Raw genomic sequence first — 54,866 nt, forward strand, 5'->3', positions numbered from 1 at the left:
AGCCGCCGCCGGTCGCCAACGACACCCGGGTGGTGCTCGGCAAGTTGGACCAGAAGCTGTATGCCAGCGCGGAAGCCGACGACGCCAAGGCCGCGGCCCGACTGGCATCCGACATGGGTGAGTTCTTCATGCCCTATCCCGGCACCCGATTGAACCAGGAGACGATTCCGCTGGGCGCCAACGGCGCGGCAGGGGGAGCGTCGTACTACGAGGTGAAGTTCAGCGACACCACCAAACCCAACGGCCAGATCTGGGCCGGCGTGGTCAGTCCACCGGAGCCGGCGGGTGCGGCGGCCCAGCGCTGGTTCGTGGTGTGGCTGGGCACCGGCAACAACCCCGTGGACAAGGTGGGCGCGAAGGCGCTGGCCGAGTCGGTCCGTCCGCTGGTCGCCGCGCCCGGGCCCGCACCCGTACCCGGCGCGCCAGCGCCACCGGCTCCTGCTCCGGCAGCACCCCCGCCGGCTCCGGGCGCGCCCGCTCCGCCGCCTCCTCCGGCAGCACCCTCACCGCCGGCGCCGGCAGCGCCTCCGCCGGCGCCACCGGCACCCGCCCCGGGACAGCCGGCCGGCGGGAACGGCGCGGCGTCGGCACCCGGCGCCGTTTCGACCTAGCCGCGGCCTGCCGGACGCGCGAATAATTGCGCTGCCGCGGGTATACGCGGTCCGGGTCCAGCAGCGGGCTGGCCACACATCAATACGGGTAGGAGCCGGTCATGATTCTGCACATCATCTGGATGCTCATCCTCGGCCTGATCGTCGGCCTCGTCGCACGACTGATTGTCCCCGGCAGCCAGCCGTTGGGCTTGATCGCAACGTCTCTGCTTGGCATCGTCGGCGCCTACGTGGGCGGCACACTGGGCAGCGTCGTCTTTCCGCCGCACAAGTTCACGGTCACCCCGCCGATCAACCATTCCTTCTTGGGTGCGCTGGTCGGTGCCGTGCTGCTGTTGTTCATCTACAAGACAGCCAGGTCGCGCACCTGACGACCACGATGCACGCGTGGCAGGTCGCGCGCCCGGGCCCGGTCGGCACCGGGCCTCTCGAGTACGTCAGCACGGACGTTCCGCGACCCGGCCCGGGCGAGCTGTTGGTCGCCGTGCGCGCCTGCGGGGTATGCCGCACCGACCTGCATGTCACCGAAGGCGACCTGCCGGTGCATCGGAAGCGGGTGACGCCGGGACATGAAGTGGTGGGCGAGGTCGTCGACGTCGGCACCGACGCCGGAGGCCAGTTTCGCGTCGGAGACCGAGTCGGGATCGCCTGGCTGCGCCACACCTGCGGGGCCTGCACCTACTGCCGACGCGGTGACGAAAACCTCTGTCCGAATTCCCGCTACACGGGATGGGACGCCGACGGCGGATACGCCGAATTCACCACGGTCCCCGCGGCTTACGCTCACCACTTGCCGGACGGTTACAGCGACAGCGAACTGGCGCCGCTGCTGTGTGCCGGCATCATCGGCTACCGGTCGTTGCAGCGCGCGGCGCTACCGCCCGGTGGCCGATTGGGGCTCTACGGGTTCGGTGGCAGCGCGCACATCACCGCGCAGGTGGCCTTGGCGCAGGGCGCCGAGGTGCACGTGATGACGCGAGGCGTCGCAGCCCAGCAGCTGGCCCTCGATCTGGGCGCGGCCTCGGCGCAGGAGGCCTCCGACCCGCCACCGGTAAAGCTTGACGCCGCAATCCTGTTCGCGCCGGTGGGAGATCTGGTGCTGCCGGCGCTGGAGGCGCTGGACCGGGGCGGCACGCTGGCGATCGCGGGAATCCATCTCAGCGACATCCCCGCGCTGAACTACCAGCGTCACTTGTTCCAGGAGCGCCAGATTCGCTCGGTGACCGCGAACACCCGCGCCGACGCGCGGGCGTTCCTCGACTTCGTCGCCGAGCATCACGTCACGGTGACAACGCCGGAATATTCACTGAGCCAAGCGGATCGGGCATTGTCGGATCTCAGCGCCGGACGCATCTCGGGGGCGGCGGTGCTGCTCGTGTAGGTGTCAGCTGGACAGCTGCCAGACCAGCGCTGCCGCCAGCGCTCCCAATCCGTTGAGCGACCAGTGCAACGCGATCGGCGCGAGCAGGCTGCCGCTGCGTCGTCGCAGCCAGCTGAACACAAAACCGGCGGCGCCCGTGGCGACCACCGCCATCACCACCCCGGCCAGCATGCCCACAACGCCGCCGCCGAACAGTCGGGTGAAGCCGACGTTGCTGCTTGTCAACCCGAGCGAGGTGGCGACGTGCCAGAGCCCGAACAGCAACGACCCGGCCAGCGCGACCCCGCGAAAACCCCAGGCACGATTCAACGCACCGTGCAGGACGCCGCGGAACGCCAGCTCCTCGGGAATGACAGTCTGCAGCGGAATGATGATCATCGAGGCGAGCAGCGCGCCCGAGATCGTCGCGTAGTGGTGGTTCATGAACATCGGCCGGGTCAGCGGCAGCAGCGCGCCGACCGCGATCACCGTCACCACCAACGCGACCGCGCCGACGGCGTAGGCGGCCCCGGATTTCCAGTGCTCGCGGCCGAGTCCGAGTTCGGCCCAACCGAGGCCATTCACCCGCAACCAGGCCACCAGCCCGATCGCCGCCAGCGGCACCGTCACGACGCTCGCCCACGGCGTCGTGAAGTGTGCGATCAGGTTGGTCACTGCCAGCACGACCACGACAACGGCGACGTCGACCTGAATGCGGAAGTGGTGCAGCGCCGAGAGCTGCGCGAGCAGCGGATGCGGTTCGGCCGCGGCGCTCTCGTAGCCAGACATCTCACTAGGCTACCGGCGCGCGTCAGTCGTTTCCCCAAACCCAGCCAGAGATGTGCGGGTCGTCCTCGCCGTGCTCGCGGGTGTACCGGCGCGCGGCGAGTCGGGCGTCGGCCATCCGCTGACGGAACACCGCGGCCCGCCCCGCCAGGCCGTCGACGCGGTCGACGACATCCATCACCAGGTGGAAGCGGTCCAGATCGTTGAGCATGACCATGTCGAACGGTGTCGTGGTGGTGCCCCGTTCTTTGAAGCCGCGGACGTGGATGTGATCGTGGTTGGCGCGGGTGTAGGTCAACCGGTGAATCAACCAGGGATATCCGTGATACGCAAAGATCACCGGTATGCCGACGCCGAACAGTGCGTCGAACTCGTTGTCCGGCAAGCCATGTGGGTGTTCGGTGTCAGGAAGTAGCCGCATCAGGTCGACGACGTTGACCACCCGCACGGCCAGGTCGGGCAGCTCGCGGCGCAGGATGTCGGCGGCCGCCAGCGTCTCCTGGGTCGGGATGTCGCCGGCACACGCCAGCACCACGTCGGGCTCGCCGGTCGCGGTGCTCGCCCACTGCCAGATGCCCAACCCGCGGGTGCAGTGCGCGACCGCGGATTCCATGTCGAGGTAGGCCAGTGCGGGCTGTTTGCCGGCCACGATGACGTTCACGTAGTCGCGACTGCGGAGGCAGTGGTCGGCCACCGAGAGCAGCGTGTTGCCGTCCGGCGGCAGATACACACGGGTGATCTCGGCACGCTTGTTGGCGACGAGATCGATGAAGCCGGGATCCTGGTGGGTGGCCCCGTTGTGGTCTTGGCGCCAGACATGGCTGCTCAGCAGGTAATTGAGCGATGCGATCGGCTGCCGCCACGGCAGTTCGCGACTGGTGGCCAGCCATTTCGCGTGCTGGTTGAGCATCGAGTCGACGATGTGCACGAATGCCTCGTAGCAGTTGAACAGGCCGTGCCGACCGGTCAGCAGGTAACCCTCGAGCCAGCCTTGGCATAGATGTTCGGACAGTACTTCCATCACTCGGCCCGAGGGCGAGAGGTTTTCATCGACCGGCAGCGTCTCCGACATCCACACCTTGTCCGTCGACTCGTAGACCGCGTCGAGTCTGTTTGAGGCGGTCTCGTCGGGACCCATCAGGCGGAACCGGTCGGGGTTGCGTGCGATGACGTCGCGCAGGAATGTGCCCAGCACCCGGGTCGCCTCGTGGGTAGTGGTGCCAGGCTCCGGGACGGCTACCGCGTAATCGCGGAAATCGGGCAGGTCCAAGTCATGAAGCAACAGGCCGCCGTTGGCGTGTGGGTTGGCACTCATCCGCCGCGTGCCGGTCGGCGCCAGCGCCCGCAGCTCCGCGCGCAGTCGCCCGTCGTCGTCGAACAATTCCTCTGGCCGGTAGCTTCGCAGCCAGTCTTCGAGCTGTGTGCGGTGAGCGGGGTTGTCGCGTGTCTCGGAGAGCGGTACCTGGTGGGCCCGCCAGGTGCCCTCGACCTGCTTGCCGTCGACCTCGTGGGGCCCGGTCCAGCCTTTCGGGGTACGCAGCACGATCATCGGCCACACCGGTCGTTCGGTGCCGGCGCCGCCGCGGGCGTGCCGCTGAATGGCCGCAATGTCGTCGAAGGCGTCGTCCAGCGCGGCCGCGAGCTGTTGGTGCACACCCGCCGGATCGTCTCCGGCGACCGTGATCGGCCGGTATCCGTAGCCACGCAGCATTGACTCGAGTTCGGTGTGCGGGATGCGGGCCAGCACGGTCGGGTTCGCGATCTTGTAGCCGTTGAGATGCAGGATCGGCAACACCGCGCCGTCGGTGACCGGATCGAGGAACTTGTTGGAGTGCCAGCTCGCGGCAAGTGGCCCGGTCTCGGCTTCGCCGTCGCCGACGACGCAGGCCACCACCAAATCGGGGTTGTCGAATGCCGCGCCGAACGCGTGCACCAGCGAATAGCCGAGTTCTCCGCCCTCATGGATCGAACCCGGCGTCTGTGCTGCGACGTGGCTGGGGATCCCGCCGGGAAAGGAGAACTGCCGGAACAACTTTCGTAGCCCGTCGCTGTCCTCTTCGATGCCGGTGTACACCTCGCTGTAGGTGCCCTCGAGATAGGCGTTGGCCACCAGCCCCGGACCGCCATGGCCCGGCCCGGTGATGAAGATGACGTTCGCATCGCGGTGACGGATTACGCGGTTCAGGTGGGCGTAGATCAGGTTCAGGCCCGGCGTGGTGCCCCAGTGACCCAGCAGTCGCGGCTTGACGTGTTCGGTTCTCAGTGGCTCGCGCAGCAGCGCGTTGTCGAGAAGGTAAATCTGCCCCACGGACAGATAGTTCGCGGCCCGCCAGTACGCGTGGATGCCGGCGCATTCGTCTTTGGACAGCGTCGCCCTCGTCAAGCCCATCCATCCAATTGTGCGCACACTCGGTGGATCGCGCAGAAGGCCAAGGCAGGTGGGGGAACTTGACACCTGCCAACTACGCTGACCTGATGCCTGACGACCTGCTTGCGTCGCTGCGGGTGCTCGACCTTTGCGACGACGACGGCGACGCGGTCACCCGACTGCTGGCCGACCTGGGCGCCGACGTGCTGAAGGTGGAGCCGCCGGGCGGCAGCCCGTCGCGCACCAGCCGGCCGACGCTGCGCGGCACCGGCGTCCGCTTCGCGCTGCACAACGCGAACAAGCGCAGCACCGTGCTGGACCCGTCCGACCCGCACGACCGCGAGCGGCTGGTCGCGCTGGCCGCCAGCGCCGACATCGTCGTCGACAGCGGGACCCCCGGCCAGGCCGCGGCCTACGGGACCTCCTGCGAAGAGTTGGCCGACCGATTTCCACACCTGGTTGCGCTGTCGGTGACCGACTTCGGCAGGACCGGGCCGCTGGCGTCGTGGCGGGCCACCGACCCGGTCCTCTACGCGCTCTCGGGGGCGCTGGCCAGGTCCGGCCCCACCACCGGCACGCCGGTTTCACCGCCGAACGGCATTGCCTCGGCCACCGCCGCCGTCCAGGCCGCATGGTCGGCACTGGTCGCGTACTACAACAGATTACGCTGTGGCACAGGCGATTACATCGACTTCTCACGATTCGAGTCCGTCGTGATGGCACTCGATCCAGCGTTCGGGGCGCACGGGCAGGCCGCCGCGGGTATTCGGCATCCGGACCGGTGGCGTGGACGCCCGAAGAACCAGGACGCCTATCCGATCTACGCGTGCCAGGACGGCTACGTTCGGTTGTGCGTGATGTCGCCGCGACAGTGGCATGGGCTGCGCCGGTGGCTGGGGGAGCCCGAAGAATTCCAGGACCCCAAGTACGACGTGATCGCCGCGCGATTCAAGGCGTGGCCGCAGATCGGCCTGCTGGTTCAGCAGCTGTTCGCCGACCAGACGATGAAAGCGCTTGTCGCCGAAGGACAGTCGCACGGAGTCCCGATATCCGCCGTGCTGGATCCCGCCCAGATTCTGGCGTCCGAGCACTTCCAGGCGGTGGACGCCGTGACCGACGCCGAACTGGTGCCGGGCGTGCGCACCACGATCCCGACCGGCTACTACTCGGTCAACGGTCGTCACATCGGGTTTCGCGTGCCCGCGCCGCCAGCCGGGGACCACGACGCCCGTTGGACCGCGGACCCGGCGACGATCGCAGCGCCCGCCAGGTCCGGCCCGCGTCCGTTCGACGGGCTGCGCATCGTCGACCTCGGCATCATCGTCGCCGGCGGTGAACTCAGCCGGCTCTTCGGCGACCTGGGCGCCGAGGTCATCAAGGTCGAAAGTCCGGCCTACCCGGACGGACTGCGCCAGGCGCGCATCGGCGACCCGATGAGCGAGTCGTTCGCCTGGACACATCGCAACAATCTAGCGTTCGGCGTGGACCTGCGTAGCGAGGCGGGCCGGCAGGTGTTCAGCGGGCTGGTGGCCGATGCGGATGCGGTGTTCGCCAACTTCAAGCCGGGAACGCTTGCCGCGCTGGGCTTTCCGTACGACACGTTGCACTCGCTGAATCCGCGTGTGGTGCTGGCCGAAAGCAGCGCGTTTGGTGACCGCGGGCCGTGGAGCAACCGGCTGGGCTATGGCCCGCTGGTGCGCGCGACCGCGGGGGTCAGCAAGCTGTGGACCGACCCGTATTCGCACAACGACTCCGGGTCGCGGCACCGCTTCTACGACGCGACAACGGTATTCCCCGATCACGTGGTCGGCCGGATCACGGCGATCGGCGCGCTCGCCGCGCTGATCCACCGCGACCGGACCGGCGGCGGCGCGCGCGTGCATGTCTCGCAAGCGGAGGCGGTGGTCAATCAGCTCGACGCGCGTTACGTCACCGATGCCGCGCGCGCCGACGACGGCGCCCAACTGGACGACGACACCAGCGTCCACGAGGTGTTCCCGTGTGCCGGCGACGACGAGTGGTGTGTGATCTCGATCCGCACCGACGACGACTGGCTCTCAGCCAGAACGATTTTCGGGTTCGCCGACGATCCGCGGTTCGCGACCGGCGAGGCACGGCTGGCACATCGCGGCGAGCTCGTCGCTCTGGTGTCGGGGTGGACGCGTGAGCGCGGCCCGCGGCAGGTAGCCGAGGCTCTGCAGGCCGCCGGTGTGCCCGCCGGGCAGATGAATCGCCCACCCGACGTACTGGAAGACGCGCAACTGCGCGAGCGAAAGTTGTTCAGCGACATGACTCATCCGCTGTTCGACAACGTCCTGCCGGCCGAGACCGGCCCGGCCCCGTTTCGGCACATCCCGCCGGCACCGCAGCGGCCCGCGCCGCTGCCCGGGCAGGACACCCGTGAAATCTGCCTCAAGGTCCTCGGCATGAGCAGCGAGGAAACCGAGCGCCTGATCAACGACGGGGTGCTGTTCGCATCCACCGACACCGCGGAAGGCCCTGCTTGATGCCCGTCCACCCCAGAACGCCTGTGCTGGTCGCCCACGGCCAGGTCAACCATCGCGAGCCCGCCCAGGACAACACGCTCGAACCGGTCGACCTGATGGCCGCGGCGGCACGCGAAGCCGCCCGCGCGCGCGTTCTCGAAGCCGTCGACTCGATCCGGGTGGTCAACCTGCTGTCGGTGTACTACCGCGACCCCGCACTGCTGCTCGGCCAACGCCTCGGCATCGAAGACTTCACCACCCGCTACAGCGGCATCGGGGGCAACGTCCCTCAGACGCTGGTCAACCGGGCGTGCGTGGACATCCAGCGGGGGAGCGCCGACGTAGTGCTGGTCGCCGGTGCGGAGATGTGGCGGACCCGGACTCAGTTGCGCGCCGCGGGGCAGCGGCTGACGTGCACCGCGCAGGACGACTCGATCCCGCAGCCCGAGGGCAGCAACGACAACGTGCCGATGGCCGGGGATTCGGAGATCCGCATCAAGCTGGACCGCCCGGCCTACATCTACCCGATGTTCGAGCAGGCGCTGCGCGTCAGCACCGGGGAATCGGTCGACGACCACCGCAAACGCATCAGCGAGTTGTGGGCACGATTCAACGAGGTCGCGGTGCGGAATCCGCATGCCTGGATCCGCAAACCCGTTACAGCCGAGGAGATTTCGCAGCCGGGCCTGACGAACCGGATGATCAGCTGGCCCTATACCAAACTCATGAACTCCAACAACATGGTCGACCAGGGCGCCGCGCTGATCTTGACGTCGGTCGAAGCCGCCACCCGGCTGGGCATCCCGACCGAGCAGTGGGTGTACCCGTACGCCGGCACCGATGCGCATGACACGTACTCGATCAGCGAGCGGGCCGAACTGCACCGGTCGCCGGCCATCCGGATCGGCGGCGCCCGAGCGCTGGAGCTGGCGGGGTTCGGCATCGACGACATGAACTACGTCGACCTGTACTCCTGCTTCCCGTCCGCCGTCCAGGTCGCGGCCCACGAACTCGGACTGCCGCCCGACGATCCGGCCCGGCCGCTGACCGTGACGGGCGGACTGACGTTCGCCGGTGGTCCCTGGAACAACTACGTCACGCATTCCATCGCGACGATGGCCCAACTGCTGACCGAGCATCCCGGCCGCCACGGGCTCGTCACGGCCAACGGCGGCTACCTGACAAAGCACAGCTTTGGGGTATACGGCACTGAGCCACCGAAATCCGAATTCCGTTGGGAGGATGTGCAATCCGCGGTTGACCGCGAGCCGACCCGCACCGCCGCGGTGACATGGGACGGGGTGGGCACGGTTGAGGCCTGGACGACACCGTTCGATCGGGAGGGTCAGCCCGAGAGGGCGTTCCTGGCGGTTCGCACCCCCGACGAGCGTCGCACGCTGGCGTTGATCGCCGACCCCGACGCGGCGGCTGCGACCGTGCAGGAAGACATTGGCGGCGCCGAGGTCAAGGTCGCTGGTGACGGTTCCGCCACATTGCAATGAGTTAACAGGGGTAGCTGAAAGCTACCCGCGACCGCTCGGCGCGACTATTGTCTTTCATTCAACTAGACGCCGTGGAGGTGCTCGGGCGTGCGGATTCTGCTGACCGGCGTCACCGGCACGCTAGGGCGCGCCCTGGCCCGGCAATTGGTTGCCGCCGGCCATGCGGTCGCCGGCATCGCGGCTCACCCCCACGCGAACCTGCATCCCGACGTCGACTATGTGCGGGCCTCACTCGCGGATTCGGTGCTGCAACAGCTGGCCGACTCGGCCGATGTGGTGCTGCACGTCGCTCCGGTCGAACCCGACGCACCCGGTAGCGCGGGGATCGACGGCCTCGTCCGGGTGGCACACGCGTCGGCGCGTGCAGGAGCCCGATTGATCTACGTGTCCGCCGCGGCCGGTGAACCGACTCTCTGCGAGCAGGCCGAGACCCTGGTGGCCAGCGGATGGGCGCCGGGCCTGGTGGTGCGCATCGCTCCGTTGGTGGGTCGCCAGCTCGACTGGATGATCTGCCGAACCATCGGCAGCCTGCTGCACGTCAAGACGACGGCGGAGTCGTTGCGGGTGTTGCACTTCGACGATCTTCTTCGCTTCCTGGTGCTCACTGTCGCGACCAACCGCACCGGAGTGGTTGACCTGGCGAACCCGGATCCGGTCGACGCGGTGGCGGCACGAGACATGTTGCGACCCGTAGACCGCAGGACCTGGCGCGCCCGCCTTTCGGGCTGGCCGCAGCTGATCCCGGATCTCGATGTCGCGGCGACACCCGAAGGGTGGCGGTTCGAATTCGCTTGGTCGACAGCGGATGCCATCGCCGATACGACCCGCGGGCTGGTCGGCCGCAAGCTGACCGCCACCGGCACTATCGAGGTACCCGGACATCTCGCATTACCGGTCGAGGTCGTTCCGCCGATCGAGCCGTGGGATGGGACACCGCTGCGGTCGGCCTCGCCGGACGAGCAGGAAGGCGAATTCGACGATCGGGTCGACCCGCGCTTTCCGGTGTTCGGTGCGGCCCCGCTGGCCGAGACGCTGCCGGGGCCGTTGACCCCGATGACGCTCGACGTCCAGCTGGGTGGCCTACGCGCGGCCGCACGGATGATCAGCCCGGTGATGGCATGTGGCGAAATCGTTGCCGCCGAGTGGGAAAGCAGGTCCATCGCGGTCTTCGGTCACCGCCCCTACGTTGGCGTTTCGGCGACCGTCATCGCGGCGGAGCGGCTCCCCGGCTGGGACGTTGACGAAGTCATCCGAAAGTCGCTGGGCGACACACCGATCGAACTGTTTCCGGCCGGCCGCCCGCCGCAGGGCGGTCGGCTCGGCACTGCCGCCGCAAAAGCCATAGCGGTCAAACGTGCCGTCACGATCCTGCGGCATCTGAAGGCAGATACCCGGGCGTATCTCATGGCCGCGACCGCCGAGCATCTGTCTGCGGCGCAACTGAATTCGCTGTCGGACGCCCAACTACAAGCGCGGGTCCGGCTGCTCCGCGACCGGATTCACCAGGGTTGGGCGCTGACCGGTTTGTGGCTGATCGACAGCGGCGTGACCGCGGCGACCGTGGAACGCCGTGGCGTCCACGTCGCCGTCGCCGGGCTGGGCGAAATGCTGCAAAGCCATGCGGTGGCGGCCAAGACGTCCGCGCTGGCCGCGATGATCCGGCAGAACTTGCAGCTGTGCGCGCGGGCGATCGACGGCGATCTCGACGGCATCAGCGCGCAGTCGCAGACGATCGGGGCGGCCTTTGCGGCGGCGATCAGCGAGATCGGGCACCGCGGTCCGGGGGAGGTCGAATTGGCCAACCTGATGATCGGTGACGATCCGGCGATCCTGCTCGCCGCGGCCGGGCGCGCCGCCACCGAGCTTCCGCGGCCGATCCCGTCGATCGAACCCGACGCGAAGCTGCCCGAACGGCTGGCCGCCAGTGCCCGCGCCTCCCGGGAACTGGCGTACGACACCACCATCAAGTTCACCCACGAGCTACGGATGACATTGCGCGAGTTGGGTTCTCGGCTCGTTGCCGCCGAATTCATCGACGTCGCGGGCGAAATCTTCTACCTCACCTGCGACGAGGCCGTCACCGTGCCTTCCGATGCCCGGCTGCGCGCCAAGCGTCGCCGCGCAGAGCGGGAGCGGCTTCAGGGGTCGCGCCTGCCCGACGTCATCTCGGTCAGCTGACGGCGTCGCTCAGCGGGACTTGCGGGTCGGCCAAGCTGTCCGGGTCCACGGGAGCCTTTTTGCGGATCAAGCTCTTGATGTCGTCGAGAGCGTCCCAGACGTTGACCTGCATGCCGGCCAACACCCGATTCTCGGTGTCCAGCCACAACGCGACGAATTCCCGGGCAGCCTTGTCGCCGCGGAACACCACCCGCTGGTAGCTCGGGGCGTGGCCGGCGTATTCCATACCCAGGTCGTACTGGTCGGTGAAAAAGTATGGCAGCTCCTGGTATTCACCGGGCTCGCCGAGCATGCCGGCGACCGCGACGTCAGGCTGCTTGAGCGCATTGGCCCAGTGCTCGGTGCGTATTCGTTCCTCGAACAGTGGATGCTCGGCGGCGGCGATGTCGCCGACCGCGTAGATGTCGGGGTTGCCCGAACACAACGACGCATCGACGAGCACCCCGCCGTCTGCCGTCGGAAGACCGGCCCGCTCGGCCAGTTCGATATTGGGCTGAGCACCGACGGCGACTAGTACGCGGTCGGCGGCGACGGTCGACCCGTCGCCCAGTTTCAGGCCGGTGGCTTTGCCGTCCTCGGTGGTGATCGCCTTGACTTCGGTCTCCAGGCGCAGGTCCACTCCGTGGTCGCGATGCAGTTGGGCGAACACCTTGCCAACTTCCTGGCCGACCGCGGCGCTCAGCGGAACCTTCGCGGTCTCAACGACAGTCACGTCCACGCCGCGTTGACGCGCGCTCGCCGCGACCTCCAACCCGATCCAGCCGGCTCCGACGATCGCCAACGACGTCCCCTCTTTGAGGGCGGTGTCCAGGTTGGCCGCGTCGTCGTACTTGCGCAGGTAATGGACACCGGTGGAATCGGCGCCAGGAATGGTCAACCATCGCGGGCGTGATCCGGTGGCGAGCAGCAGCTTGTCGTAGTGGACGCTACTGTCGTCGGACAACGCGACGGTGTGAGCGGCCGGATCGATCGCGACGGCCGCGGTGTCGGTGCGCAGTTCAATCTTGTTCGTGCGGTACCACTCTGAGTCGTGCACGGTGAAATCGCCGAGCGACTTCTTGCCGGCCAGAAACTCTTTCGATAGCGGCGGTCGCTCGTAGGGCAGGTACTCCTCGTCGGCGAGCAGCACGACTTTTCCGCCGAAGCCTTTGTCCCTCAGCGCCTCAGCGGCCTTGGCGCCGCCCAGCCCACCACCGACGATGACGAATGTTTTTGAGTCAGCCACGATCGCTCCTATCTGTCGACTACCTACTACCAGTGACGCGTGCGGGCAACATGTCCACTAGGACGCGTGTGTTCCGCACCGCGTGGCCGCCTAGGTCATTGTTGAAGTAGACCAACACGTCTCGGCCTTCGCTGTCCCACTTGATAATTCGCGCTGCCCATGTCTCGAGATCTTCTCGCGAGTAGGACCCGCTGTACAGGTCGTCTGAGGCGGGTCCGTGCATGCGGACGTAGACCAAATCGGAGGTCGCCACGGGAACGCACCGCATGCCCGCGCCGCTGGTCACGACGTAGGCTGCGCGGTGCTTTTCCAGCAGCGCATAGACCCCGGGATCGTCCCAGGACGGATGCCGTAGCTCCATGGCGATCCGGATATGCTGCGGCACGCGTGCCAGAAAGGCATCGAGGCGTTCGTCGTCGCGGGCCTGCTCGGGGTGGAGTTGGACCAGCACGGCGCCGCGGCGACCGTCGAGCAGCTCCCAGCAGCGTTCGAAGCGCTCGATCCACGGCTCCGGGGCGTTCAGCCGGCGGTAGTGGCTCAGGCCACGGTGCGCCTTGACCGACATCGCGAAGCCATCCGGCAGTTCGGTTCGCCATTTCAGGAACGTCGAATCCTTCGGCCAGCGATAGAAGCTGGCGTTGAGTTCCACGGTGTCGAATTCCTCGACATAAAGGCGGAGGCGTCGCGCGGCCGGCAGTTTCGGTGGATACAGCACTCCGGCCCAGTGGTCGTAGGACCAACCCGACGTGCCAATTCGCACAGTCACCGGACTACTCAACCGGCGACTTGCCGGCGCACGTCGTCATCGAGGGATGCCCGTACCAGCGCCGCGGCCAGTCTGGCATTAGCCCTCGGCGCAAGCGCGCCAAGCTTTTCCGGGTCGCCCGGCAGGCCAAGAGCCTTGGCGGTTCGTGTGGCACGCTTGTCGAAGTGCGGCCGGACCCATGTCCAGACATCCTGGACTTCGCGGAGGAATATGTCGGCTCCGGTGTCGCCAATTCCCTTGAACTGCTTCAACATTTGCTTGGCGGCCGCCACGTTGTTGGATGTCCGCCGGGGGATTTCTCGCAAGTCACCGGAGTAGTCGTCGACGACGCGCTGGGCCATCTCGGTAAGCCGGGTCGCCGAGCTCTCGTCGTAGCGCACATAGTGCGCACGACCGAACGCCGCGATCATGGTCTGCCGCTCGGCATCGAGGACGGCCTTCGGTGTCTTGAGGCCGGCGCTGAACAATTCATGCCCGGCCCGCATCGCAATCGCGGCATCGATGGGCTTGCTGGCGAGCATGCACAGCACCAGGAGTTGAAAGAGCGGCATCGGTTTATCGCCGATTCGGACGTCCGCCTCGGCGGCGTATGTCGTCCCGGCGACTTTCAGAAGTCGTCGAACCACGCGCTTGTGCTGGTCCATGGTTGACGGCGTACCCGCACCCGGGGTTCGCAAACGTGGTCGTTACTTGGGTGGCAGTACTTGGGCGAACTCGACGCCGCGCGTCACCCAGGCGGCCAGCTGCCGTTTGGTCTTGATGCCGTCAGCGTCGACGCGGATCCACCCGCGGGCCTCACGACCCGCCATTACCATCGGCTCGACATGGGCTCGCGCCAAGTACTTTTCGGTCTCATCCGGCGGTACCCGTACCAGGATTCCGCCGTCCTTGCTGACGGCCACGGACATGTTGCCGTGGATCAAAAACGCGAGGCCGCCGAACATCGCCTTCTCATCGACGCCGCGGACAGTGCCCAGCAGTTCTCGGATGCGGTCGGCCAGGTGGGTGTCGTAAGCCATGCGCAACGCTAGCGCCGCGGACCGACAGGGCCGACGCCGAACGTGAAACTAGAGTCACGCTCGGCGTCGGCAGTGACGTTGCAGTCACTCCGGGGCGCGGTCTGCGCGTGGTCAGGCGGCGGCGGTCACCGCTTGCGGCGCCGGCTCCAAGGCTTGGGCGACGATCTCGGCGACGTCGGTCATCGGCTTGACGTCCAACGCCTCGAGCACCTCCGCGGGCACATCGTCCAGGTCGGGCTCGTTGCGCTGCGGGATGAACACCGTCTTGAGCCCGGCCCGCTGGGCGGCCAACAGCTTCTGCTTGACGCCGCCGATCGGCAGCACCCGGCCGTTCAGCGTCACCTCGCCGGTCATGCCGACGTCGGCGCGGACCTGCCGTCCGGTGGCCATCGACACCAACGCGGTGACCATCGTGACACCGGCCGACGGGCCATCCTTCGGGACGGCGCCCGCGGGCACGTGCACGTGGATCCGACGGTTGAGCGTCGCGGGGTCGACGCCCAGCTCTGACGCGTGCGAACGCACGTAAGACAGCGCGATCTGAGCCGACTCCTTCATCACGTCGCCCAGCTGACCGGTCAACTGCAGACCCGGTTCACCGTCGTTGGCGCCCGCCTCGATGTAGAGCACGTCACCACCCAACCCGGTCACCGCCAGGCCGGTAGCGACACCCGGCACCGCCGTGCGTTCGGCCGACTCCGGCGTAAAGCGCGGCCGGCCAAGGTAATCCACCAGATCCGGTTCGTCGATCGTCACCGGATCGTTGACCTCGGCCAGCTTCGTGGTCACCTTACGCAGCGCCTTGGCCAGCAGCCGTTCGAACTGACGCATGCCCGGTTCGCGGGTGTAGTCGGCGGCGATCTTGCGCAGCGCATCCTCGGTCACGCTGACCTCGTCGTCGGTCAACCCGGCACGATCACGCTGGCGGGGCAGCAGGAAGTCGCGCGCGATCGCGACCTTGTCGTCCTCGGTGTAGCCGTCGATCTGCACCAGCTCCATCCGGTCCAGCAGCGCCGACGGGATGTTCTCGATCACGTTGGCGGTGGCCAGGAACACCACGTCGGACAAGTCCAGATCCAGGTCCAGGTAGTGGTCGCGGAACGTGTGGTTTTGCGCGGGGTCGAGCACCTCCAGCAGCGCCGCACTGGGGTCGCCCCGGAAGTCGGAGCCGACCTTGTCGATTTCGTCAAGCAGCACAACAGGATTCATCGACCCGGCTTCACCGATGGCACGAACGATCCGGCCGGGCAACGCGCCGACGTAGGTCCGTCGGTGACCGCGGATCTCGGCCTCGTCGCGCACACCACCCAGGGCGACACGGACGAACTTGCGACCCAGCGCGCGGGCGACGCTCTCGCCCAGCGACGTCTTACCGACACCGGGCGGGCCGGCCAGCACCATCACGGCGCCGGAGCCCCGGCCGCCGACCACCTGCAGGCCACGCTGGGCGCGCCGGGCTCGCACCGCCAGGTACTCCACGATGCGGTCCTTGACGTCGTCAAGGCCGTGGTGGTCGGCGTCGAGGATCTCGCGGGCGGCCGAGAGGTCGGTCGAGTCCTCGGTGCGGGCGTTCCACGGCAGGTCGAGCACGGTGTCCAGCCACGTGCGAATCCAGCCGCCTTCGGGGCTCTGGTCGCTGGAGCGTTCCAGCTTGCCGACTTCGCGCAGCGCCGCCTCACGGACCTTGTCCGGCAGCTCGGCCGCTTCCACGCGGGCCCGATAGTCGTCGGATCCTTCGGGCTCGCCTTCGCCCAGTTCCTTGCGGATCGCGTTGAGCTGCTGGCGAAGCAGGAATTCCTTCTGCTGCTTTTCCATGCCCTCGCGGACGTCCTGGGAGATCTTGTCGTTGACCTCGACCTCGGCCAGGTGGTCGCCGGTCCAGTCGATCAGGGCCTGCAGCCGCTCGGTCACGTCCTCGGTCTCCAGCAGCTGGCGCTTCTGGATGTCGGTCAGATACGACGCGTAGCCCGCCATATCCGCCAGCGCCGACGGGTCGGTCAGCTTGTTGACCACGTCGACCAGTTCCCACGCCTCACGACGTTGCAGCATCGCCAGCAGCAGCTTCTTGTATTCGACCGCGAGCGTGCGGGTTTCGTCGGTGGGTTCGCGATCGGCGACCTCGGTAACCTCGACCCACAACGCGGCGCCCGGGCCGCTGGCTCCGGCGCCGATGTGGGCGCGGCGCTCGCCACGGACGACCGCCGCGGTACCGCCGCCGGGGATTCGGCCAACCTGGACGATCGTCGCGAGCACACCGTAGGACGGGTAGCGGTCGTCGAGTCGGGGAGCGATCAGCAGCGTTCCCGACTCGGTGGCGCGAGCGGCGTCGACGGCCGCACGGGCGGCGTCGTCCAACGCGATCGGCACGACCATTCCGGGCAGCACCACCGGGTCGCTGACGAACAACACCGGCACTGATTTGGCTTCAGCCATTATTCCTCCAAAGTTAAGCCTGATGCGCTCAACCTGGACTGAGTCCAATTCATTCCCCGCCCCCGACATACCCCGCGGTGAACCGTGTGAACGGTCGTGCAAAAGTGGCAAAAGTAGTCGATGAGACGCGTAGATTCACATGTCATGTTTCGCGGATACGCGACGCTGATGCAGACGAACCCCCGGGTGAAGTCGGTATTCGGCGGAGCGGTGGCTGCTTCGGTGCTGCTGGTCGCGGCCATCGCGGTGCTGCCCGGCGCGACGAAGTTGCTCGCCGCCGCCGCCATCCTGGTGGGGTTCGTCACGATCTACCCGCGCGCCCTGTCGTGCGCACTGGTACCGCAGCGCGCCCCCGTGGATCTATACGTCGACCAGGACGGCATCTACGCCGACGACGCACCGCTCGCGTTACGCGAGGACATTGAGAACGCCTACATCAGGCCGGCGCTTGACACCGGGACCAGCCACCATGCCCAGCACGGGGGCGCCGCATCGATCAGCCACCACGCGGATCTGCCGTCCTACCCGCTGACGGTCGAGCTCCAAGTCCGCCATCGTGGCCAGGTCAACATCGACCCTGGCGGCCAGGGGCCCGCGGCGGAGATCTTGACCGCGCTCGGTTTTCCCGTCACGACGTGTGCACCCAGGTATCGAGCGCAAACGAACAGCCAGCGAACCACGTCGGTGGTGATGGTCGCTCTGTTCGTGGTCGCCTACGTCAGCTACTACCTGTTCATGTCGACCCATCACTGACCACCGGAACCAGTCGGCGTAACTGGGTGACGTGCTTGGCGGATAGTTCCTCGAGGCAGGTGACGCCCAGCAGTTTCATGGTGCGGACCAATTGCGCGGCGAGGATGTCGACGGCCCGTTGCACGCCGGCCTCGCCGCCGGCCATCAGCCCGTACAGGTAGGCCCGGCCGACCAGGACGCTGCGCGCCCCGAGCGCCACCGCGGCGACAACGTCGGCGCCGGACATCACACCGGTGTCAACCAGGATTTCGGTGTGTTCGCCGAGTTCACGGGCGACGGTCGGCAGCAGATGAAACGGCACCGGGGCCCGATCCAGTTGGCGGCCGCCATGATTGGACAACACGATGCCGTCCACACCGAGATCCACCGCGGCGCGGGCGTCGTCGAGCGTCTGGATGCCCTTGACCACGAGCTTGCCCGGCCACTGCGCCTTGATCCAGGCCAGGTCGTCGAACGTCAGGGTCGGGTCGAACATCGAATCCAGATATTCACCCACGGTGCCGGACCAGCGATCCAGCGATGCGAACGAAAGCGGCTCAGTCGTCAGCAGGTCGAACCACCAGTGGGGCCGCCGCGCGGCGTCGAGTGCGGTCCGCAACGTCAACGCCGGCGGAATCGACATTCCGTTGCGAACGTCGCGCAGGCGGGCGCCGGCGACCGGGACGTCGACGGTGGCCAGCAGGGTGTCGAACCCGGCGTCGGCCGCCCGCTTCACCAACGCCATCGAGCGCTCTCGGTCGCGCCACATGTAAAGCTGAAACCACTTGCGGCCCTGTGGCGCAGCGGCCGCCACGTCCTCGATCGAAGCGGTCCCCAGCGTCGAGAGCGAAAACGGGATGCCGGCCGCGGCGGCGACACGGGCGCCCGCGAGTTCGCCCTCGGTGTGCATCAGCCGGGTGAAGCCCGTCGGGGCAATGGCGAACGGCAGCGCGACCGGACCGCCCAGCACCTGCCAGTCCGTGCGGGCATTGCTCACGTCGCGCAGGATCGTCGGATGAAACTCAATGTCTCGAAAGGCTTGTCGCGCGCGATCCAGCGAGATCTCGTCCTCGGCCGCGCCGTCGGTGTAGTCGAACGCCGCCCGGGGGGTGCGACGCCTGGCCTCGCGCCGCAGATCCTCGATGGTCAGCGCGTCGTCGAGGCGGCGCCGCGCGCGGTCCAACCGCGGCGTGCGGAAACGGATCAGCGGCGCGAGATCACGCGCTCTCGGCATCCGCCGTTTGACCACTGTGCCACCGTAGGTGATATGGAATCCGCAAGCGACCCCTTCGACCTGCAGCGGTTCGTCGCTGCGCAGGCCCGGGTCTACGAGCAGGTGCTCGACGAACTACGGGCCGGCCATAAGCGCAGCCACTGGATCTGGTTTGTGTTCCCGCAGATCGCCGGGCTGGGCAGCAGCGCCACCGCGGCCCGATATGCGATCGCCTCACTGGACGAGGCGCGCGCCTACCTTCGCCACGACCTGCTCGGACCGCGGCTGCATGAGTGCACGCGGCTGGTCAACGCCGTGCAAGGCCGATCGATCGGCGAAATCTTCGGCTCGCCTGACGACATGAAAGTGCGGTCGTCGATGACCCTGTTCGTCCACGCGACCGACGACAACAGCGATTTCGTCGAGTTGCTGGCCCGCTACTACGACGGCGAAGAAGACCCGCTGACTTTGCAGCGGCTGGTTTAGGCCGGTCGCAGAATGCGCCAGCCGTCCGGCTCGACGGTCAGCTTATGGACCACCTCCTGCGGCGGCGCCCCGCTGCCGGCGATCACCTCCGCCGCACCGGAGTCCAACCGCACGGTCATGGGCTTGTCGTCGATATTGAGCGCAACGGTCAACGCCTGATCGCCACGGCTGGTCCGGTACACATATTGCCGATTGTCGAGCTTCAGCGCCGATGTCGACGCGCCGTGCAGCCACGGGTGCCGTCGCCGCAGACCGACCAGGTACTGGTGCAGCGACCACGTCTGGACACCACGCTCATCGAGTGGGGCAGGGGGAGAGCCGAATTCGGGCCGCACCGCGTCGTCGCCGCCGAATCGTTCCTCTTTGACGCCGCGATATCCGAGCTCGTCGCCGGCGTAGATGCTAGGGACGCCGCCGACGGTCATCAGAATGACCAGGGCATGGGCGAGATGCTCGGGACGCTCGAGTTGGCTTGCGATACGGGTGACGTCGTGATTGCCGATAAAGGTCAGCGGCGCAAAGGTTTCCAAGAATTTGCTGTGCCGCTGCAGGGCATGATCCAGTTCGAAGAAGTTGCCGTCGTTGAGGCCACTCCAGATCGCTTTCCACAACTCGTACTGGGTGGCCGAGTCGAATCCGGTGTCACGCACCACTGCGGCGTAGTCACCGTGAATCAGCTCGCCGACAAACCAGGCATCCGGGTGCGACTGACGGACCCGCGGTAACACCGCATTCCAGAAATGCTGCGGCACAGCGTAAGCCGCATCCAGCCGCCAACCGTCAGCCCCCCGATTCAGCCAGTGCGCCATCACGTCGGCGGTGTAGTCGACGACCTCGGGGTTGTCGTGGTTGAGCGTGATCAGGCCGTCGTGGCCCTCGAAGGTATGGAATTGGCCCACTCGCCCGCGAAACCAGCGCGCGGCCGCGTCGTCATTGACCGCCTCGCGGTAACGCGGAAACTCGGTGCCGACGTGGTTGAACACCCCGTCCAGCAGCACCCGTAACCCGCGCCGGCGGGCCTCGGCGATCAGGTGGTCGAAGTCGTCGTCGTCGCCGAGGCGCGGGTCGATGCGGTAGTGATCGGTGGTGTCGTATCCATGGCTGCGTGAGGCGAAGATCGGCCCGAGCGCGATTCCGGAAGCGCCCAACTCGATCGCGTGGTCGAACCAGTCGACCAGGCGCCGCAGTCGATGCTCGTGAGCATCCGGGGGCGCCGCGGCCGGAAACGCGCCCACGAAACCGAGCGGGTACGCGTGCCACCAGATCACATGCTCGACCCAGCCGGACGCGGTCATCGCCGGTACCTGGCTTCGTACAGCGCTCTCATCTCCTCGTCGAGTTCGGGTACCGGGCCATCGACCACCGCGCGTGGCACCACCGTGGTGATCGGCATCATCGCCACCGGCAGGGCCGGCGCATGCCATTCGGTCAGCAACTTCGCCAGCTGTTCGTTCGACGTCGCGTACACGATGCGCCCCAGACCCGCCCAGGCATGCGCGGCCGCGCACATCGGGCAGTGCTCGCACGACGTGTACAAGGTGGCGCGAATGCGTTGCACCGGAGCCATGTTCGCGACCGCCCACCGGATGACGCCCAGCTCGGCATGCAACGTCTGGTCGCGATCGGTGACGCGGTTGTGGTCCTCGTACAACACCCGCCCGTCGGCGCCCACCAGCACCGCACCGAAGGGACCGTGTCCGGCTTCCAGTGCGGTGCGGGCAAGCTCGACGCAGCGTTGCAGCTGCTGCCGATCGACGTCGGTGACGACCACAAGCCCGGAGTCTACGGGCGAGGGCTATCCGGCGGTCGCCAGCGTTTGCGCGGTGGTGATCGCCTGGGCGACGCCGGCGACGATCGCCGCCGCCTTCAGCGCCTCCAGAATCGCCTCGCGGTCGACGCCCGCCTCACGTAAGGCGTGCTCGTGCGCGGTCACGCAGTGTTCACAGCCGTTGATCGACGAGACGGCGAACGACCACAACTCGAAGTTCGCCTTGGCCACGCCTGGGTTGCCGATGATGTTCATCCGCAACCCCGGGCGCAGGTCGTCGTATTTGCCGTCCAGGAAGCCGCGGCCCCGATAGAACACGTTGTTCATGCCCATGATCGACGCGGCGCCCAGTGCCGCCTGGTAGGCCTCGGCCGACAACTCGTCGGCCGCCTCGGCACCAATCTCGGCCAGCACCTGGGTGTTTCGCGTCGCGGCGGCGCTTGCCAGCAACGTGCCCCATAGCTGTTCGGTGTCGAGCACGGTGCTACGGCTGATCGAGCCGAGGTTGAGCTTGAGGTCCTTGGCGTACTCGGGCAATGACTCCTTGAGGTTTTCGATACTCATGTGCGCGCTTCCTCCGATCAGACTCGATTAAGCCGAGGCCTTCAGTAATTCACCCGCGTCCAGCGTCGGGTCACCCTTGCGCCAGTTGCACGCGCACAGCTCATCGGACTGCAGGGCATCGAGCACACGCAGCACCTCGTCGACGTTGCGGCCCACCGAACCGGCGGTCACCGAGACGAACTGGATTTCGTTGTTCGGGTCGACGATGTACGTGACGCGGTCGGCAACGCCGTCCTTGTTGAGCGCACCGGTGGCCTCGACCAGCTCCCTCTTGATGTCCGAAAGCATCGGGAACGGAAGCTTTTTCAGGTCTTCATGCTGAGCGCGCCACTGGAAGTGCACGAATTCGCTGTCCACCGAAACACCGAGCACCTGGGTGTCGCGGTCGATGAACTCGTCGTTCAGCTTGCCGAAGGCGGCGATTTCGGTGGGGCACACGAAGGTGAAGTCCTTCGGCCAGAAGAAGACGACCCGCCACTTGCCCTCGAAGTCGCCGCTGGAGATCGTGGTGAAGTAGTCTTCGGGCTGTTGCGCGTCGATCTTGGAAAGGTCGCCCCCGATCAACGCCGTCAGCTCGTAGGCCGGGAATTGGTCGCCGATAGTCAGCAGTGCCATGTCGCTCCTCCACTCAAATTGGATTTAGTCAAGATTTTGCTTCTTCCAGCATGCCCGATTCACACTTTGAACAAAAGGTGATCTTTCCCACTATACTGATAGGTATGACCGATAAGAGTTATCAGCCGACGATCGCCGGACTCCGCGCGTTCGTCGCCGTCGCCGAGAAGCAGCACTTCGGTAGCGCCGCAACGACTCTCGGCGTCAGCCAATCGACCTTGTCGCAGGCGCTCTCGGCCCTGGAGACCGGGCTCGGAGTGCAGTTGGTGGAACGCTCTACCCGTCGCGTCTTCCTGACGGCCGAAGGCCACGCGCTATTGCCACAGGCCCAGGTGGTGATCGAGGCGGCGACCGCGTTTACCGCGGCCGCCGCGGGATCGGCCGACCCATTGAACGGCACCATCCGGCTCGGCTTGATTCCGACCGTGGCGCCCTACGTATTGCCGACATTGCTTGCCGGGCTGGACGATCGACTGCCCGGACTGACGCTGCGGGTGATCGAGGACCAGACCGAACGGCTGCTGATCGGGCTGCGTGAGGGCTCAGTCGACGCGGCGCTGATCGCTCTGCCCGCCGAAACCGGCGGCATCGCCGAAATTCCGATCTACGACGAAGATTTCGTGCTGGCGCTGCCACCCGGCCATCCGCTGGCGGGTCGGAAACGTGTGCCGCCCGCCGCGCTGGCCGAGCTACCGTTGCTGCTACTCGACGAGGGACACTGCCTGCGCGATCAGGCCCTGGATGTCTGTCGCAAAGCGGGCGTGCACGCCGAACTGGCGAACACCCGGGCCGCGTCGCTGGCCACCGCCGTGCAGTGCGTCGCGGGCGGGCTGGGCGTGACGTTGATCCCGCAGAGCGCGGTGCCCGTGGAGACCGTGCGCAGTCGCCTGGACCTGGCGTACTTCGCCACGCCGCGGCCCGGCAGGCGGATCGGGTTGGTGTTTCGCTCGTCCAGTGGACGTGAAGGGCCGTACCGCCAACTTGCCGGTCTGATCGGCGAGCTGCTCGCTGGCGACCAGCAAGTACGCCCCGTCAGGTAGCCAGACCCACCCCAGTATCGCGGTCGAAGTGAACGTGTTCTAGTTTCGCTAGATGTTGGACTTCACCCTCGAAGACCTCAGCGCCGAGGACGTCGAACGGCTACGGGCGGTCTACCAGCCTCTCGCGGAGTCGGTTCGGGCGTTGATCGACGCGACGATCAGGACCGAGGTGGACGCCGATACCGTCGCGGCGGCCAAGGCCGAAATCGACTCGGCCACAGCACGTTTGCGCCACCGGCAGACCGAGGGAAGCTTCGGTGTGCGCTATCTGGCCACGGGTGAGCGGATGGCCTGGGGCAACGCCGTCATCGGCATCCGCAATCCGCTCGCGCCGCCGGTGCAGATCCACCGCGACGACTCCGGTGCATCGGTGTGCGACTTCCATCTCGGCGCCGCGTACGAAGGACCTCCCGGTCACGTCCATGGCGGCGTGGCCGCGCTGGTACTGGATCACCTGCTGGGGGAGGCCGCCAGCGACGGCATCAATCCGCGCCTGACCGGCACCATCAACTTCCGCTACGTGCGGGCGACCCGGCTCGGGGACCTGCATGCCGAGGCCCGCATCAGCCGCACCGAGGGCGTGAAGACCTACGCCGTCGGCCACCTCGCCGACGCAGAGGGAGTCACCGTCGAGGCCGAAGGCGTATTCATCCAGCCGCGCTGGGCGCGGGAACCCTCGGAATAGGTTGCGGCCATGGAAAAGGTAGTGACGCTGCTCAGGGCCGCAGACCGCGACGAGGAGTGGTGCCAACGGCAGCGCGGACCGGTCGCCGAGGCCATTCTTCGGCTCGGGGTCCAGGGCCTGACCGTCAACGTCCGAGACCACGCAGTGCGTCATTCACTGATGACGCTGACGACGCTCGACCCGCCGGTCGCCGCGGTGGTGAGCATCTGGACCCAGCAGTGCTACGGCGATCAGATCTCAGCCGCGCTGCGCTTGCTGGAAATGGAGTGCGATCACCTCGCGGCCTACCTGGTCACCGAATCCAACCCGCGTCTGGCGCCGCTCGAACTAGGCCAGCGCACAACGGGTTTGGCTAACATCGCCTTGTTGCGTCGGCCGGCCGAGCTGGATCACGCGACCTGGCTGCAACGCTGGCAGCACGATCACACGTCGGTGGCGATCGAGACGCAATCCACCTTCGGCTACACGCAGAATCCGGTGGTGCGCGCGCTGACGCCGGATGCGCCGCAGCTGGCCGGCATCGTCGAGGAACTGTTCCCGATCGAGGCCGTCACCGACCTGCAGGCGTTCTTCGGCGCCGCCGACGATGCCGACCTGCAGCAGCGGCTGGCCCGAATGGTCGCCAGCACTTCGGCTTTCGGCGCCAACGAGAACATCGACACGGTGCCGACCAGTCGCTACGTGCTCAAGACACCCTTCAACGGTTGAGGAGACCCGGTGATACTCCAGATCGATGACGAAAACCGGGTCCGCACCCTCACGCTGAACCGGCCCGACGCGCTCAACGCGTTCAACGAGGCGCTCTACCAAGCGACCGCCGAGGCGTTGCACCAGGCTGCCGAGGATCCCGACGTCGCCGTGGTGCTGCTGACCGGAGCCGGACGCGCATTCAGTGCCGGCAACGACCTCAAAGAGATGCAGGCCCGCATCACCGATCCCGCAATGGCCAACCAAGGCTCACATTTCACCACGATGATCGACGCCCTGACCCGGTTTCCCAAGCCACTGATCTGCGCGGTCAACGGCGTCGGTGTCGGCATCGGTACCACCATTCTGGGTTACGCGGACCTGGCATTCATGTCGTCGACGGCCCGGCTGAAATGTCCGTTCACCAGCCTGGGCGTGGCACCGGAGGCGGCGTCGTCGTATCTGCTGCCGCGGTTGATCGGCCGGCAGAACGCGGCCTGGATGCTGATGTCCTCGGAGTGGGTGAGCGCGCAGCAGGCGCTGACCATGGGGATGGTCTGGAAGGTGTGCGAACCCGACGAGTTGCTTGCCGAGGCGCGCGGGCATGCCGAAATCCTGGCCTCGCGGTCGATTCCAAGCCTGATCGCTGTCAAGCAGTCGATGGTCGAGCCCACTCTGCCGCACATCGCCGCGGCGACGGAGCGCGAAAATGCGCATTTCGCAGAGCTTTTGGGCGGTCAGGCGAACGCGGCGGCGCTGGCGGATTTCACCGCCAAGCGGGGGAGTTGACCACTAGCTCCCGGTGGGTTGCAGCTGAGCCGCGGCCTCGATGATCGCCCGTACCGTGCGCCGGCAACGGCCGCAGTCCAGGCCGGCGCCGCATCTCGCGGCGACCTCCTTGGAGGTTGACGCGCCGTCGGCCACCGCATCGGAGACGGTCTGGCTGGTGACACCTTCGCAGAGGCAGACGTACACGAGAACCTCCCGCCTTCGAGTCTCCGACAACCGACCGGACTACGTATTAGCCGAGTCTAACCTAACTAGGTTCGTAAAGGCTAACCTAACTTCGGGCCGTGGGGGCGTCGAGTCCGGGTTGCCCGAGCCAATCCGTATGTCTGATGCCCGGGAAATCGATTCGATCGGGCGCAGACATCTGTGCCGGGCATGCTCCGGCGGATTTGTGGGCACCGGCCGAAATCGCCGTCAGCAATGGTTTGGCTTAGTTAGGGAATGCTGTCCGAAGTGAGTATTACCTTCGGTGACAAGGGTTTTGACCTGCGGTAGCGTGACTCCGACATGCGCTGCGGCGATCTAGACGAGGAGTAATGGTGCAAGGCGACCCCGAGGTTTTACGTCTACTCAATGAGCAATTGACCAGCGAGCTCACCGCAATCAATCAGTATTTTCTGCACTCTAAAATGCAAGAGAATTGGGGATTCACCGAGCTGGCCGGCCACACCCGCGCCGAATCGTTCGACGAGATGCGCCACGCCGAGGCGATCACCGACCGGATCCTGCTGCTGGACGGGCTGCCGAACTACCAGCGCCTCTTCTCGCTGCGCATCGGCCAGACCCTGCGCGAACAGTTCGAAGCCGACCTGGCGATCGAGTACGAGGTGCTCAACCGCCTCAAGCCCGGCGTCATCATGTGCCGCGAGAAGCAGGACTCGACCAGCGCCTTCCTGCTCGAAGGCATCATCGCCGACGAGGAAAACCACGTCGATTACCTGGAGACCCAGCTGCAGCTGATGGACAAGCTCGGCGAGGAGCTGTATTCGGCTCAGTGCGTCTCGCGTCCGCCGACGACGGGTCAAGCCGGAGACTGACGGGTATAGCTGCTGCGTATGACGAGAGCGCAGGCGACGGCAGACCCCGATACCAGCGGCCCACTGGTCAACCCCCAGCGTCGCAATTTCGTCTTCCTGGCGATCGTGCTGGGCATGCTGATGGCGGCGCTGGACCAGACCATCGTCGCCACCGCACTGCCCACGATCGTCGCGGATCTGGGTGGGGCGGGCCATCAATCGTGGGTCGTCACCAGCTATCTGCTCGCCTCGACGATCATCACCGCGCTGGTCGGCCGGCTTGGTGATCTGGTCGGCCGCAAGGTGGTTTTCCAAGCCGCGGTGACGTTCTTCGTGCTCGGGTCGGTGCTGTGCGGACTGTCCCAATCCATGGCGATGCTGGTGGGCGCCCGGGCGCTGCAGGGCATCGGCGGCGGGGCCATCACGGTCACCGCCACCGCGCTGATCGGCGAGGTCATTCCGCTGCGGGATCGTGGCCGCTACCAGGGCGCGTTGGGCGCGGTGTTCGGCGTGACCACGGTGGTCGGCCCACTGCTCGGTGGCTATTTCACCGATCACCTGACCTGGCGATGGGCGTTCTGGATCAATGTCCCCATCTCGATCGTCGTCTTTTTCGTTGCCGCCGCCGCGATTCCGTCACTAGCCACGCGTGGGAAACCGGTCGTCGATTACGCCGGCATTCTGTTCGTCGGGCTCGGAGCGACCGGTCTCACGCTGGCCACCAGCTGGGGTGGCACCACCTATCCATGGAGTTCGCCGACGATCGTCGGTCTGTTCGCCGCCTCCGCGACGGCGCTGGGCATTTTCGTCTGGGTCGAAAGTCGTTCGTCTGGGCCGGAATCCGCGCCCATCCTGCCGATCCGGCTGTTCGCCAATCCGGTGTTCACGGTCTGCTGCGTGCTGTCATTCGTGGTCGGGTTCGCCATGTTGGGTGCGCTGACGTTCCTGCCCACGTACATGCAGTTCGTCGACGGGGTCTCGGCGACGACATCGGGGTTGCGCACACTGCCGATGGTTGTGGGGATGCTGTCCACCTCGATGGGCAGCGGTGTGGTGGTCGGCCGGACCGGTCGCTACAAGCTATTTCCGGTTGCCGGAACGGCGGTGATGGCGCTGGCCTTCGGGCTGATGTCACGGATGGACCCGTCCACTTCGGCACTGCTGCAATCGGTTTACCTGTTCATCCTCGGCGCCGGTATCGGGTCCTGCATGCAGGTGCTGGTGCTTATCGTGCAGAACACCTCAAGTTTCGAAGACCTCGGTGTCGCCACCTCCGGGGTGACGTTCTTCCGCACGATCGGCAGCTCGTTCGGTGCGGCGATCTTCGGCTCGCTGTTCACCAACTTCCTGCACGGCCGGATCGGTCCGGCGCTGGCGGCGTCCGGCGCCCCGCCGACGGCGGCGAGTTCACCCGAAGCGCTCCATCGCCTGCCGCACACGCAGGCTGCGCCGATCGTGGCGGCCTACGCGGCGTCGCTCACCCAAGTCTTCCTCTGGGCGGTCCCGGTCGCGCTCGTCGGGTTCATACTCGCGCTGTTCCTGCGCGAGGTGCCGCTGCGCGACATCGGGCAAAACGCGGCCGATCTCGGCGACGGGTTCGCGATGCCGACCACGCAGACGCCCGACGAGATGTTGGAAACCGCGATCGGGCGTCTCATGCGGGGCGAACCCGGTATGCGGTTGCGCAGCATCGCCATGCGGCCGGACTGCCGCCTCGACGTCGCCGAATTGTGGGCGTTGCTGCGGATCAACCGCTATCAGCGGGCCCTGGGTATTGCCCGGATCACCGATATCGGTGACCAGTTCGGGATCCCGTACGAGGTGCTCGAGCCGACCTTCGACCGGCTGGTCCGCGGAGGTTACGCGCAACGTGATGTCGACCGGTTTTGGCTCACCCCGGCCGGTGCCCGCGAGGTCGACTTCGTCTCATCGCTGCTGCAGGGATGGGTCGTCGACAAGCTCACTCGCTCACCGGATTTCCAGGGCCGAGCCGACCGGGCGCAAGTCGAAGCCGCGCTCAACCGGATCACGCACCGGATCGTCGCACAAGCGGGCTGGGACGGGGAGCAACCATTTAGCCGGCCGGACCTGTCGACCTCGCCGGCCGGATAGTCAGCGCCGTTCTCAGAACAGGGACAGGCCCGAATTCAGCAAGCCGTCGATGGCCGGGGCCGTCAGGTCAGCAGTGCCCGCGCCAAACGCGCCGGGGTCCAGGGCCGCGAGCAAGTCGGCGACCGGAGCCACATCGACGCTTGCCGCGCCGGATGGCAACCCAGCGATGATCTCTTGAACGAATGGAGCGATCAGGTTGTCAATGCCGAAGGGCCCGAACAGATAGGTGTCGGTGAGGTACGCCAATTCGCCGAACTCGTCCGTCGGTGCGACGCCTGCGACACCCCCGGTAAACGCCTGCGGGTCGAGTGCCGCGACCAAATCGCTGATCGCCGGTGTGTACGTCCCGGGGGTTCCGGACGAAACCGTCCCCACCAATTCCTGAACCAGCGGGGCGAGCTCGGCGTCAAGGCCGGTGGGCCCCAAGAAGTAGGTGTCGGCGTAATAACCGACAAGGCCAAGCAAGTCCTGGGGGTTGCCTGCGGCGGTGAACGAGTTCGGGTCGAATGCCTCGATCAAGTAGCTGAGCGCCATTGTGTTGGAGACGCCCGCCGCGGGAAGCGCTTCCGCGGCGGATGCCGCGATCAAGTCGCTGACCGCATCGGCACCGAGGACGTCGGCGCCGGCCACGGGCGCGTTGCCGATGCTGAACGACGCGGCGATAAGGGCGGCACCGGCGGCGGTGCCAAGGCTTACCGCGATGCGGCGAGCGTTGCGACTCATGTGCGAGTGTCCAATCCGGGTATGTGTCGAGGTGGATGTGCATTGGGTTTGCAGCCCAAGTCCGGCGTCTCGGACGGATCGCCGATTGCCCGACCCTATCTCAGAAGATGGTGGGCAAGAATATAACTTTTGGGTGCGCCTGAGTTTCTATTAGCCGCCGTTTAGGTTGCATTCAGGGAAATCCCGGGGCGAAACGGTCGTCGGCCGCGGAGGGGACACCGGCCCGGGCCGTCGTCGCAGTTCATCCGGATTATATTGCCGTGCAATAGATTTCGGCTGACACGCTCCCCGGGGGCCGGGCATTAGTGCCGCGATGTGCAGGGCTTTATCCGAGTCGTGCGGGCCACCATTTCCTACATGTCTAGAAAGCAAATGAAGTTCGACGTATATCCGACGTTAAGGTGTCGGAAAGGTGCCGTCATTTTTTATCGACGCGACCAGAATGGTCGATTACGCAACGGCCCGACGGCGCGCTTTAACGGGTTTCGGGGTTGCGGGACACAAGAGCGGAAGGCGTACCATCTCGCCATGAGCCGAATCGGAACATTCGCTGATGACGACCTCGCCGGCTGGATCATGAAGTCTCCGGAACTGGGCGGCGCAATCGGGGCATTCAGCGATGCGGTCTACAACCGCAGCCGATTGCCGATGCGAACGCGGGAACTGGCCCGGATGGTCATCGCGCACAGCAATGAATGCGAAATATGCGTCAACACCCGCGACGGCGACGGGATCGCCAACGGTGTCGACGAGGACCTGTACGCACACGCCGACCAGTGGCGCACCTGGCCCGGGTACAGCGACCAGGAGCGCCTCGCCGCCGAGTTCGCCTACCGCTTCGCCACCGAGCACACGGTGCTGCGCGACGACGAGGATTTCTGGGCCCGTTGCAGCCAGCACTTCTCCGAGGAATTGCTCGCCGACCTGGCGCTGTCCTGCGCGCTGTGGGTGGGAATGGGACGCGTGCTGCGCACCCTGGACATCGCCCAGTCCTGCAAGCTGACCCTGCCCAGCCGGGTATGACGCAGCGAGTTCGGTAGCCCGGGGCCAACTTCCGTCTCCCGGCAGATGACGACCACCCCGCTCGCCGCCGCGGCCATCGCCAAACTCGAGGCCGAAGGAGTGAACGCGATCATCGGCACGGTGATCAACCCGGCCGGTCTCACCCAGGCCAAGACCGTACCAATACGGCGGACCAACGCCTTCGCCGATCCCGGGCTGGGCGCCAGCCCGGTGTGGCACGCCTTCGCGATCGACCACGCCGGCATCGCGTTCACCGATCACGTCGGCGTTGTCGGCGATCAGCGGGTCCGAATTGACTTGTCGGCTCTACGGATTCTCGGCGATGGGCTGGCGTGGGCACCCGGATCGTTTTTCGAGCAGGACGGCACGCCGGTGCCGGAGTGCAGCCGCGCGGCATTGCAACGCATCGAGGCGGCGCTCACCGAGTCCGGGATGGAAGCGTTGGTCGGTCACGAGATCGAGTTCCTGCTCGTTCAGCCGGATGGCCATCGACTCGCGCCGACGGTGTGGGCACAGTACGGACTGGCCGGCATACTCGAACACGAGGCTTTCGTCCGTGAGGTGATCGCGGCAACGTCGTTGTCCGGCATCGCGATCGAACAGTTCCATCCCGAATACGGGACGAATCAGTTCGAGCTTTCTCTCACTCCGCAGTCACCGGTCGCGTCGGTAGACCAAATGGTGCTGACGCGAATAATCGTCGGCAGGATCGCGCGTCGCTACGGTATGCGGGTCAGCCTTTCCCCGGCGCCATTCGTCGGCGACGCCGGATGCGGTGCCCACCAACATTTCTCGCTGACCAATACTGCCGGTTCGGTCTTCGCGGGCGGTGCGGGCGCCCACGGGATGACGAGCGACGGTGAACGTGCCATCGCGGGGGTGCTGCGTGGACTACCCGAGGCTCAGGGGATGCTCTGCGGTTCCATCGTGTCCGGATTGCGGCTGCATCCCGGCAATTGGGCGGGAACGTACATCTGCTGGGGCACCGAGAACCGCGAAGCGGCGGTGCGATTCGTCGCCGACGGCCCCGCCAACCCGTACGGCGGCAATGTCGAGGTGAAAGCCGTCGACCCGTCGGCGAATCCGTACCTCGCGACGGCCACGATTCTGGGCTTGGCGCTGGACGGCATCGCCGACAACGCGCAATTGCCGTCGGAGGTCAACGTCGACCCGGCGGCGCTGAGCGCCGCAGACCGCGGTCGGGCTGGGATCGAGCTGTTGTCCACGTCGCAGGCGCATAGCATTGCCGCACTGGACAAGTCGCAACGACTGCGCGGAATTCTGGGCGATCCTGTTGTCGATGCCACGGTCGCAGTCCGACGTTTCGAGCACGATCACTACGCCCATCTCAATCGCGAGCAACTGGCCGACAAATTTCGGATGGCCTGGAGCCTATGACCGCTCTGTACGAGTACATCGCCGAGGTGGAACTGATCGACCAGCACGTGCATGGCTGCTGGCTGACGCCGGGGGACAGGCGGCGGTTCGAGAACGCCCTCAACGAGGCCAACACCGACCCGCTTGCCGACTTTGACTCCGGGTTCGACACGCAACTCGGCTTCGCCATCCGCGCCCACTGCGCGCCGCTGCTCGGTCTGCCCAAGCATGCTGAGCCGCAAGACTATTGGCGACACCGCCATGAGCTCTCGGAAGGGGAGTTGGCCCGAATCTTCCTGCCCGCCGCCGGCGTCACCGACTGGCTGGTCGACACCGGCTACGCCGATGGCGTCGCCGACGTCGCGCAGATCGCCGAGTGGTCCGGACACCGCGCCCACGAAGTCATTCGACTCGAACAGCTGGCCGAGCAGGCCGCAGCTTCCCCGGGTGACTATGCAGGGGCGTTCGAACAAATCCTGCAAGAGCGTGCCGTGACCGCCGTCGGCACCAAATCCATCCTGGCGTATCGCGGCGGATTCGAGGGCGATCTGAGTGAGCCGTCGGCCAGCGAAGTCAGTGCGGCGGCCGCACGGTGGCGCGACCGCGGCGGCATTCGGCTCACCGATCGGGTGCTACTGCGCTTCGGGTTGCACCAGGCGCTCGAGCTGGGCAAGCCGCTGCAATTCCATGTCGGCTTCGGCGACCGCGAGTGCGACCTAAACCACGCCAATCCGCTGTACCTGCAGGACTTTTTGTGTCAGTCCGGCCAGACGCCGATCGTATTGCTGCACTGCTATCCCTACGAACGTGAGGCCGGCTATTTGGCCCAGGCGTTCAACAACGTCTATGTCGACGGCGGGCTGAGCATCAACCATCTCGGTGCACGAGCACCGGCGTTCATCGCGCGACTGTTGGAGCTGGCCCCGTTTCGCAAGATCGTCTATTCCTCGGACGGCTTCGGCCCGGCCGAGCTGCACTATCTCGGTACCAAGCTGTGGCGCAACGGGATTCATCGGGTGCTGAGCCGCTTTGTCGACGACGGCGACTGGAGCCTCGCGGACGCGATACGGGTCGTGGACCTGATCGCCCGTGAGAACTCGGCGCGGATATACCAGCTGAACGAGGTGTGACACAGATCAAATGCGGGTACAGACCCGCCTATGGCGATGTTGGCCGATCTCAAGAATTGGGTGCGCGAGGAAGTCGCCTCGCGGGTTCCCAAAGCTGACCTCGACCAACGCGACCCCGACTACATTCGCGACAGCTTGCCCAGAACGTGGCTGCTGGCATCGCTGTATTTCCGCGCCGACGTCCAGCATCTGGACCGGATTCCGGCCGAGGGGCCGGTACTTCTCGTCGGCAACCACAGCGGCGGCAACGTCCCGCCGGACACCTTCGTCTTCACGCTCGCGTTCTGCTCGTATTTCGGTGTCGAGCGGCCGTTCTACCAGTTGGCGCACAACCTCGTGGTGTCGGCGCCACCGCTGGGCTGGCTGCGTAAATTCGGCACCGTCGCGGCCAACCCCGACAACGCGCGGATGGCCCTGGAATCCGGAGCGGCATTGCTGGTCTACCCAGGCGGGGACTACGAGGTGTTCCGCCCCTCGTGGGAGCGGCACAAAGTCGACTTCGGCGGCCGGATGGGCTATGTGAAGCTGGCCCGCGAAGCCGGCGTTCCGATCGTGCCGGTGGCCAGCGTCGGTGGCCAGGAGGCGGCGTTGTTCCTCTCCCGCGGGCAGGGGCTGGCCAAGCTGCTGATGGCCGATAAACTGCTGCGGCTCAAGAGCATTCCGATCTCGTTGGCACTTCCCTGGGGCCTGAACATCAGCGACCTGGCCGGGCACATCCCGTTGCCCACCAAGATCTCGATCGAGGTTCAACATCCGATCGATGTCGACGGCGACGACCAGGCCGTCCATGACAAGGTGATGGCCAGCCTGCAGGGCGCTGTCGACCGCCTTGCAGCGCGACGGCGTTTCCCGGTGATCGGCTGATGCGCGTCGACCGCAGTTGCGTCATCGACGTCGACCGAGATGTGGTCTGGAAGATCGTCAGCGATCCCGACAGGTATCCGTCGTTCATGACCCGGCTCGAGCGCTGGGACAGCGCCAACGATCAACCACTGGGTATCGGTGCCCGGTACTACGCCCATTGGAAGGTCGGCTCCGTGCCGGTGGGCGGCCTGATCGAAGTGGTGGAATTCGCCGACCGGCACGACATTGCCTGGGTCGGCATCACCGGGGTGACACTCCGTGGCCGAATTCGGTTGCGCGATGCGAAGGATGCGCGGACGAAGGTGACGTTCCGGCTGTCGTATCAGGCTCCGGGCGGGCTGTGGGGCTACATCGCCGACCGGGTCGCGGTCCGCCAGGTCAATCGGATCGTCGCCGATACGCTCAAGCGCCTGAAGGTTCTTGCCGAACTCGGCGGCTAACCCGCCGCGGAGGCGGAGCTCATTCGCTGTGAACTTGCTGGAACATCCGGGATGTCGGACCGCCGGCGTGTGGCCCTAATTTATGGTTGGCGAATCTCAGGCAGCCGTATGTCCCGCTATGTCCGGGTGCAGCACATTGATGGGGGATCCCGATGACTGGTGGTATCTCGCGCTGGATTGCCAGTGTGGGTTTGGCGGGCGGCGCTGCCGTGACGGCCGCGATGATCGGAACCTCGATCGCCCGCGCCGACACCATCGACGAATTCGTGGTCCAAGCTGAGGGCGACATGACCCAGACCGCCACCCTCTTTGCGGGACTCGATTCCTCGTCACTGCCGTCGGTCGCGGGAGTGGTATCGAGCTTCCAGAGTCAGGACGAACTGATCTCGCAGATCCAGACGCAGCAGGACACGTTCTCCGAGGCGTTGCAGAGCAGCTCTCAGCTCATCAACGCCGACCAGCAGCTTGCGAACGCCTCGGCCGACCTGGTGGCAGCAAGCCAGACGTTGGTGAACGCCATAACCGCCGGGGACTTACCCCTCAGCGCGACGGAGACATTCTCCGACAAGATAACCGGGCTCGAAGCGGCCTTCGGCTTCCTCAATGCTGAGCTCTTCCAAGCCCTCCCAGCCGAATTCAATGCCGCCTTTGTCACCATGGCCGATGGTGGAACCATCGACTTCGCCAGCATCGACCCCGGCATCGGCACTGCCGCCGCAGACAGCGCGGCATCGCTGGGCACTGTCGGGGCCGATTTCAGTGCCTTCGGAACCAGTTTCGACGCGGCCTTAACGCCATTTCTGGAGTTGTTCTCGGCGTTCTGATAAGGGCAGCGATCTTTCACGCGTCTGTTCTAGGGTGGCGAGATGGGCGAGGCTGATGGACCGCAGTGGGAGTACAAGTGGTTCCTTGCGACGGGTGATGATGCCCTGAACGACATGATGCGGAAAGCGAATGCGCTGGGGGAACAACGATGGGAGATGGTCAACTTCGCGATGGACCAGGCCAAACCCTTCACCGCCACCTGCTTTTTCAAACGGCCCCGGCTCCCAGTCGAAGCGCCCGAACCACCTCGGCGCTTTCTCTGAAACACAGCTAGAAAAGCGCTCACCCCGGAAGCGTTGTGCAGAGGGGCATTTAGCGCGGGCTGCCGCTGACCGCGGCTTCGCTGGCGTCGTCGGCCGTGGTGCCGTTCAAGCAGGCGTCGGGGCCGGTCAATGCGGGACTGAACTTGAGGGCATCGACAAGTTCGGCAATTGCCTGCTCGCCCTGCCCGCCTATGACCGCAGCGGAAAAGCACGTTTCCAGATGGTTGTGCAGCATCACCCGATTTGTCCGCTCCAAGGCCGACTGCACAGCCGAAATCTGCTTCATTACATCCACGCAGTACTCGTCAGATTCCAGCATCCGAATGATGCCATCCAGATGGCCTCGCACTGTCTTGAGTCGATTCAGCGCGGCGCGCTTCTTCGCGGTTAGCTCCTCTGACATCACTTCCCCTTCCGGCGGCGCGGGCCAGACCCCGCACCGGAACGTTCTCAGCTCAGTCTAGCCCACCCCACCCCACCCTGGGTGGGGTAGCATGGGCGTCGCTCATTCCAACACAGGAGGTTTTCATATGGCAGATGCGACCGACGTCGCCCAGCCGACCGACGATCCAACCGACACCCACACGGTCCGTCCCAGCCGTCTGAACCAGGCGCTCGCCTGGGTGGGCATCGTGGCTGGCGGTCTCTTCGTCGTCGGCGCGGTGTTCTTCTCGGGCTACTTCTTGAATTGGAGCGAGCACGCACACATGCAGATGGGGCACGCGACGATGACAAGAGACGCAAAGGATTGCTGTGCCGACATGAAGCCTGGCGAGATGATGAAGCCCGGCGAGATGAAGCCCGGAGCAATGGGGCCCGGGATGATGGGGCCCCAGTCAGGAACTTAAACCATTAGGGTGCAACGGCTTCCGTGCTGAAGACTGCGCACCCCGGGCGGGTCGAGCGCCGAGCCTAGAGACGTTCTTTAGGCCGGCGCTCTTCTCGCAGCTGCACATCGTCGCCTCAGATCATTCCCGTCGCATCGAACATCCAGCTCATGTCCGCTTTCGCGAGATCTTCCATCCACGACGGCGGGGCATGGTTGGTCAGCCCGCCCATGTCCCAATAGTCCTTCCACAGCGTCACTTTGCCGTCGTCGACGCGGTGGACCGAAACAAATTGCAGCACAGCGGTTTCCCCGCTTGCCCAGTTCCAGGTCTCGGAGTGCTCGTACATGACGTCGGCGCCGTTGGACACCAGCACCCCGTCGTGGTTCTCATAGCCGGCGAGCGGCTCGAGGCCAACCTTGAGGCGCTTGACGATGTCGTCGGGGCCTCGGGCGGCCGCGATCGGCCCAACCGGCATGTCGACGTAGATGCAATCGGCGGACAAAAACGATTTGACGCCCTCCCAGTCGCGGGCCGATAAGGCTTTCCACATACCGAGCACCGCTTCGTCCACCGACATGGATTAAGGCTTACAGGCAACCCCCATGATGGGCAAGGGTCGGCGCGTCTTTACAGTCTGCCCAGGCAACGCTCGGAGGAGGTGGGGATGTCAACGCTGCGATCACGACGCAGGCGCGCCCGCGAAACCAGTCCATCACCTTTCTCGCCGGACTGGACACCGCGAGCGGCGCAGTACGGAGTGGGCATTCACCACAACGTCGCGGTGCCGATGAGCGACGGTGTCCAGTTGCGGGTCGACATTCATTACCCGACCGATCCCGACACCCGCCAGCCCGCGCCAGGACCGTTCCCCGTCTTGATGTCGATGACGCCGTACGGCAAGAAGGCCCCGCCACCGGCCGCCCAGATCGGCGGTGGCCCGACTCCATTCTTGGTCAAGCGGGGCTACATCGAGGTGATGGTCGACGTCCGCGGCTGCGGCGTCTCCGACGGCTCTTTCCAGATGTTCGGCGAGCGACAGGCGCAAGACGGGGTCGAGCTGGTCGACTGGGTGTCCAAGCTCCCCAACGCCAACGGTCGCGTGGGCATGTTCGGGGTGTCCTACCTGGCGATCAACCAGCTGTTCACCGCGGCGGCCGTGGGGCCGAATTCGCCGCTCAAGGCGATCTTCCCGGTGATGGCCGCGCGTGACTTCTATCGCGATGCGGCGGCAATGGGCGGGGCGCCGCACGTGCGCACGATCCGGGCTTACGGCGGGGTCTACAACCTCCTCAATGTCGTGAACCCGATGCTCGAGGTGATCAATCGCGGCAAGCATCCGCGGCCACGAGCCGGCGGCGTTGCCGGTGTGCGCAGGCGGGGCCGCGATCAACGCAGCTATTTCCGGCCATTGATCGCCGACGCGGTGGCCGGCGGCGAGACGGCATACGACGAAGAGTTCTGGAAAGATCTGCGCCCCGCAACGGTGCTGCCGCAAATCGTCGCGAACAACGTCGCGGTCTTCCTTGTCGGCGGCTGGCATGACGCCTTCCAGCGCGGTGCGCCGCTCAACTACGCCGCGCTGCAGAACGCGTACGCCGCGCGCCCCGACGAGCAGCCGATGCAACCCGGCCAGCCGGTGTCCGAGCAGCTGCGGTTGATGATGGGCCCCTGGTATCACGTCACCAACTACGGCGGGCTCAATCTACAAGCGCTACAGCTGCGATGGTTCGACTACTGGCTGAACGACGACGCCGATGCGGAGATCGTGGGTGCGCCGCTGACCTTTCAAGCCATCGGTAGCCGGCGGTGGTTCCACGTCCGCGAGTATCCGCTTGCCGCAGCCACGCCGACCAAGTTCTATCTCTCCGATGGCGGGCGGCTGACCGCGGACTGCGCCGCGGAAACCTCAACGGCCACAGTCAAATACGTGGGTCGCGGACCGGTGGCAGGCCGTAGCGTCGAGCAGTGGACGCTCGGAATGACCAGCTTCATCCGCACGCAGCGTGGTGGGAGCACCCGCTACGACCAAGACAACCGGCGCGTGCAACGCGGCGCGCTCACCTACACCACCGACGCCTTCGCATCGCCGACGTTGATCGCCGGGCCGATCACGCTGACCCTGAACGCGACGGCCGACACCACCGAGTCGCTGTTCGTCGCACACATCGACGACGTCGCACCCGACGGCTCATCCCGCCCGCTCACCCAGGGCGCGCTGCTGGGCTCGCACCGCGCGCTGGACCCGGAGCGCACCTGGTACCTGTCGGATCGCACCGTGCTCAAGCCGCATCACATCAGCACGCGATCAGCCGTCAAACCAGTGGTGCCCGGCGAACTCACCCGCTACGACATCGAGGTCTTTCCGACGGCCGCGCTGCTCGAGCCGGGTCACCGGCTGCGTCTGACGGTGACCACGTTCGACTTTCCGCATCTGGTGCCGACCGCGCCGGCCCGCCGCAACCTGGCCGGCGGCAGCTATCGGCTGCACCAAGGTGGGCCGACACCGTCGCATCTGCTGCTGCCGGTAGCCGATCCGGACAACGTCGACTGATCCAGTGCGGCAGCGTCATCCGTACACAACCACCGTTTGTGGCGCATACTCGGCCTGATGACTTCACTACAGCAATACATCGCCGAAGAGATCGCCACCGACCACGTCGACGGATTGCTGACCAGACGCGAAGCGATGCGGCGGTTGGCGCTGCTGGGGTTGGGCAGCGGCGCGGCGGCCGCGTTGATCGCGGCGTGCACCAACCACGAAGCCCGGCCACTGCATTCGGCTTCGGCCGAAGGCGTGGAAGCGCCGGGCGCCAAGCAGGCGCTGCCTACCGAGCCGATCACCTGGGCCGGTCCCCGCGGACAACTGCAAGGCGCCTGGGCGCAGGCTCACAACGCCCGCCGGGGAGTGCTGGTCATCCACGAGAACAAAGGACTGACCGATTGGGTCCACTCGGTGGCCGAGCGGTTCGCCGGGGCGGGCTACTCGGCGCTGGCGATCGACCTGCTGTCCGAAGAAGGCGGCACCGGCCAATTCAGCGACCCGGCCCAGGCCACCGCCGCGCTCGCCGCCGCTTCCCCGGATCGGTTTATCGCGGACCTGAACTCCGGTATCCAGGAACTGCAAAACCGTGTTCCCGGCGGCAAAATCGCGGTCGTCGGCTTCTGCTTCGGTGGTGGCCTGGTGTGGCAACTGCTGGCGTCGCACAACGCGCGGCTGTCGGCCGCGGTGCCGTTCTACGGCCCGCTTCCCGACAACGCGGACTTCAGCGGCGACAAGGCCACCGCGGTGCTGGCCTTCTACGGGGCTCTGGACAAGCGCGTGACGGATTCGGAGCCGGCCGCCAGGGCCGCCCTCGAGCGCGCCGGACTGATCCACGACATCGTGATCGAACCCGACGCCGACCACGCTTTCTTCAACGACGGCGGACCCCGCTACAACGCGGCCGCTGCCGAGGACGCCTGGCGCCGAACCCTGGAATGGTTTGGCCGCTACCTGGCTTAGCGGCATGATGCGTGCGTGACCTCTCCGCCACCCGTCATCACGCTTCGCGACGTCCTCGACACCCTTGACCTCGAACAGGTGAACGCGGAGTTCTTCGTCGGCAACCAGATCGACGAAATCGCGCATCACATCTCGGGCGGGCACATCGCCGCGCAGGCATTGATGGCGGCCGGCCGAACCGTCACCGACCGCCTACCGCACAGCATGCACATGTACTTTCTACGCGCGGGCGACGCCAGGCAACCGGTGGACTTCGAGGTCACCGCGCTGCACGACGGTGGCACGTTCTCGGCCCGGCGAGTGACCGCCCGGCAGTTCGGCTTGGTGCTGCTGGAGGGCGTCGCATCGTTCAGCAGAACTGTCGAAAGCACTGTCTACCAGCAACTTCCACCGGATCTACCCGATCCCGACTCGGTTGCGACGTTCGCCGCCCAGCACAGCGATCACGCCGACGAACGAAATGGCTGGTGGGTACGCGAACAACCCATCGACTACCGCTACGTCGATCCGTCGGCCAGGCTCGCGGCCGACATCAGCGAGCCGCCACCGGCCGGCATCCGAATGTGGTGGCGCCCCAACGGCATTGCCCCGACCGATCCGGTGGTTGCCGACTGCCTGACCGCGTTTGTCGCGGGCCGCACGCTGCTCGAGTCGGCAATGATCGCCCGCCGCACGACTCCGCTGGGGCCAGGATTCTCGGCGCTGATGGATCTGGCGATGTGGTTCCACCACCCACCGGACCTGTCGGATTGGGTGCTTTACGAACAGCATTCACCCAGCGGCATCGGTGGCCGGGGGCTGGCCCAGGGCACGATGTTCAACCGCACCGGCGAGCTGGTCTGCACCATGACGCTGGAGTGCTACTTCGGAGGTAAATCGAGCGGCTAGCGGTTAGCCAGCGACCTGGCCGGGCCCAGCGCCACCGGCAGGGTAGACCAGCCATGCAGAACCCGGGTGTCACGACGACTGCCGAGGCCTGCGGAGCGGACCTCGGGGAAGCGATCGAAAAACGATCGCAGGCCCACTTCACCTTCGGCGCGGGCCAATGCCGCGCCCAGGCAAAAGTGCCTGCCACCGGAGAAGGCCAAATGCCTGCCGGCGTTGTCGCGTTCGATGTCGAAGGTGTTGGGGTCTGCGAACACGGCCGGGTCGCGGTTGGCCGCGGCGACGTAGACCAACACCAGCTCGCCCTGATTGACGCGACGGCCTCCGATCTCGGTGTCGTCCAAAGCAGCTCGCGCAGTGAGTTGAACCGGCGATTCCAGCCGCAGGATTTCCTCCACAGCATTGGGCCACAGCTCGGGGCGCTGGTTGAGCGCGCGGAGGTGCTCAGGTTTGTCCAGCAACATCCGAATCCCGTTGCCCAGCAGGTTCACGGTGGTCTCGAATCCGGCAGCCAGCACCAGACCGGCGACTGCCTTGAGCTCGTCGCGATCGAGATACGTTTCCGGTGAACCACTTTCGGCCTTGCGGATCAGCTGGCTCATCAGGTCGTCGCCGGGACTGCGACGCAGCTTGTCCAGGTGCGCGTCCAGCCACGAGTTGAATCCGACGAGTCCGCGCTGTACGCGCCGGTATTGCGGCCAGGGAAGTCCGAAATCCAGGCTGGGAGCGGCGAGTTCGCCGAACTCGAGGATGCGTTGCCGATCGCCTTCGGGCACCCCCAGGATGTCGCTGATAATCGCGACGGGAAGCTGCGAGCAGTACCGGTCGACGACGTCGACCACACCCGGTTCGCGGGACAACTCGTCGAGCAACGCCCCCGCGGTCTGTTCGACCCCGTCCCGCAGTGCACCCACGGCCCGATGGGTGAACACCGATGACACCGTCTTGCGGTAGCGGGTGTGGTCCGGCGGTTCGACCGCCAGCAGTGACGGCGGAAGGAGCGGATGCAACAGATCGTCGCGGGTGCGCGATTCCAGCCACCGCAGTGGCGCAGGCAGATTCGACCCGATCGACAGCACGCGGAAATCGTCGGACCGCAGCAATTCGTGACCGATCGCGTGATCCGCGGTGATGTACCCGACGCTGGACCGCGCCAGCGGGCCGCGGGCCCGTACTTCCTCGTAGAACGGGACCGGGTTGGCTTTGACGCTCGGGTCGGCGATCAGCCGGGCCTGTAGGTCGCCGCGACGCGCGGCGATCGCGGAACCACCGCGAACGAAACCGTGCAGCGCCAGCCAGTGCAGTCGCTGCTTCATCGCGATAGCCACAGCTCGAGCCTCCACTTCGTTGCGCAGTGCTGCCCAAAGCTTACGGACTCACCTCGAGATCGGCCGTCAGCCCAGTTCCCAGTTCATGTTCCGCGCAAAGGTCAGCGCGTCGTCGGTGGCGGTGCCCATCGCGTGACTCCGCTCCACGTACGACCGCACCATCGGCAGGAAGTTCATCGGGTTGTAGGCGTCTTCCTCGTAACTCCACAAGTTGTCGCCGGCGTACTTCATCACCGACAGGTTGGCGGCCTGATGAATGCTGCCGTCGCCGGGGTCGCGCATCCGGTTCAGGAACTCACAGAACACCCACCCACGGTCGACGTCGATCGAGTGCCACGACGTCGGATAGAACGGCATCTCGCTGCCTGGAAACACGTTCATCGTCGAGACGATCCAGTCACGGATCTGCTCGCGGCCGTGCAGTGTTCCGTAGGTGTGCTCGACATACGTTGCGTCTTCGGTGAACTGGTCGGCGAACCGCGACCAATCCCAACTGGAACCGATCTCGACGACGACCTGCTTGTGGTGTTGGAAAGCCTCATCGATTTCCTCGCGCGACCACTGTCCGCTCATGCTTCCGCCACATCCTTGATCCGGTTCAACGTCTTGGTCATGTCGCGGACGTTGCGTCGCTGCCGCAGCCATCCGCCGAACAGCCAGTAGTAGACGTGGACGAACGGCGAGGACGTCATCCGAAACGACTCGGTGACATCGGTGCCGTCACCTTCCGGCGCCAAGGCGTAGTGCCAATTGTTGACCGCCCGGTCGCCCACCAGGACCTCGAACCCGAACTCGCGCAGGGGCTCGCACGCGGTGACGCGGCAGACGGTCCAATACACCGGGCCGATCTCGTTGCGCTTGACGTGACCACGGAATCGAGCACCCACCGCGGGCCCGGTCGCGCCGTCTAGCCATTCGGCTTCGAATACTTCGGGGGAGTAGCTGCCGATGCTGTGGACGTCGGTGATCAGGTCCCAGATCTTGTCAGGCGGTGCCGCCATATGAACTGTCGCAGAACCCTGCATGGGCTGATCCAAGCATGCTCGCGGGGGACCGGTGCGTGGAAATGCGTATGTTCACTATTCGGAATGGCGGCTCGAATGGCAGCGCGGCAAATACCAGAAACGGCGCGCGCGTAACCCGCCGATTGCGTCTGCCAGCCCAAACCTTGTCTCGACGATGGATCCGCGCTAGCGTTTCGAAGTCTTCAAATCACTGTTCAGACGGAGTGATCATCATCGACGATTACCACAGCACAAAGCGGTCCAAGAACGACGGCGGACCCGATGACGGCGAAGCGCCCGTCATCGTCAGCTTGGTCGAGGCGGCGATGCAAATGTTCTCCGCCGCCATCGACGCCCTGCCCGACACCAGCGATCCGGAATTCTCCGGCCGCGCCAACGTCATCCTGTCCGGACTGCGCAAGCTGCAGACGGCGCTGACCAAGGCCGCAAGTCGCGGTCGCGCCACGCCGTCAGTCATCGTGTCGCTCAGCGGAGTTCGGACACGTTACGACGACCTGATGGCGATGGCAGCCGAGGCTCCCGGCGCGACGTTGGGTCAGCAGCTCTACGTCGTCCGGCGGCGCGCGAAACTGTCGGCGCAGGAAACCGCGAACGGAGTCGGCCTCACCGCCGAACTCCTCGACGCCATCGAGGCCGAGGAAGTCCCGACCGACGACGAAGCGGCCCGGATCAAGGAGCTGCTCGCGGCTCTAGGGGGCTGACGACCACCACGGCGGCTAGCTCAGTACGTGGTCGGCTGTGAACGACGACAACGCGTCCAGTCTGCGCTCACCCGCAGCGCGGGCGTTGACGCTCGTGATTTTGTCGACGGCCTTGATCGTCGGGGGTGCCTACCTAGCCGTCGATCGGCTGCATGCCAAGGCGTCTAATGCGGTCGAACACCCGGGACCCGCGGCCACCGACGCCCAGACACAAACCGAGATGGTCGAGCACGCCTGAGACATCGTGGCGATCGCGGGGCTCCGTCAACCCACCGGCGCCTATCTGTTGATGTCGTGCAAAAACCGCGACGATCCGCCCTACCAGGGCGCGGTCTATCTGGACTTCCAACTGCCGACGGACGTGAACCCGGAGCAGTACTTCCACACGGCCGCCGACGCGATGGTGGCCCGCGGTTGGCGCGAGGGTCCGCCGCCCAACCAGCACCTGTTCGGCCGAAACCTGTCGAAGGACGGCGTCAACGCCAATCTGTATCCCGACTCCGGCACCTCGACCCACGGCGTCGCACGGATCTACGGCCACTGCCGCGACATGACCGATCATCGTGGTGCGAAGGGGGATTGGATCGATATCACCGACCGCCTGCGTTGATCGAATCGGCGACAAAAACTGCGCTTGACGGATCACCGTCAAGCGCAGTTTTGTGCGAGAGGACTAACCGCCGGCGTGAGCGCCCAGCGCGCCCTGAAGGTCGGGCTTCATCGCGTTCAGCTGCGCACCCCAGTACTCCCAGCTGTGGGTTCCATAGGGCGGGAAGTTGAACACGGCGTTGTGGCCACCCGCGGCGTTGTAGGCGTCCTGGAATTTCTTGTTGCCGCCGATCATGAAGTTGCTCTCCAGGAACGTGGCAGGCAGGTTGGCGCCGCCCAGTTCGTTGGGAGTGCCGTTGCCGCAGTACACCCAGAGGCGGGTGTTGTTGGCGACGAGCTGGGCGACATTGATCGTGGGGTCGTTGCGCACCCAGGCGGGGTCGCTGTCGGGTCCCCACATGTCTTCCTTCTTATAGCCGCCGGCGTCGCCCATCGCCAGGCCGATCCAGCTCTGTCCGGTGGACGGGCTGAGATAGCCGGACAGCGAACCGGCGTAGATGAACTGACCGGGGTGGTAGATCGCCAGGTTCATGGCGGACGAACCGGCCATCGAGATGCCGATCGCCGCGCTGCCGGTGGGCTTGACGCTCTTCTGCGATGACAGATATCCGGGCAGCTCGCTGGTCAGGAACGTTTCCCACTTATAGGTCGAGCAGCCGGCCTTGCCGCACGCCGGGTGGTACCAGTCGGTGTAGAAGCTGGACTGACCACCGACCGGCATGATGACCGACAGCCCGGACTGGTAGTACCACTCGAAGGCGGGGGTGTTGATGTCCCAGCCGTTGTAGTCGTCCTGGGCTCGCAGACCATCTAGCAGATAGACCGCCGGCGAGTTGTTCCCGCCGCTCTGGAACTGGACTTTGATGCTGCGGCCCATCGACGCCGATGGCACCTGAAGGTATTCGACAGGAAGCCCGGGTCGGGAGAAGGCGTTGGCCGCCGGCGAACCGCCGACGAGGCCGACCAGACCCGGTAGAGCGGCGGCAGAAATAGCGGCGACCGTCAGTCGCCGCGCCCACCCTCGCATCTTGTCGCTTACATATGCCATATCAGGCCCCTTGTCGACGGCGTCACGCACTAAGAGCAAAACTTACCGTGGAGTTGTCCATATGTCGATGAAGACGCAAAGGTGTCGCGATTTGACAGCAACCAGCGCCACCTGCGCGGAGCCTGTGCCAGGGGCGCTAAATGACGGTTCGTGGCAACGTTTTGCGCCCACCCGCAATTGCACAGCTGTCTATCCCCGGGTCGCACTTCGTCGCGGTGAACGCGTAGGGTGACGCGGGGTAAGACCGACGAGACCACGCTGTCCCGGTCCTTCCGCCGCCCACGAACCAGTGCGTCAATCGGCATGTTCGCAGGGTGCGGCGCACGGGCATCGGGCCGCGATTGAGGTGCAGATTTGGACACGGTACTTGGGCTGTCGCTCACGTCGACGGCGGTCGGCTGGGTCCTCGCGGAAGGCCGCGACGCCGACGGCGCCATCCTCGACCACGACGATTTCGACGTACACCCCACCGCTGGCGTGCAGGCAGTTCACACATCAGAACAGGCAACCGCGGCCGTGCTGGACGCCCAAGCCGCCGCGGCCGGTTTCGATCAACGACTCCACGTCGTCGGCGTCACGTGGAGCGACGCGTCGGCCGCCGAAGCGGCCCTGCTTGTCGAATCGCTCACCGACGCCGGATTCAACAACGTCGTGCCCGTCCGACTTCACGACGCCTGCGACATGCTGGCCCGCGCCATTGCGCCGGTCGTCGGCTACGACCTGGCCGCGGTGTGCGTGCTCGACGGTGACTCCACGATCGTCGTGATGGTCGACGCCGAGGACGGCGAACCGCAGACCGCCATCAAGCAATTGTCCGGCGGCCCTGGGCATTTGGTCCACTGGCTGAACGCTCTCTTCGAGCGCAGCACCTGGCAACCGGGTGGAGTCGTGATCGTCGGCGCCCAAGACGACGTGGACGCGATGTCGGCGCGGCTCACGACACTGCCGGTACCGGTCATCACGCAAGCCGGCGCGGAGTTGGCCTTGGCGCGGGGCGCCGCGCTCGTGGCCGCGCAGAGCACCGAATTCACCGACGCCGAGATGCTCGAGACCGTGAACAGCTGGCGGCAAGACCCGGTCGCCGCCCGGCAGCGGTCCTATGCGGGCGCGGTGACGATCCTTGCCGCCGGCGCAGCGACGTTTGTGGCGTCGCTGTCGCTCGCCCTGGGACCGCATCTGGTACCGAACCACGCCCCCGACCCGGTCCGGCCATTCGCGCACCGGGCCGCCCTGACACCGATCGCCGAGGCCGCGCCGTCAGCGGTGGTCCAGCCGCCGGCTCGCCCGGCGCCCAAGCCCGCGCCGGTGCAAGAGCCGGTGGTCGAGCAGCAGCATGTCGTCGCGCAGGCGCCTGTCGAGGTTCCCGCGGTGGCACCGGTCGCACCGCCCGCGCCGCCACCCCCGGTCGCACCTCCGCCGCCGGAGCAGCCGCCCAACCCGCACCCGCTGCTGACCAAACTTTGGCTGCGCCTGCATGGACAAGATCCGGATCAACAGCAGCCACCGCCCCCGCCTCCCGGCGCGCCGACTCCCTAGCCGGCCCGAGTTAATCCCGGAATTCCCACGCGATTTCAGCGGCGTTGCTTAACACGCTGAGGTGTTCGTCGACCGACGTCAGGCCCGCATTCATGGTGTTGACGGCGACGTGGGTCGCACCCGCGTCCGCCCAGAGCCGGAAACCGTCGGCCAGGTCCTCACCGCTGCCGTTCCAGGAAACCTGGCCCTGCATACCGAGTTTGGCCGGATCCCGACCGGCCGCGGTGGCCGCCTGCTCCACCTCGCGACGCGCCTGCGCGAGTTTGGGTCCCGGCCCGACCATCGGAAACCAGCCGTCACCGAGGCGGCCGGCACGGCGAAACGCACGCGACGTGGACGCCCCGAACCACACCGGGATCGGGCGCTGGATCGGCAGCGGCGCAATCCCCGCCCCCGTCACCGTGTGATAGCGGCCGATGAAGGTGACGCTCGGCTCGGTCCACAATTTGCGCATCAGCTCCACCTGCTCGCCGCAGCGTCTGCCCCTGGTCGAAAAGTCTTCTCCCAAAGCCTCATATTCGACGGCGTTCCAGCCGAGACCAACCCCGAGGCGCAGTCGGCCGCCGCTGAGCAGGTCGACCTCGGCCGCCTGTTTGGCGACCAGAACAGTCTGTCGCTGGGGCAGAATCACCACACCCGTGACGAGCTCGACGCTGGTCGTGACGGCGGCGAGGAAGCCGGAACGTCACCAGTGGCTCGTGAAACGTGTTGTGCATGTCGTACGGGCCTTTCCAGCCGGCATGAACGGCTGCGTCGGCTCCGACAACGTGGTCGTAGGCCAGCAGATGCGCGAACCCGAGCCCTTCGACGTGCTCGCCATAGGCCCGGACGGCACCCGCGTCACCGCCAATCTCGGTCTGCGGGAACACCACTCCGATCCGCATCGCGGCTCCTTCTCAGGAATGTTTGGCGCGCTTCGCGCTGAATGCCACTACCACGTCGTCGGCGACTTTCAGCGAGCCCAGCAGCTGCGAGTAGGGCTTGATGCCGAATTCCGTTTGCTGGACCGTGGTCTCGCTGGACAGCCACCAGTTGTCGCCCTGATCGTCGACGCGCAGATCGACGACCTGAGCTCGGGACGTGTCCTGAATGGTCAATGCCCCGGTCAACCGGTACCCGTCATTGATCTTCTCAATATCGTTGGCTGCAAATGTGATTCGCGGATAGCGCTTGACGTCCAGCGATCGCAACGCGTTGCTGCGCACCAGGATTTTCTCGGGCGCCGATAGCGGGGTGACGCCGCCCTCACCGCGCACGACTTCCAGGGATCCGACCTCGACGGCCAAATCCGCGGCCACCGGCTCGTCGGCGTCCCACCGCGTTGTCGCCCGCCAACGTCTCATCGCGAGGGTCAGCCGGTGGCCCATCGCGGCTGCCGGGCCGGCGACACCAGTGTGAATCAGCAAGTAACCATCGGAGCCGTCGAGGCTCCATTCGGCGGCGTCGTTGCCAGTCAAATCGTCAGGACAGTCCGGTAGTGAGCTCGGCCTTGTTCCAGCGCCGCATAGCCTTCCGCGGCCTGTGCCAGCGGCAGTTCCTCGATCCAGGCCCGCACTCCGGTCTGCACCGCGAATTGCATGGTGTCCTCGACCTCGCTGGCCGTGCCGGACGGATGGCCGACGATGCTGAGACCCGGGGTGATCAGCTGCAGCGGGCTGATCGGCAGCGGCTCGGGGGTGACGCCGATGGTGAGCAGTTCGCCGCGGGGCAGCAGCCCGCCGACCGTCGCGGCCATCGCCTTCGACGCACCTGCGGTCGCCAGCACCACGGCGACGCCGCCGAGGTCATTCAAGGCGTCGGCGACGTCACCGTCGGTCGCGTCGATGTAGTGGTGCGCACCCAACTTGAGTGCGTCCTCTTTCTTGGCGGTTCCGCGGTTGATCGCGATGGTCTCGAAACCCATTGCCCGAGCGAATTGAATCCCGAGGTGACCGAGCCCGCCGACACCGAGAATCGCCACCCGGTCTCCCGGCAGGGCTCTGGTGTGCCGTAACGCGTTATATGTGGTCACCCCCGCGCAACCCATCGGCGCCGCCTCGGCGTCGGAAAGCTCCGCGGGGATCCTGGCGAGCGCGGTGGCAGGTACCGTCGCCGATTCCGCGTAGCCGCCGGGGTAGTGCCAGCTGGGCACCTTTCCGTTCAGGCAGTGGATGAACTGGCCCTTGCGACACTGTGTGCAATGGTTGCAATTACCGCCGAACCAGCCGACGGCAACACGGTCACCGACCGCGAATTCCTCAACACCAGGACCGATTTCAGCGATTGTGCCGGCGATCTCGTGGCCCAGGGTGAGCGGCCAGGTCAGGCCGGGGAAGTTACCGGCGACGAAGTGGGCGTCGGTGCCGCAGATGCCGCAGGCTCCGACCTTGATCCGCACCTCGCCGCGCTCCGGTGACCGTGTCTCGACGTCGGCGAGCTCCAGCGGCGCTCCCGCGGATTTGACGTGAACTGCTTTGTGTGACGGCATTGCCGTAGCCTAGTGCGCGACAGGGTGTTTCGCTGAGGCATCGCTGTGGTAGTCGACCTGCCAGTGCTTGATGCCGTTCAGCCAGCCCGAGCGCAGCCGTTCCGGGGTCCCGATCGACTCCAGGTTGGGCATGGCGTCGGCGATCGCGTTGAACATCAGATCGATCGTCATCCGCGCCAGGTTCGCGCCGATGCAATAGTGCGCCCCGGTTCCGCCGAAGCCGACGTGCGGGTTGGGGTCTCGCAGGATGTTGAAGGTGAACGGATCGTCGAACACCTCTTCGTCGAAATTGGCTGAGCGATAGACCATTACGACGCGCTGACCCTTCTTGATCTGCACACCGGACAGCTCGTAGTCCTCGAGCGCGGTCCGTTGGAACGACGTGACCGGTGTGGCCCACCGAACGATTTCGTCGGCCGCGGTCGCCGGGCGCTCCTTCTTGTAGAGCTCCCACTGGTCCGGGAAGTCGGTGAACGCCATCATGCCCTGGGTGATCGAGCTGCGGGTCGTCTCGTTCCCGGCTACCGCCAACAGGATGACGAAGAACCCGAACTCGTCGTCGGAGAGCTTGTGCCCATCGACGTCCGCCTCGACCAGCTTGGTGACCAGGTCGTCGCGGGGATTTTGCGTCCGGTCGGCCGCCATCTGCATGCCGTACGTGATCAGCTCGACCGACGCGGTGATGGCATCGTTGTTCGCGAACTCGGGATCCTGGTCGCCGACCATCTCGTTGGACCAGTGGAACAGCTTCTTGCGGTCTTCCTGCGGCACACCCATCAACCCGGCGATGGCCTGCAACGGGAGCTCACACGAGATCTGTTCGACGAAGTCGCCGGAGCCCTCGGCCGCTGCGGTCTCGACGATGCGCCGCGCGCGTTCGGCGAGGTCTTCGCGCAACCGCTCGATCGCGCGAGGGGTGAAGGCCCGCGAGATAATCTTGCGCAACCGGGTGTGCTGCGGGGCGTCCATGTTGAGCAAAACGAACTTGCCGCGCTCGACCTGCTCGCCGACCGTGCCATCCTTATAGCGCGGCAGCGCGGTCTTCTCCAGACTGGAAAAGACGTCGCTGCGCAGCGAAATCTCTTTGACGTCCTTGTGTTTGGACACCACCCAGAAACCGCCGTCGTCGAACCCGCCGGCCCCTAGAGGCTGCTCGTTCCACCAGATCGGCGCGGTCCGGCGGAGCTCGGCGAGTTCTTCTACCGGCAGGCGCTCGGCGTGGATATCGGGGTCGGTGAAATCGAATCCCGGAGGAAGATTCGGAGTTGGCATCGGTGGCACTCCTATGAAAACGGCTTGGATATGACGCGTTCTGGCCCAGTAAAGCACCACGACAGCCGAGATGGACCGTGTCTGAAGGGATTGCCCAGCACGAGAATGGAACGTGTTCTCGTGATGGCTTCGATGAGTTTCGTCGCGGTCCGCGGTCTGGATCTAGTGCCAGCACAAGTAACCACGAGGGGACCAGTCATGCGCATCGTTGTCAGCGACTTCAGCAGCCTCGACGGTGTGGTGCAGGCGCCCGGGGCGCCGTGCGGGAATTGCGGGCCCGCAACGGCCAAGCGCTACAGGTGATGGGCAGCGCGTCGTTGGCCGCGCAGCTGATCGCCCACGGGCTGGTCGACGAATACCGGCTGATGGTCGAACCGATCCTGCTCGCCGGGGGCAAGAGACTGTTTCCCGACGACGGCATCGCCCGCGCACTCGAGCTCGTTTCGGCGACGACGCCGCCACCGGTGTCCTGATCTGCACTTACCGGTCGGTAGCCCACTGAGCGAAACGGCCTTGTGGCACCGGCGGTACTGACTATGCTTGCCTCCAGGTCACGGGCGGAATGTGCCAGCGACCCACTACCGAAGGTGGATCATGATTCGCGAATTGTTCGTCGCCACTGCGATCAGCGGAGCCGCTGTCGGCCTGGCCCCTGCCGCCCTTGCCGACCCCGGTCATTACGACGGCGACGTGCCGGGCATGAATTACGACGCGTCACTCGGGGCGCCGTGTGACAACTACGACCGGTTCATTTTCGGACGCGGCCCCGGCGGTCAGGCCGAGGCGTGCCACTTCATCACCAACCAATTCCCCGCCGCACAATCGGGGTACTGGGTGATCACCTACCCGTTGCGCGGCGTGCAGGAAGTCGGCGCCAAGTGTGACAACCCGCGCGGATTGTCGGCCCAGTCGCCCGATGGGCAACCCATGATGTGCACCGAACACGGTTGGCAGATCGGCCAATTGACCGGCGGTGGTTTCCCGAACGGCATCGGCCCCGGCTTCCCGTCGTTCACCGGACTGAACCCCTAACCCCCGAACAGGAGACAGCCATGGCTTTCACGCCGAAAGACGCGATCGACGCCGCCCGCGACATCGTCAGCAATGCCGTCGAGCGGTCGGCGGACATCGTCGATAACGCCGGCCACATCATCAAGGGTGATATCGCGGGTGGCACCGGCGACATCGTGCACAACTCGATCGACATCGCGACCTACGCGGTCGAGCGCACCAAAGAGGTCTTCACCGGCCCGCCGGCCGACGAGGAGTAATCAGACGGACGCAGCTTCGTTCAACTCGTCGAGCTTGCTCGTCGCTTCCAGGTACTCCTGCACCCAACGCTCGATCACCGTCGACGTCTTCTCGACCTTGGTTAGCTGTCCGACAACCTGACCGACCGGGTTGAACGCCACGTCGACGGATTCGTTGGGGTAACGGTTGGTCGCCCGCACCGCCATCCCGGAAACCATGTACTGCAACGGCATTCCCAGCGGCTTCGGGTTTTCCGGCGCCTCCCAGGCATCGGTCCAGTCGTTGCGCAGCATCCGGGCGGGCTTGCCGGTGAACGAACGGCTTCGCACGGTGTCGCGGCTGCCGGCCTTCATGTAGGCGGCCTGCTGGACCGGCGTGTTCGAGGACTCCTCGACCATCAACCACTGCGACCCGGTCCACGCGCCCTGACAGCCCAGCGCCAAGGCCGCTGCGATCTGCTGACCGCTGCCGATGCCGCCGGCGCCGAGCACCGGGACCGGCGCGACCTCCTTGACGACCTGGGGCCACAACACAATTGAGCCCACCTCGCCGCAGTGGCCGCCGGCCTCGCCGCCCTGGGCGATGATGATGTCGACGCCGGCGTCGGCGTGCTTGCGGGCCTGCGAAGGAGAGCCGCACAGCGCGGCGACCTTGAGCCCGGCGTCATGAATGTGCTTGATCATGTCCGGCGGCGGGGTGCCAAGCGCGTTCGCGATCATCTTCACCTTGGGATGGGTGAGCGCGACTTCGACCTGAGGCGTGGCCGTGGCCTCGGTCCAGCCCAAGAGCTGCAGGCTGTCGCCATCGCTGTCCTCGATCGGCACACCGTGGTCGGCGAGGATCTTCTTGCCGAAGTCCAGGTGGTCCTGCGGCACCATTTTGCGCAGCGACTCGGCCAGTTCCTCCGCCGACAGGTGCGAGTCCATGCCCTCGTACTTGTTCGGGATGACGATGTCGACGCCATAAGGGTGGTCGCCGATGTTCTCGTCGATCCATTTGAGCTCGATCTCGAGCTGTTCCGGGGTGAAGCCGACTGCTCCCAGCACACCGAAACCACCGGCCTTGCTCACCGCGACGACGACGTCGCGGCAATGCGTGAACGCGAAGATCGGAAACTCGATACCGAGTTCGTCGCAGATGGGAGTGTGCATGGGGAGATCCTTACTTGGTTGCTTACCGCGGTGTAGGCGAATTGGAACGTGTTCTAGTTTAGTACGGATCGAGCCAATTGCGACACCCGGGTGAAAGTGAGCACTTACGGGCTGCGCGACCCCGGCGCTGGCGCCTCGCGCGGACCGTCAGAGCACGGCGTCGTGCACCAGCCACAGCAATGTAAAGGTCGACATACCGACCGCGCAGGCAAGGTGATCACGCCAAATCGACCGCGCCAGCACGGTTTGAGCGCTCGGGCTTCCCGAACGGCTACCCAGCCGGGCCGCATTGGGCACCGTGTGAGTAGCGGCCAGCAAAATCGGACCGCCAATCAGGAGCGCCGACAACGCCATCAGCCACCCGGGGTCATGCCCTCGCACCATCCTGAATCCCAACGCGGCGATAAGAAGCGCCATGACGACGGCGATGAGGTGGCCCATCGGTCGCGATTCGGTGACCGCGCGCCGGTAGTACCGCGCGATGGAATCCAGCACCTGATCAGGCAGTTCACGGGCAGAGCCCTTGGCGGTGAGTGTTTGTGCGTCGAAGATGAGGTCCATCCACAACACGGCAAGCAGGAAACCACCGCACGCGGTGAATAGGGGTGTTGTCGCGCTCATCGCTTGATTGTCACCTCCGGTCGCGATGCCGGTGGAACAAGTTCTAACTTCGTGGCCGTCTGCTGTAGCGTGACGCGGCATGGGACGCGTGGACGGAAAAGTAGCAGTGATCAGCGGCGGCGCTCGGGGGATGGGCGCTGCCCACGCTCGCGCACTGGTCGGCGAGGGCGCCAAGGTCGTAATCGGCGACATTCTCGACGATGACGGCAAGAAGCTTGCCGACGAGCTCGGCGACGCCGCACGCTACGTCCACCTCGATGTCACCCAGCCCTCCGACTGGGAGACCGCGGTGTCCACCGCAGTCGACGACTTCGGCAAGCTCAACGTGCTGGTCAACAACGCCGGGATCGTGGCGCTGGGTCAGCTCGGCCAGTTCAACGTGGACAAGTGGAACAAGGTCATCGACGTCAACCTCAATGGCACATTCCACGGCATCCAGGCCGCGGTCGAACCGATGAAGGCGGCCGGCGGCGGCTCGATCATCAATGTCTCGTCGATCGAAGGTCTGCGTGGCGCCATCATGGTGCACCCGTACGTGGCCTCGAAGTGGGCGGTGCGCGGGTTGACCAAGTCGGCGTCGCTGGAGTTGGCGTCGCAGAACATCCGGGTGAACTCCATCCACCCGGGTTTCATCCGGACCCCGATGACCAAGCACTTCCCGGACGACATGGTGACCGTTCCGCTGGGTCGTCCGGGCGTCGCCGACGAGGTCGCCACGTTCGTGGTGTTCCTGGCCAGTGACGAGTCCTCCTATGCCACGGGCGCCGAGTTCGTCATGGACGGCGGTCTGGTGAACGACGTCCCGCACCGGATGTAACCGCTAGCGGCCCAAAACCCTATCGACACCGTGCAATAACGGTCTCGGCGAACCTTTCGATCGCGGCGCGACAGCCGTCGCGGTTGCTCGGCTCGACACCCTCACCCATCCAGGGCGCGCACATCACCGCGGTGATGCCGATATCTTCCGCACGGCGGAAAAGATCGGCCGACGGCATCTCCAGCAGCGCCAGCATGATCTCGAAAGGCTCACCGTCGCGGCCGTAGTCGCGCCGTAGCTCCATCAGCTTCTGCACGTATCGGGCCGCGTCGTCCCAGACATACGCCGTGCCGACCCAGCCGTCGCAGAGTCGAGCCGCCCGGCGCAGCGCGACCTCCGATTCGCCGCCCGACAAGATCGGCACCGGCGACGGCGGATGGGGCTCGAGCATCATCTCCGGCACCTCGTAAAAGCGACCACTCCACGACACCCAGCCGCCCTGCCACAGCGCGCGCAACGCGGGAATCATTTCGTCCAACCGCTTGCCGCGCGTCCTGAAATCTTGTCCCAGCAAGTCGAATTCCTCGCGCATCCAGCCGGCGCCGACGGCGAGTGACACCCGGCCGCCGGAGATCACCGCTGCGGTGGCCACCTGTTTCGCCACTTCGACGAGCGGCCGGGACGGGGCGACGTAGATGGCGTTGGAGAACCGCAACCGCTGCGTGATCGACGACATCGCACCGATCATGATCCACGAATCCGGCCAAGCGGTCTCGGGTTGCCACGGTGGCACCCCG

General features: G+C 66.0%; 59 protein-coding genes and 1 pseudogene (1 of these 60 running past the window's edge). 33 read left to right on the top strand and 27 right to left on the bottom strand.

The genetic code is table 11. The features are described from left to right. The 3 genes from A5658_RS08380 to A5658_RS08390 all read left to right on the top strand — a co-directional run. Nucleotides 1-611, top strand: a 611-nt coding sequence (locus tag A5658_RS08380; RefSeq protein WP_231997249.1) for an alanine and proline-rich secreted protein Apa, incomplete at its 5' end; no start/stop codon positions are given. 101 nt (nucleotides 612-712) lie between these two features. Beyond that, a complete protein-coding gene (locus tag A5658_RS08385) occupies nucleotides 713-982 on the top strand; it encodes a GlsB/YeaQ/YmgE family stress response membrane protein (RefSeq protein ID WP_067333032.1) in 270 nt (89 codons plus the stop codon). A gap of 8 nt (nucleotides 983-990) precedes the next feature. Next, nucleotides 991-1,992 (top strand): zinc-binding alcohol dehydrogenase family protein, encoded by a 1,002-nt coding sequence (locus A5658_RS08390; protein WP_067333033.1) that lies wholly within the window; start codon nucleotides 991-993, stop codon nucleotides 1,990-1,992. Between the two features lie 3 nt (nucleotides 1,993-1,995). On the opposite strand, the gene A5658_RS08395 is transcribed toward A5658_RS08390, so the two are convergent. Together A5658_RS08395 and A5658_RS08400 are read right to left on the bottom strand one after the other, a co-directional pair. Then, nucleotides 1,996-2,760, bottom strand: coding sequence for a CPBP family intramembrane glutamic endopeptidase (locus A5658_RS08395; RefSeq protein WP_067333034.1), 765 nt, complete (start codon nucleotides 2,758-2,760; stop codon nucleotides 1,996-1,998). Between the two features lie 22 nt (nucleotides 2,761-2,782). Next, the gene (locus A5658_RS08400; protein WP_067333035.1) at nucleotides 2,783-5,146 is read right to left on the bottom strand and encodes a phosphoketolase; all 2,364 of its coding nucleotides are present in this window, start codon (nucleotides 5,144-5,146) and stop codon (nucleotides 2,783-2,785) included. 86 nt (nucleotides 5,147-5,232) lie between these two features. On the opposite strand from A5658_RS08400, the gene A5658_RS08405 reads away from it, so the two are divergent. The 3 genes from A5658_RS08405 (at nucleotide 5,233) to A5658_RS08415 (ending at nucleotide 11,291) form a co-directional block, all read left to right on the top strand. Next, a complete protein-coding gene (locus tag A5658_RS08405) occupies nucleotides 5,233-7,632 on the top strand; it encodes a CaiB/BaiF CoA-transferase family protein (RefSeq protein WP_067333036.1) in 2,400 nt (799 codons plus the stop codon). Further along, complete coding sequence (locus tag A5658_RS08410; protein ID WP_067333037.1) at nucleotides 7,632-9,113, top strand: acetyl-CoA acetyltransferase; 1,482 nt, start codon at nucleotides 7,632-7,634, stop codon at nucleotides 9,111-9,113. The genes A5658_RS08405 and A5658_RS08410 overlap by 1 nt, the downstream gene beginning before the upstream one ends. Before the next feature lie 87 nt (nucleotides 9,114-9,200). Further along, nucleotides 9,201-11,291, top strand: coding sequence for an NAD-dependent epimerase/dehydratase family protein (locus tag A5658_RS08415; RefSeq protein ID WP_067333038.1), 2,091 nt, complete (start codon nucleotides 9,201-9,203; stop codon nucleotides 11,289-11,291). On the opposite strand, the gene A5658_RS08420 is transcribed toward A5658_RS08415, so the two are convergent. From A5658_RS08420 to lon, 5 genes are all read right to left on the bottom strand, one after another. Continuing rightward, nucleotides 11,284-12,516: an NAD(P)/FAD-dependent oxidoreductase gene (locus tag A5658_RS08420; RefSeq protein ID WP_067333039.1), complete on the bottom strand. Its 1,233-nt coding sequence runs from the start codon at nucleotides 12,514-12,516 to the stop codon at nucleotides 11,284-11,286. The genes A5658_RS08415 and A5658_RS08420 overlap by 8 nt on opposite strands. Before the next feature lie 19 nt (nucleotides 12,517-12,535). After that, complete coding sequence (locus A5658_RS08425) at nucleotides 12,536-13,282, bottom strand: DUF72 domain-containing protein (protein ID WP_067333040.1); 747 nt, start codon at nucleotides 13,280-13,282, stop codon at nucleotides 12,536-12,538. A gap of 8 nt (nucleotides 13,283-13,290) precedes the next feature. Next, on the bottom strand, nucleotides 13,291-13,926 hold the full coding sequence (locus A5658_RS08430) for an endonuclease (RefSeq protein ID WP_067333041.1): 636 nt from the start codon (nucleotides 13,924-13,926) through the stop codon (nucleotides 13,291-13,293). Between the two features lie 42 nt (nucleotides 13,927-13,968). After that, on the bottom strand, nucleotides 13,969-14,301 hold the full coding sequence (locus A5658_RS08435; RefSeq protein ID WP_067333042.1) for a TfoX/Sxy family protein: 333 nt from the start codon (nucleotides 14,299-14,301) through the stop codon (nucleotides 13,969-13,971). A gap of 111 nt (nucleotides 14,302-14,412) precedes the next feature. Beyond that, complete coding sequence (lon, locus tag A5658_RS08440; protein WP_067333043.1) at nucleotides 14,413-16,734, bottom strand: endopeptidase La; 2,322 nt, start codon at nucleotides 16,732-16,734, stop codon at nucleotides 14,413-14,415. A gap of 144 nt (nucleotides 16,735-16,878) precedes the next feature. Between lon and A5658_RS08445 the strand changes: the two genes are divergently transcribed. Then, the gene (locus A5658_RS08445; protein ID WP_067333044.1) at nucleotides 16,879-17,487 is read left to right on the top strand and encodes a hypothetical protein; all 609 of its coding nucleotides are present in this window, start codon (nucleotides 16,879-16,881) and stop codon (nucleotides 17,485-17,487) included. Here the strand turns inward: A5658_RS08445 and A5658_RS08450 are convergent. Next, nucleotides 17,468-18,700: an alpha-hydroxy acid oxidase gene (locus A5658_RS08450; protein WP_067333096.1), complete on the bottom strand. Its 1,233-nt coding sequence runs from the start codon at nucleotides 18,698-18,700 to the stop codon at nucleotides 17,468-17,470. The genes A5658_RS08445 and A5658_RS08450 overlap by 20 nt on opposite strands. Before the next feature lie 33 nt (nucleotides 18,701-18,733). On the opposite strand from A5658_RS08450, the gene A5658_RS08455 reads away from it, so the two are divergent. Next, a complete protein-coding gene (locus A5658_RS08455; RefSeq protein WP_067333045.1) occupies nucleotides 18,734-19,165 on the top strand; it encodes a DUF1810 domain-containing protein in 432 nt (143 codons plus the stop codon). Here A5658_RS08455 and A5658_RS08460 read toward each other — a convergent pair. Genes A5658_RS08460 through A5658_RS08475 form a run of 4 tightly spaced genes read right to left on the bottom strand, consistent with a single transcriptional unit; the run spans nucleotide 19,162 to nucleotide 22,112 of the window. Next, on the bottom strand, nucleotides 19,162-20,460 hold the full coding sequence (locus A5658_RS08460; RefSeq protein WP_067333046.1) for an alpha-amylase family protein: 1,299 nt from the start codon (nucleotides 20,458-20,460) through the stop codon (nucleotides 19,162-19,164). The two genes, A5658_RS08455 and A5658_RS08460, sit on opposite strands and share 4 nt — an antisense overlap. Then, nucleotides 20,457-20,936, bottom strand: a complete 480-nt coding sequence (locus A5658_RS08465) for a nucleoside deaminase (RefSeq protein WP_067333047.1) — start codon at nucleotides 20,934-20,936, stop codon at nucleotides 20,457-20,459. The genes A5658_RS08460 and A5658_RS08465 overlap by 4 nt, the downstream gene beginning before the upstream one ends. Nucleotides 20,937-20,960: 24 nt before the next feature. Beyond that, complete coding sequence (locus tag A5658_RS08470; protein ID WP_067333048.1) at nucleotides 20,961-21,497, bottom strand: alkyl hydroperoxide reductase; 537 nt, start codon at nucleotides 21,495-21,497, stop codon at nucleotides 20,961-20,963. A 27-nt stretch (nucleotides 21,498-21,524) separates the two neighbouring features. Beyond that, nucleotides 21,525-22,112 (bottom strand): peroxiredoxin, encoded by a 588-nt coding sequence (locus A5658_RS08475; RefSeq protein ID WP_067333049.1) that lies wholly within the window; start codon nucleotides 22,110-22,112, stop codon nucleotides 21,525-21,527. 104 nt (nucleotides 22,113-22,216) lie between these two features. Between A5658_RS08475 and A5658_RS08480 the strand changes: the two genes are divergently transcribed. Genes A5658_RS08480 through A5658_RS08495 form a run of 4 tightly spaced genes read left to right on the top strand, consistent with a single transcriptional unit; the run spans nucleotide 22,217 to nucleotide 25,313 of the window. Continuing rightward, a complete protein-coding gene (locus tag A5658_RS08480; RefSeq protein ID WP_067333050.1) occupies nucleotides 22,217-23,152 on the top strand; it encodes a hydrogen peroxide-inducible genes activator in 936 nt (311 codons plus the stop codon). 52 nt (nucleotides 23,153-23,204) lie between these two features. After that, on the top strand, nucleotides 23,205-23,837 hold the full coding sequence (locus A5658_RS08485; protein ID WP_067333051.1) for a PaaI family thioesterase: 633 nt from the start codon (nucleotides 23,205-23,207) through the stop codon (nucleotides 23,835-23,837). A 9-nt stretch (nucleotides 23,838-23,846) separates the two neighbouring features. Further along, the gene (locus tag A5658_RS08490) at nucleotides 23,847-24,545 is read left to right on the top strand and encodes an EthD domain-containing protein (RefSeq protein ID WP_067333052.1); all 699 of its coding nucleotides are present in this window, start codon (nucleotides 23,847-23,849) and stop codon (nucleotides 24,543-24,545) included. 9 nt (nucleotides 24,546-24,554) lie between these two features. After that, nucleotides 24,555-25,313, top strand: a complete 759-nt coding sequence (locus A5658_RS08495) for an enoyl-CoA hydratase/isomerase family protein (RefSeq protein WP_067333053.1) — start codon at nucleotides 24,555-24,557, stop codon at nucleotides 25,311-25,313. Nucleotides 25,314-25,316: 3 nt separating this feature from the next. Here the strand turns inward: A5658_RS08495 and A5658_RS08500 are convergent, their stop codons facing one another. Next, on the bottom strand, nucleotides 25,317-25,499 hold the full coding sequence (locus A5658_RS08500) for a bacterioferritin-associated ferredoxin (protein WP_067333054.1): 183 nt from the start codon (nucleotides 25,497-25,499) through the stop codon (nucleotides 25,317-25,319). Nucleotides 25,500-25,852: 353 nt separating this feature from the next. Between A5658_RS08500 and bfr the strand changes: the two genes are divergently transcribed. Then, nucleotides 25,853-26,350: a bacterioferritin gene (bfr, locus tag A5658_RS08505; protein WP_067333097.1), complete on the top strand. Its 498-nt coding sequence runs from the start codon at nucleotides 25,853-25,855 to the stop codon at nucleotides 26,348-26,350. 18 nt (nucleotides 26,351-26,368) lie between these two features. After that, a complete protein-coding gene (locus tag A5658_RS08510) occupies nucleotides 26,369-28,441 on the top strand; it encodes an MDR family MFS transporter (protein WP_067333055.1) in 2,073 nt (690 codons plus the stop codon). A 12-nt stretch (nucleotides 28,442-28,453) separates the two neighbouring features. Here the strand turns inward: A5658_RS08510 and A5658_RS08515 are convergent, their stop codons facing one another. Beyond that, the gene (locus A5658_RS08515) at nucleotides 28,454-29,164 is read right to left on the bottom strand and encodes a hypothetical protein (RefSeq protein ID WP_067333056.1); all 711 of its coding nucleotides are present in this window, start codon (nucleotides 29,162-29,164) and stop codon (nucleotides 28,454-28,456) included. A gap of 528 nt (nucleotides 29,165-29,692) precedes the next feature. Between A5658_RS08515 and A5658_RS08520 the strand changes: the two genes are divergently transcribed. The 7 genes from A5658_RS08520 (at nucleotide 29,693) to A5658_RS08550 (ending at nucleotide 35,086) form a co-directional block, all read left to right on the top strand. Next, entirely contained in the window at nucleotides 29,693-30,187 is a 495-nt protein-coding gene (locus A5658_RS08520) for a carboxymuconolactone decarboxylase family protein (RefSeq protein ID WP_067333057.1), read from the top strand. A gap of 45 nt (nucleotides 30,188-30,232) precedes the next feature. After that, complete coding sequence (locus tag A5658_RS08525) at nucleotides 30,233-31,585, top strand: glutamine synthetase family protein (protein ID WP_067333058.1); 1,353 nt, start codon at nucleotides 30,233-30,235, stop codon at nucleotides 31,583-31,585. Continuing rightward, nucleotides 31,582-32,694, top strand: coding sequence for an amidohydrolase family protein (locus A5658_RS08530; protein WP_067333059.1), 1,113 nt, complete (start codon nucleotides 31,582-31,584; stop codon nucleotides 32,692-32,694). Before A5658_RS08525 ends, A5658_RS08530 begins: the two co-directional genes overlap by 4 nt. A 30-nt stretch (nucleotides 32,695-32,724) precedes the next feature. Further along, on the top strand, nucleotides 32,725-33,558 hold the full coding sequence (locus tag A5658_RS08535; protein WP_067333060.1) for a lysophospholipid acyltransferase family protein: 834 nt from the start codon (nucleotides 32,725-32,727) through the stop codon (nucleotides 33,556-33,558). Next, nucleotides 33,558-33,998: an SRPBCC family protein gene (locus tag A5658_RS08540; RefSeq protein WP_067333061.1), complete on the top strand. Its 441-nt coding sequence runs from the start codon at nucleotides 33,558-33,560 to the stop codon at nucleotides 33,996-33,998. Before A5658_RS08535 ends, A5658_RS08540 begins: the two co-directional genes overlap by 1 nt. Nucleotides 33,999-34,150: 152 nt before the next feature. Beyond that, complete coding sequence (locus A5658_RS08545) at nucleotides 34,151-34,822, top strand: hypothetical protein (protein WP_067333062.1); 672 nt, start codon at nucleotides 34,151-34,153, stop codon at nucleotides 34,820-34,822. A gap of 42 nt (nucleotides 34,823-34,864) precedes the next feature. Continuing rightward, nucleotides 34,865-35,086: a hypothetical protein gene (locus A5658_RS08550; protein WP_067333063.1), complete on the top strand. Its 222-nt coding sequence runs from the start codon at nucleotides 34,865-34,867 to the stop codon at nucleotides 35,084-35,086. A gap of 49 nt (nucleotides 35,087-35,135) precedes the next feature. Here the strand turns inward: A5658_RS08550 and csoR are convergent, their stop codons facing one another. After that, on the bottom strand, nucleotides 35,136-35,489 hold the full coding sequence (gene csoR, locus A5658_RS08555) for a copper-sensing transcriptional repressor CsoR (protein ID WP_067333098.1): 354 nt from the start codon (nucleotides 35,487-35,489) through the stop codon (nucleotides 35,136-35,138). Between the two features lie 127 nt (nucleotides 35,490-35,616). On the opposite strand from csoR, the gene A5658_RS08560 reads away from it, so the two are divergent. Then, a complete protein-coding gene (locus A5658_RS08560; RefSeq protein WP_067333064.1) occupies nucleotides 35,617-35,934 on the top strand; it encodes a hypothetical protein in 318 nt (105 codons plus the stop codon). A 115-nt stretch (nucleotides 35,935-36,049) separates the two neighbouring features. Here the strand turns inward: A5658_RS08560 and A5658_RS08565 are convergent, their stop codons facing one another. Continuing rightward, the gene (locus A5658_RS08565; RefSeq protein ID WP_067333065.1) at nucleotides 36,050-36,493 is read right to left on the bottom strand and encodes a nuclear transport factor 2 family protein; all 444 of its coding nucleotides are present in this window, start codon (nucleotides 36,491-36,493) and stop codon (nucleotides 36,050-36,052) included. Nucleotides 36,494-36,673: 180 nt separating this feature from the next. On the opposite strand from A5658_RS08565, the gene A5658_RS08570 reads away from it, so the two are divergent. Genes A5658_RS08570 through A5658_RS08580 form a run of 3 tightly spaced genes read left to right on the top strand, consistent with a single transcriptional unit; the run spans nucleotide 36,674 to nucleotide 40,306 of the window. Continuing rightward, entirely contained in the window at nucleotides 36,674-38,467 is a 1,794-nt protein-coding gene (locus A5658_RS08570) for a CocE/NonD family hydrolase (RefSeq protein ID WP_067333066.1), read from the top strand. A gap of 57 nt (nucleotides 38,468-38,524) precedes the next feature. Then, the gene (locus A5658_RS08575; protein WP_067333067.1) at nucleotides 38,525-39,418 is read left to right on the top strand and encodes a dienelactone hydrolase family protein; all 894 of its coding nucleotides are present in this window, start codon (nucleotides 38,525-38,527) and stop codon (nucleotides 39,416-39,418) included. Nucleotides 39,419-39,433: 15 nt separating this feature from the next. Then, nucleotides 39,434-40,306, top strand: a complete 873-nt coding sequence (locus tag A5658_RS08580) for an acyl-CoA thioesterase II (protein ID WP_067333068.1) — start codon at nucleotides 39,434-39,436, stop codon at nucleotides 40,304-40,306. Here A5658_RS08580 and A5658_RS08585 read toward each other — a convergent pair. From A5658_RS08585 to A5658_RS08595, 3 genes are all read right to left on the bottom strand, one after another. Beyond that, complete coding sequence (locus A5658_RS08585) at nucleotides 40,303-41,619, bottom strand: cytochrome P450 (protein ID WP_067333069.1); 1,317 nt, start codon at nucleotides 41,617-41,619, stop codon at nucleotides 40,303-40,305. The two genes, A5658_RS08580 and A5658_RS08585, sit on opposite strands and share 4 nt — an antisense overlap. 78 nt (nucleotides 41,620-41,697) lie before the next feature. Next, complete coding sequence (locus tag A5658_RS08590) at nucleotides 41,698-42,204, bottom strand: nuclear transport factor 2 family protein (RefSeq protein ID WP_067333070.1); 507 nt, start codon at nucleotides 42,202-42,204, stop codon at nucleotides 41,698-41,700. Continuing rightward, nucleotides 42,201-42,656 carry an SRPBCC family protein gene (locus A5658_RS08595; RefSeq protein ID WP_067333071.1) on the bottom strand — a complete coding sequence of 152 codons (456 nt, stop codon included), beginning with the start codon at nucleotides 42,654-42,656 and terminating at the stop codon, nucleotides 42,201-42,203. The genes A5658_RS08590 and A5658_RS08595 overlap by 4 nt, the downstream gene beginning before the upstream one ends. Before the next feature lie 305 nt (nucleotides 42,657-42,961). On the opposite strand from A5658_RS08595, the gene A5658_RS08600 reads away from it, so the two are divergent. The 3 genes from A5658_RS08600 to A5658_RS08605 are packed head-to-tail and all read left to right on the top strand — an operon-like array spanning nucleotide 42,962 to nucleotide 43,967. Further along, nucleotides 42,962-43,357, top strand: a complete 396-nt coding sequence (locus tag A5658_RS08600) for a hypothetical protein (RefSeq protein WP_369830498.1) — start codon at nucleotides 42,962-42,964, stop codon at nucleotides 43,355-43,357. Between the two features lie 37 nt (nucleotides 43,358-43,394). Continuing rightward, nucleotides 43,395-43,595 (top strand): hypothetical protein, encoded by a 201-nt coding sequence (locus tag A5658_RS27445; protein WP_082993029.1) that lies wholly within the window; start codon nucleotides 43,395-43,397, stop codon nucleotides 43,593-43,595. A gap of 6 nt (nucleotides 43,596-43,601) precedes the next feature. Beyond that, the gene (locus A5658_RS08605; protein ID WP_082993030.1) at nucleotides 43,602-43,967 is read left to right on the top strand and encodes a hypothetical protein; all 366 of its coding nucleotides are present in this window, start codon (nucleotides 43,602-43,604) and stop codon (nucleotides 43,965-43,967) included. Nucleotides 43,968-44,030: 63 nt separating this feature from the next. On the opposite strand, the gene A5658_RS08610 is transcribed toward A5658_RS08605, so the two are convergent. After that, nucleotides 44,031-45,014 (bottom strand): esterase family protein, encoded by a 984-nt coding sequence (locus tag A5658_RS08610; RefSeq protein WP_067333099.1) that lies wholly within the window; start codon nucleotides 45,012-45,014, stop codon nucleotides 44,031-44,033. Between the two features lie 354 nt (nucleotides 45,015-45,368). Here A5658_RS08610 and A5658_RS08615 point away from each other — a divergent pair, with 354 nt between their 5' ends. Then, nucleotides 45,369-46,550: a hypothetical protein gene (locus A5658_RS08615; protein ID WP_067333073.1), complete on the top strand. Its 1,182-nt coding sequence runs from the start codon at nucleotides 45,369-45,371 to the stop codon at nucleotides 46,548-46,550. Between the two features lie 10 nt (nucleotides 46,551-46,560). Here A5658_RS08615 and A5658_RS08620 read toward each other — a convergent pair. The 4 genes and pseudogenes from A5658_RS08620 to A5658_RS08635 all read right to left on the bottom strand — a co-directional run bounded on the left by A5658_RS08620 (nucleotide 46,561) and on the right by A5658_RS08635 (nucleotide 50,289). After that, a pseudogene (locus A5658_RS08620) lies at nucleotides 46,561-47,434 on the bottom strand (LLM class F420-dependent oxidoreductase). Nucleotides 47,435-47,446: 12 nt separating this feature from the next. Then, the gene (locus A5658_RS08625) at nucleotides 47,447-48,007 is read right to left on the bottom strand and encodes a YceI family protein (RefSeq protein ID WP_067333074.1); all 561 of its coding nucleotides are present in this window, start codon (nucleotides 48,005-48,007) and stop codon (nucleotides 47,447-47,449) included. Then, nucleotides 48,004-49,017: an alcohol dehydrogenase catalytic domain-containing protein gene (locus A5658_RS08630; protein ID WP_067333075.1), complete on the bottom strand. Its 1,014-nt coding sequence runs from the start codon at nucleotides 49,015-49,017 to the stop codon at nucleotides 48,004-48,006. The genes A5658_RS08625 and A5658_RS08630 overlap by 4 nt, the downstream gene beginning before the upstream one ends. A 9-nt stretch (nucleotides 49,018-49,026) precedes the next feature. Next, the gene (locus tag A5658_RS08635) at nucleotides 49,027-50,289 is read right to left on the bottom strand and encodes a cytochrome P450 (RefSeq protein WP_067333076.1); all 1,263 of its coding nucleotides are present in this window, start codon (nucleotides 50,287-50,289) and stop codon (nucleotides 49,027-49,029) included. Nucleotides 50,290-50,549: 260 nt separating this feature from the next. On the opposite strand from A5658_RS08635, the gene A5658_RS28705 reads away from it, so the two are divergent. The 3 genes from A5658_RS28705 (at nucleotide 50,550) to A5658_RS08650 (ending at nucleotide 51,560) form a co-directional block, all read left to right on the top strand. Further along, a complete protein-coding gene (locus tag A5658_RS28705) occupies nucleotides 50,550-50,762 on the top strand; it encodes a dihydrofolate reductase family protein (protein WP_067333077.1) in 213 nt (70 codons plus the stop codon). 121 nt (nucleotides 50,763-50,883) lie between these two features. Beyond that, complete coding sequence (locus A5658_RS08645) at nucleotides 50,884-51,321, top strand: hypothetical protein (RefSeq protein WP_067333078.1); 438 nt, start codon at nucleotides 50,884-50,886, stop codon at nucleotides 51,319-51,321. 20 nt (nucleotides 51,322-51,341) lie between these two features. Further along, nucleotides 51,342-51,560: a hypothetical protein gene (locus tag A5658_RS08650; RefSeq protein ID WP_067333079.1), complete on the top strand. Its 219-nt coding sequence runs from the start codon at nucleotides 51,342-51,344 to the stop codon at nucleotides 51,558-51,560. On the opposite strand, the gene A5658_RS08655 is transcribed toward A5658_RS08650, so the two are convergent. After that, nucleotides 51,561-52,691: a nitronate monooxygenase gene (locus A5658_RS08655; protein ID WP_067333080.1), complete on the bottom strand. Its 1,131-nt coding sequence runs from the start codon at nucleotides 52,689-52,691 to the stop codon at nucleotides 51,561-51,563. It lies immediately after the preceding gene. Between the two features lie 147 nt (nucleotides 52,692-52,838). Then, nucleotides 52,839-53,312 carry a hypothetical protein gene (locus tag A5658_RS08660; RefSeq protein ID WP_067333081.1) on the bottom strand — a complete coding sequence of 158 codons (474 nt, stop codon included), beginning with the start codon at nucleotides 53,310-53,312 and terminating at the stop codon, nucleotides 52,839-52,841. Between the two features lie 79 nt (nucleotides 53,313-53,391). Between A5658_RS08660 and A5658_RS08665 the strand changes: the two genes are divergently transcribed. Next, nucleotides 53,392-54,129 carry a glucose 1-dehydrogenase gene (locus tag A5658_RS08665; protein WP_067333082.1) on the top strand — a complete coding sequence of 246 codons (738 nt, stop codon included), beginning with the start codon at nucleotides 53,392-53,394 and terminating at the stop codon, nucleotides 54,127-54,129. A gap of 19 nt (nucleotides 54,130-54,148) precedes the next feature. On the opposite strand, the gene A5658_RS08670 is transcribed toward A5658_RS08665, so the two are convergent. Continuing rightward, on the bottom strand, nucleotides 54,149-54,866 hold the 3' portion of the coding sequence (locus A5658_RS08670) for a TIGR03619 family F420-dependent LLM class oxidoreductase (RefSeq protein ID WP_067333083.1). Its footprint extends 149 nt past the window's final position; 718 of the gene's 867 nt are visible here — the last part of the coding sequence; its start codon lies off the right edge, out of view; its stop codon occupies nucleotides 54,149-54,151.

Origin of the sequence: Mycobacterium sp. 1245111.1 (assembly GCF_001673405.1) — a bacterium.
Taxonomy (GTDB): Bacteria; Actinomycetota; Actinomycetes; order Mycobacteriales; family Mycobacteriaceae; genus Mycobacterium.

Excerpts from the sequence above, each read along its gene's own strand:
- A5658_RS08385 (WP_067333032.1), top strand. The coding sequence starts at position 713 with ATGATTCTGCACATCATCTGGATGCTCATCCTCGGCCTGATCGTCGGC.
- A5658_RS08390 (WP_067333033.1), top strand. The coding sequence starts at position 991 with ATGCACGCGTGGCAGGTCGCGCGCCCGGGCCCGGTCGGCACCGGGCCT.
- A5658_RS08395 (WP_067333034.1), bottom strand. The coding sequence starts at position 2,760 with ATGTCTGGCTACGAGAGCGCCGCGGCCGAACCGCATCCGCTGCTCGCG.
- A5658_RS08400 (WP_067333035.1), bottom strand. The coding sequence starts at position 5,146 with ATGGGCTTGACGAGGGCGACGCTGTCCAAAGACGAATGCGCCGGCATC.
- A5658_RS08405 (WP_067333036.1), top strand. The coding sequence starts at position 5,233 with ATGCCTGACGACCTGCTTGCGTCGCTGCGGGTGCTCGACCTTTGCGAC.
- A5658_RS08410 (WP_067333037.1), top strand. The coding sequence starts at position 7,632 with ATGCCCGTCCACCCCAGAACGCCTGTGCTGGTCGCCCACGGCCAGGTC.
- A5658_RS08430 (WP_067333041.1), bottom strand. The coding sequence starts at position 13,926 with ATGGACCAGCACAAGCGCGTGGTTCGACGACTTCTGAAAGTCGCCGGG.
- A5658_RS08435 (WP_067333042.1), bottom strand. The coding sequence starts at position 14,301 with ATGGCTTACGACACCCACCTGGCCGACCGCATCCGAGAACTGCTGGGC.
- lon (WP_067333043.1), bottom strand. The coding sequence starts at position 16,734 with ATGGCTGAAGCCAAATCAGTGCCGGTGTTGTTCGTCAGCGACCCGGTG.
- A5658_RS08445 (WP_067333044.1), top strand. The coding sequence starts at position 16,879 with ATGTTTCGCGGATACGCGACGCTGATGCAGACGAACCCCCGGGTGAAG.
- A5658_RS08450 (WP_067333096.1), bottom strand. The coding sequence starts at position 18,700 with ATGCCGAGAGCGCGTGATCTCGCGCCGCTGATCCGTTTCCGCACGCCG.
- A5658_RS08455 (WP_067333045.1), top strand. The coding sequence starts at position 18,734 with ATGGAATCCGCAAGCGACCCCTTCGACCTGCAGCGGTTCGTCGCTGCG.
- A5658_RS08460 (WP_067333046.1), bottom strand. The coding sequence starts at position 20,460 with ATGACCGCGTCCGGCTGGGTCGAGCATGTGATCTGGTGGCACGCGTAC.
- A5658_RS08470 (WP_067333048.1), bottom strand. The coding sequence starts at position 21,497 with ATGAGTATCGAAAACCTCAAGGAGTCATTGCCCGAGTACGCCAAGGAC.
- A5658_RS08475 (WP_067333049.1), bottom strand. The coding sequence starts at position 22,112 with ATGGCACTGCTGACTATCGGCGACCAATTCCCGGCCTACGAGCTGACG.
- A5658_RS08480 (WP_067333050.1), top strand. The coding sequence starts at position 22,217 with ATGACCGATAAGAGTTATCAGCCGACGATCGCCGGACTCCGCGCGTTC.
- A5658_RS08485 (WP_067333051.1), top strand. The coding sequence starts at position 23,205 with ATGTTGGACTTCACCCTCGAAGACCTCAGCGCCGAGGACGTCGAACGG.
- A5658_RS08490 (WP_067333052.1), top strand. The coding sequence starts at position 23,847 with ATGGAAAAGGTAGTGACGCTGCTCAGGGCCGCAGACCGCGACGAGGAG.
- A5658_RS08510 (WP_067333055.1), top strand. The coding sequence starts at position 26,369 with ATGACGAGAGCGCAGGCGACGGCAGACCCCGATACCAGCGGCCCACTG.
- A5658_RS08515 (WP_067333056.1), bottom strand. The coding sequence starts at position 29,164 with ATGAGTCGCAACGCTCGCCGCATCGCGGTAAGCCTTGGCACCGCCGCC.
- A5658_RS08520 (WP_067333057.1), top strand. The coding sequence starts at position 29,693 with ATGAGCCGAATCGGAACATTCGCTGATGACGACCTCGCCGGCTGGATC.
- A5658_RS08525 (WP_067333058.1), top strand. The coding sequence starts at position 30,233 with ATGACGACCACCCCGCTCGCCGCCGCGGCCATCGCCAAACTCGAGGCC.
- A5658_RS08530 (WP_067333059.1), top strand. The coding sequence starts at position 31,582 with ATGACCGCTCTGTACGAGTACATCGCCGAGGTGGAACTGATCGACCAG.
- A5658_RS08535 (WP_067333060.1), top strand. The coding sequence starts at position 32,725 with ATGGCGATGTTGGCCGATCTCAAGAATTGGGTGCGCGAGGAAGTCGCC.
- A5658_RS08540 (WP_067333061.1), top strand. The coding sequence starts at position 33,558 with ATGCGCGTCGACCGCAGTTGCGTCATCGACGTCGACCGAGATGTGGTC.
- A5658_RS08545 (WP_067333062.1), top strand. The coding sequence starts at position 34,151 with ATGACTGGTGGTATCTCGCGCTGGATTGCCAGTGTGGGTTTGGCGGGC.
- A5658_RS08550 (WP_067333063.1), top strand. The coding sequence starts at position 34,865 with ATGGGCGAGGCTGATGGACCGCAGTGGGAGTACAAGTGGTTCCTTGCG.
- csoR (WP_067333098.1), bottom strand. The coding sequence starts at position 35,489 with ATGTCAGAGGAGCTAACCGCGAAGAAGCGCGCCGCGCTGAATCGACTC.
- A5658_RS08560 (WP_067333064.1), top strand. The coding sequence starts at position 35,617 with ATGGCAGATGCGACCGACGTCGCCCAGCCGACCGACGATCCAACCGAC.
- A5658_RS08565 (WP_067333065.1), bottom strand. The coding sequence starts at position 36,493 with ATGTCGGTGGACGAAGCGGTGCTCGGTATGTGGAAAGCCTTATCGGCC.
- A5658_RS08575 (WP_067333067.1), top strand. The coding sequence starts at position 38,525 with ATGACTTCACTACAGCAATACATCGCCGAAGAGATCGCCACCGACCAC.
- A5658_RS08585 (WP_067333069.1), bottom strand. The coding sequence starts at position 41,619 with ATGAAGCAGCGACTGCACTGGCTGGCGCTGCACGGTTTCGTTCGCGGT.
- A5658_RS08590 (WP_067333070.1), bottom strand. The coding sequence starts at position 42,204 with ATGAGCGGACAGTGGTCGCGCGAGGAAATCGATGAGGCTTTCCAACAC.
- A5658_RS08595 (WP_067333071.1), bottom strand. The coding sequence starts at position 42,656 with ATGCAGGGTTCTGCGACAGTTCATATGGCGGCACCGCCTGACAAGATC.
- A5658_RS08600 (WP_369830498.1), top strand. The coding sequence starts at position 42,962 with ATGCAAATGTTCTCCGCCGCCATCGACGCCCTGCCCGACACCAGCGAT.
- A5658_RS08610 (WP_067333099.1), bottom strand. The coding sequence starts at position 45,014 with ATGGCATATGTAAGCGACAAGATGCGAGGGTGGGCGCGGCGACTGACG.
- A5658_RS08630 (WP_067333075.1), bottom strand. The coding sequence starts at position 49,017 with ATGCCGTCACACAAAGCAGTTCACGTCAAATCCGCGGGAGCGCCGCTG.
- A5658_RS08635 (WP_067333076.1), bottom strand. The coding sequence starts at position 50,289 with ATGCCAACTCCGAATCTTCCTCCGGGATTCGATTTCACCGACCCCGAT.
- A5658_RS08645 (WP_067333078.1), top strand. The coding sequence starts at position 50,884 with ATGATTCGCGAATTGTTCGTCGCCACTGCGATCAGCGGAGCCGCTGTC.
- A5658_RS08650 (WP_067333079.1), top strand. The coding sequence starts at position 51,342 with ATGGCTTTCACGCCGAAAGACGCGATCGACGCCGCCCGCGACATCGTC.
- A5658_RS08655 (WP_067333080.1), bottom strand. The coding sequence starts at position 52,691 with ATGCACACTCCCATCTGCGACGAACTCGGTATCGAGTTTCCGATCTTC.
- A5658_RS08660 (WP_067333081.1), bottom strand. The coding sequence starts at position 53,312 with ATGAGCGCGACAACACCCCTATTCACCGCGTGCGGTGGTTTCCTGCTT.
- A5658_RS08665 (WP_067333082.1), top strand. The coding sequence starts at position 53,392 with ATGGGACGCGTGGACGGAAAAGTAGCAGTGATCAGCGGCGGCGCTCGG.